A 48,137-nucleotide genomic window follows, 5' to 3' on the forward strand; every position below is an offset into this window, starting at 1 on the left:
TTGCCGGGGATGGGGCCGGCCGTGGGTTTGGCGACCAGTGCCTGCAGGCCTTGCTCGGGAGTGGGGTAACGCTGGTTGTCCAGGCGGTACAGCTTGAGCGCCTGCATGATGTTGGTGATGTCCGTCTTGGCGGCGGTGCTGCGCGCGTCGTCGGCGCGGTCGAGCACGTTGGGCACGATCAGCGCGGCCAGCACGCCGATGATGACCACCACCACCATCAGCTCGATCAGGGTGAAACCCCGGGCCAGGCTGCGGCGTGCACCGCGCAGGGCAGGGGAGGAGGGCAGGAAAGAGAGGGTGTTCACGGCAGGCGGTCTCGCTAGGGTCGTATCGGGTGAATCATAATCTCCGCATGGTGACCAATTCATACAGCAAATGGGGCGTGCGCCTGGGGACTCTGGCGCTCTGGGCCGCCGCAGGCGCCAGCGTGGTCTATTGGGGCCTGCGCCTGTCGAACCGGCCCGTGGCGCAAACCGTCCCGGCCGTGGCGTCCATGGCGGCCGTGCCCGATGCCCAGGCGGTGGCGCGCGCACTGGGGGCCTTGCCCGCCGGTGCCGTGGTGGCCGTGGCCGCGCCGGTGGCGTCCATGGCCAGCCGGTTCGCCTTGATTGGCGTGCTCTCCGGGCGCCACAGTGGCGGCGGTGCGGCGCTGATCGCGGTGGACGGCAAGCCCGCCAAGCCGTTCCGCGTGGGGACCGTGGTGGATGCCGGCATGGTGCTGCAGTCGCTGAGCCCCCGCCAGGCCCAGTTGGGTGCCGATCTGGGCGGGCCCGCCATGCTCACGCTGGACATGCCGCGCAAGAACTGACGGCTTCTTGGCTCGGACGAAGGCGCCGGACCGCGGAATCCGGCGCTTGCACCGCTTGCTTCTCTTTACCGTGCCCCCTGTTGGCTTTTTGCCAACGGCAGAAAGCAAAGGCTCAGGGCAGGTCCACGGTTTCCCATTCGCCCCATGCCGGGGCCTGCACAGGCCATTGGTCTGCCCGTGGCAGGGCCTGGCCCGCGTGGCCCTGGAGCCAGTCCACGCAGCGCGCCACGCCCGCATGGGTGAGCCACACCGCCTGCGCCAGACCGGCTGCCTGCGCTGCCGCCCGCGTGTCCTGCAGGGCCTGGGCCACGCGCACCAGCATGTCGGCCAGGGACTCGCCGCCGCCCGGATGGTGGTGGGCGAAGTCGGCGGTCCAGGCATCGATGTCGGCCTTGGCGAGGCTGCTCCAGGCTTGGCCCTCCCAGGCGCCGAAATCCATTTCGCGCAGGCGGGTGTCGGGCCGGGACTTCCAGTCGGGGCGGGTGGACTGTACGGCCTGGGCGAGCTGCACGCACCGTTGCAGCGGCGAGTGCCAGACCAGCGCCGGGCCGGGAAGGGCCTGGGCCAGGCGCTGTGCGCATGCCAAGGTCGGGCCGCTCTGGGCGGGCAGGTCCAGCGCGCCGTAGCAGGTGCCCGGTGCCACCACCGGTGGCGCATGGCGCACCAGCCAGAGCTGCACGGCGGGGGCTCAGCCATGCCCCAGGGCCAGTGCGGCGCCCAGGTAAAAGCCGATCTCGGCGATCTGCTGCGTGGCACCCAGGCAGTCGCCTGTGAAGCCTTGCAGGCGCCGGGCGAACCAGCGGGCCATCCAGGCGGCGCCCAGGGCGCTCAGCGTGCAGGCGGCCAGCGTGGTGGTGGGCGAGCTCCAATGCCAGGCCAGAGCCAGCGGCGCGACGCACCAGGCCATGGCCACCCCGAGTGCCGCCCCCGTGATCTGGTCGGCCAGTGGCTTGCTTTTGGAGCGCGCGGTGTCGCCCACATGCGGCAGGCGGCGCACGATGAACAGCGGCCACAGGCGCGACAGCACATGCCCGCCGACCAGGGCCGCGAGCGCCGCGGCCAGGCTGTGCGCACCGAGTGCGGCCAGCAGGCTCACCTTGGCCAGCAGGGCCAGCACCAGGGTCATGGCGCCGAAGGCCCCGACGCGTGAATCCTTCATGATGTCCAGCGCCCGTTCGCGCTCGTAGCTGCCGCCCAGGCCGTCGGCGACGTCGGCCAGGCCATCTTCATGGAAGCCCCCGGTCAGCAGCACCGTGGCCACGGTGCAGAACACCGCCGCCACGAGCGGGCCCAGCGGGTTGGGGGCCAGGGCCAGGTACAGGGCCGCATACACCCCGGCGGCCACCGCTGCTGCGAGCCAGCCCACGCCCGGCAGGTGGGCGGCGCTGGCGCGCAGCATGGCGGGGCTGAAGCCCACCCAATCCGCCAGCCGCCCCGTGACAGGGAGGCGGGTGAAGAACTGCACGGCCAGCAGGTAGTGGCGCAGGGCTTGCATGGGGCGGCGCGTGGGCCTCTCGGCCCTTACTTGGCGCGCAGGAACAGGCGGTAGGCCGGGTTCAGCGTTTCTTCCACATAGGGGTAGCCCAGGGTGGAGAGGAAGGCGTCGAACGTGGCCGAGTCCTCGGGCGGCACCTGCATGCCCACGAGGATGCGGCCGTAGTCGGCACCCTGGTTGCGGTAGTGGAACAGGCTGATGTTCCAGGTCGGTTGCATCAGGCTCAGGAACTTGAGCAGCGCGCCGGGCCGCTCGGGGAACACGAAGCGCAGCAGGCGCTCGTCCTGTGCCAGGGCCGAGTGCCCACCCACCAGGTGGCGCAGGTGCTCCTTGGCCATTTCGTCGTGCGTGAGGTCGAGCGCCCCGAAGCCGTGCTCCGTGAAGATCTGCGCGAGCTTCTGCGATTCGCCCTTGCCCTGGGCCGTGAGGCCCACGAAGACATGGGCCTCGGCAGAGTCGCTGATGCGGTAGATGAACTCGGTGACATTGCGCGGGCCGCCGGGCAGGGCGCCCACCACCTCGCAGAAGCGCCGGAAGCTGCCACGCTCCTCGGGAATGGTCACGGCCAGCAGGGCCTCGCGCTCCTCGCCCACCTCGGCGCGCTCGGCGACGAAACGCAGGCGGTCAAAATTCATGTTGGCACCGCAGAGGATGGCGGCGTAGGTCTCGCCCTCGGTCTGGTGCGTTTCCACGTACTGCTTGATGGCGGCCACGGCCAGCGCGCCCGAGGGCTCGACGATGCTGCGCGTGTCCACGAACACGTCCTTGATCGCGGCGCACACGGCGTCGGTGTCCACGGTGATGAATTCGTCCACCAGGCCGCTGGCGATGCGGAAGGTCTCCTCACCCACCAGCTTGACGGCCGTGCCGTCGGAGAACAGGCCCACGTCGGGCAGGGTGACACGCTGGTGTGCGCGCACGGACTGCGCCATCGCGTCCGAGTCGTTCATCTGCACGCCGATGACCTTGATCTCCGGGCGCACGGCCTTGATGTAGTTGGCCACCCCGCTGACCAGGCCGCCACCGCCGATGGCCACGAACACGGCGTCGAGCCGGGTGCTGCCCAGGCGCTGCAACTGGCGCAGGATTTCCATGGCGATGGTGCCCTGGCCGGCGATCACGTCCGGGTCATCGAAGGGGTGCACGAAGGTCAGGCCTTCCTTGGCCTGCAGCTCGGCCGCTTGCTGGTAGGCGTCGGAATAGCTCTCGCCGTGCAGCACCACCTCACCGCCGAGCGTGCGCACGGCATCCACCTTGACCTGGGGCGTGGTGGTGGGCATCACGATCACGGCGCGTGCGCCGAGCTTGCTGGCGCTCATGGCCACGCCCTGGGCATGGTTGCCGGCCGAGGCGCAGATCACGCCGCGCTGCAACTGGCCCGGGGTGAGGTGTGCCATCTTGTTGTAGGCGCCCCGGAGCTTGAAGCTGAACACGGCCTGCTGGTCTTCGCGCTTGAGCAGCACCTTGTTGTTCAAGCGCCGGCTCAGCGCGCGTGCGGGTTCCAGGTCCGACTCGATCGCCACGTCGTACACGCGGGCGGTGAGGATCTTCTTGAGGTAATCGGCGGGGGTCAGGTCGTGGGTCATGGCAAGGGGCTGGCTGTGGCGCGCGCCGCCCGTGCAGGCGGGCGGGGCACACATCATAGGTGTTCGTCCTTGCCGCCTGGGTGCAGGCGGTGCCGAGTGCCCCGTCCGGGCAAAAAAAAGCCCCAGGCCGCAAAGCCCGGGGCTGAATCCATCCTTTGAGGAGATGGAGGAGACAATCGGCGCGTTGGAGGTGGTGGAGATTCTCCAGCACCTGTCCCTTTTCGATAAAAGGGCAACGCATGGGTGAATATTAGCGCAACGGATGCTGCGATGCAGCAAAATTCACCGACTTTTTTGGAGTGGCCCGTCCATTTCGTGAAAAAAGCCACGTTTTTTTGATGAATCACCGAGGAGAGAACACATGGAATGCACAGTCAGCTGGACCGGCGGCGCCGGAACCCGCTCGGGAATGGGGTTTGTGGCAGAAACCGGCAGCGGCCATGTTCTGACCATGGACGGCGCACCCGACAGCGCCAACCCGGCCAATGGCGGGCAGAACCTGGCGCCCCGCCCCATGGAGACCGTGCTGGCCGGCACGGGGGGCTGCACGGCCTATGACGTGGTGCTGATCTTGAAGCGCGGGCGCCACGATGTGCGCGGCTGCAGCGTCAAGCTCACCTCCGAGCGCGCCGAGGTCGACCCCAAGGTGTTCACCAAGATCCATATGCAGTTCACCGTGACCGGCAAGGGCATCCCCGCCGCCGCCGTGGAGCGCGCCATCGCCATGAGCCACGACAAATACTGCTCGGCCAGCATCATGCTGGCCAAGACCGCCGAGATCACCACCGGTTTCGAGATCGTGGAGGCCTGATCGGGCCGGATTTGCATCGCGCGATCCTTGAAACTGGCGCGCTCAAGGCCAGCGCTCCCGTGCAAGGGCTGCCCGCCGCACTGGGGGTGTCCCCCTTTGGGGGGGGCGCCGAAGGCGACTCAGGGGGCTACACGTGATGTGCCGTGCTCGTCATCACCTTGGCTGCGGCCCGCATCAGCGCCTGGACCGGCGGCGGCAGGCGCGTGGCGCCTTCGGCCAGCGCCTGTGCCGCATGGCGCTCTTCATCGTCCTTCATGCGCGCCACCACGGCGCGCGAAGCCTGGTCTTCCGCCGGCAGACGCTCCAGGTGGCCCGCCAGGTGGGCGGCCACCTGGTTTTCGGTTTCCGCAACGAAGCCCAGGCTGACCCGGTCGCTGACCTTGGCCGCCACCAGGCCCAGGGCAAACGCGCCGGCAAACCACAAGGGGTTGAGCACACTGGGGCGGGCGCCCAAGGCGTCCAGGCGCTCCCGGGTCCAGGCCAGGTGATCGGTTTCCTCGCGTGCGGCTTCCAGCAGATGGTCGCGCAGGCGATCGTCGCGCGTGACCGCCGCCTGGGCGGTGTAAAGCGCCTGCGCGCAGACTTCGCCCACGTGGTTGACGCGCATCAGGGATCCCGCCAGTTTCCGCTGCACGGGGGTCATGGTGCCCTCCTCATGGCCGGTGGCAGGGGAGGCTTCCGAGGCGCGCGGCGTGGCGAAAAGGGTGCGCAAGGCGTTGTCGGCGGCAGTCAAGAAGGCGTCCATGGCGTACAGGGGTTGGGGATGGATGTGGAAACAGGTGTTGCAAGTAGACACAAGTGACCCGGGGTCAAAAAGTGGCTGAAAGGCACTTTGCTGGTGCACCGGTGGAGGATTTTGCCGGGGTGCACTGAAATGTTGCAACACTGCAACGAAATCTCCCTTTCGGGTCGATTGTGGGTGAATTCCTTTGCGAAAGAGGTCGGGGTCTGGTGCAATAAGAGCAACTTCCCCACCAGGAGGTTGGCCCGGGGAACCGGCGGGACTGAGCAGGTGTTCGGCACCCCTAGCCCCCCCGTACCGGCGCCCTATGTTTAACCTTGGAGTAACTCGCAATGAAAAAATCCCTGATTGCCCTGGCTGTGCTGGCTGCTTCCGGCGCTGCAATGGCTCAATCGTCCGTGACGCTGTTCGGCGTGGTTGACGCAACCTACGCCTACGGCAACGGCAGCGTTGCTAACCGCTCGCAACTGACGAACTCCGGCTACAACAGCAGCCGTCTGGGTTTCCGCGGCGTTGAAGACCTGGGCGGTGGTCTGTCTGCTTCGTTCTGGCTGGAAGCTGGCCTGAACAACGACAACGGCACGGGCGGTTCGACCACCCTGAACAACCAAACCACGGCTCCTACCCAAGGCGGTCTGGTGTTCAACCGTCGTTCGACCGTCAGCCTGAACGGTGGCTTCGGTGAACTGCGTCTGGGCCGTGACTACACCCCACAATTCTGGAACCTGACCGTGTTCGATCCGTTCGGCACGAACGGCGTGGGCACGACCCAAACGCTGAACTCCAGCCTGGGTGGCCCAACCACCATCCGCGCTTCGAACGCCATCGGCTACTTCCTGCCAGGCAACCTGGGCGGTTTCTACGGCCAAGTGCAGTACTACCTGGGCGAAAACGCCAGCAACGTTGCCAACAAGAAGGACGGCAACGGCCTGGCTCTGCGCGCTGGCTGGGCCAACGGCCCTCTGAACGTGGCTTTCGCTGCTTCGCAAACCAAGTTCCTGAACGCCGACATCAAGGCTTGGAACCTGGGCGCTCAGTATGACTTCGGCGTTGCCAAGGTCATGGCTCACTACAACCGTGACGACATCAAGAACGGCGCAGAAGGCACCGGCCTGCTGGTCGGCGGTCTGATCCCTGTGGGCGCTGGCGAAATCCGCGTGGCTTACTCCACGTACGAAATCGAAGTTCCTGGTGCTGACCCACGCACCAACAAGTTCGCTGTTGGCTACGTGCACAACCTGTCGAAGCGCACCGCTGTGTACGCAACGGCTGCTGCTCTGAAGAACAAGAACGGCGCTGCTCAAGCTCTGAACGGTTCCACGACCGCTGCTGGCCGTAACTCCACCGGTTACGACTTCGGTATCCGTCACAGCTTCTGATATTGATGGCTGGCTATATGCCAGTCTCAATGGATGAATACAAAAAGCCGCCTTCGGGCGGCTTTTTTATTTTCGGCTGGAAATCGGTTTTATAAGCCTTGCGTGTGCGTTGCCAAAAATACCGCAAGGGCTGCGCATTTTCTGGCGGATGGCCGGGGTTATCCCTGGAACCTGGTTGCCGGGAGGGTTGGCCGGCATGGGGCAGTGTCTTTTCCCGGGCGGGATGGGCTCGCCCACAAGAGGGGCGATGGCCTTCTGCTGGGTTGTTTTGCGGGTTCTTGCAGTGGCTTTGGGAGGCAAATGCATGGATTCAGGCCCACCGATCCCGCCAGGTGGGTCCTAGCGGTGCTTCAAACGGGCTTCGCGTTGGCACCGTAATTGCATGTCAATGGCCTCACCAGGGCAGGGATAGTCCCTCGCGAGGGGACGGGATTCAGGGATTTCCCGTTGGCCGTTGGCCGCCATTTACTGCATAGTAAAACTTTTACATTGTTGAAGAGGTTTCATGAAACTCAATCTCAGCCTGCTGTCGATTGCCGCAGCTGCCGCCATGCTGATGGCCACGGGTGCTAATGCCAAACCATTCAAATGGGCGAGCCAGGGCGAAATCGCCACGTGGGATATTCATTCCCAAAACAACGCGTTGCAAAACGGCATCCATGCCAATGTGTATGAGAGCCTGGTCTACTACAACAGCAAGACTTTCGAGGTAGAGCCCGTCCTGGCCACAGCCTGGAAGGAAGTGACCCCCACGCAGGTGCGTTTCACGCTGCGCCAGGGCGTCAAGTTCCATGATGGTTCGGCTTTCACGGCCGATGATGCCGTGTACTCGCTGCAGCGCGCCATGGCCAAGACCTCCAACTTCACGCCCTATGTCCAGGGCATCACCAAGATCAACAAGGTCGACGCCCAGACCATCGACGTCATCCTGTCGGCCCCTAACCCCGTGCTGCTGCGCCAGATGACCGAGCTGCGCATGATGAGCAAGGCCTGGGCCGAGAAGAACCGTTCCGTGGAACCCAAGGACATCAAGGGCACGGACGAGAACTTCGCGCACCGCAATGCCATGGGTACCGGCCCCTACACGCTCGACTCCTGGCAGGCCGACGTGAAGATGGTCTTCAAGCGCAACCCCAACTGGTGGGGCAAGATGGACGGCAACGTGACGGAGATCGTCTACACCCCCATCAAGTCGGCCGCCACGCGCATCGCCGCGCTGCTGTCGGGTGAAGTGGACATGGTGCTCGACCCCGCGCCGCAAGACCTGGGCCGCCTGCGCCAGGATTCCAACCTGAAGGTGATCGACGGCCTCGAAAACCGCACCATCTTCCTGGGCATGGACCAGTTCCGCGAAGAACTGCCGGGCTCCAACGTCAAGGGCAAGAACCCCCTCAAGGATGTCAAGGTGCGCAAGGCCCTGTACCAGGCCATCGACACCGCCTCGCTGGAACGCGTCACCCTGCGTGGCCTGGGCAAGCCCACCGGCACGCTCGTGGCACCCCAGGTCGCCGGCTACACCGAAGCCGTGGGCAAGCGCTTCCCCTACAGCGTCGATGCGGCCAAGAAGCTGCTGGCCGAAGCCGGCTACCCCGATGGCTTCGAAGTCGACTTCGCCTGCCCCAACAACCGCTACATCAACGACGAGGCCATCTGCCAGGCCGTGACCGGCATGTGGGCGCGCATCGGCGTGAAGGCCAAGCTGCGCACACTGCCGCTGGTGACCTACTTCCCGATGATCCAGCGCTACGAAGCCAGCATCTACATGCTGGGCTGGGGCGTGCCGACCTTCGACGCGCTGTACAGCCTGCAATCGCTGGTGCGCAGCGTGGGCCAGGGCGGCGACGGCAACTACAACGTGGGCCGCTACAGCAACCAGCGCATGGACTACCTGGTGGACCGCATCAAGGCCGAGACCGACGCGCCCGTGCGTTCGCGCATGCTGACCGAAGCGCTGCAGCTGTCCAACGACACCGTCTCGCACATTCCTCTGTATGACCAGGTGATCCCTTGGGCCATGAAGAAGAACATCGAGCTGGTGCACCGCGCCGACAACCGCGTGGACATGCGCCTGGTCAAGGTGAACTGATCCGGCTTTGAAAATGGAGGGCAAGGGCCATGCGGCCTTTGCTCTCCTTGGTTTTTTTCGACTCGATTCCCACGAGCGCCGCGCCACCAAAAGTGGCCAAGGCGTCCCATCGAATACACACTCGACTCTCCGATGCTTGCCTTTATTTTGCGCCGCCTGATCCAGGCTGTGATCGTCATGGTCACAGTGGCCTTCATCTCCTTCATGCTGTTCCAGTACGTCGGAGACCCTGTGGTGTTCTTGCTGGGCCAGGACGCAACACCCGAGCAGATCCGTGAATTGCGCGTTGCGCTGGGTCTGGACAAACCCTTTTTCGTGCAGTTCGGCCACTTCCTCGTGAACGCTGCCCAGGGCGAATTCGGCCTGAGCCTGCGCCAGGGCGCCAAGGTGTCGCGCCTGATCGCCGAACGCTTCCCCGCCACGCTGGAGCTTGCCATGGTGGCCGCCGTGCTCGCCCTGGTGCTCGGTGTACCGATGGGCGTGTATGCCGCCCTCAAGCGTGGCACCTTCACCAGCCAGCTGTTCATGACGCTGTCGCTGCTGGGTGTGTCGCTGCCCACCTTCCTGATCGGCATTCTGCTGATCCTGGTGTTTGCCGTGCACCTGGGCTGGTTCCCGAGCTTTGGCCGCGGTGAAGTGGTGCAGCTGGGCTGGTGGAGCACCGGTCTGCTCAAGGCCAAGGGCTGGCACCACATCATCCTGCCCGCAGTTACGCTGGCCATCTTCCAGCTCACGCTGATCATGCGCCTGGTGCGCGCGGAAATGCTGGAGGTGCTGCGCACCGACTACATCAAGTTCGCGCGGGCCCGCGGCCTGTCCAACCGGGCCATCCACTTCGGCCATGCGCTCAAGAACACGCTGGTGCCCGTGATGACCATCACCGGCCTGCAGCTCGGTGGCCTGATCGCCTTCGCCATCATCACCGAGACGGTGTTCCAGTGGCCGGGCATGGGCCTGCTGTTCATCCAGGCCGTGACCTTTGCCGACATCCCCGTGATGGCGGCCTACCTGTGCCTGATCGCGCTGATCTTCGTGGTGATCAACCTGGTGGTCGACCTTCTGTACTTCGCTGTCGATCCGCGCCTGCGCGTTGGGAAGGCCGGAGGCCATTGAGATGCAGGCGAGCCGACTCAAGGCTGGCGGCCGGGCCTTCGCGCACATCGCGCAGTTCCATCCCGAGCTCACGGCGTTGCGGCGTGACCTGCATGCGCACCCCGAGCTGGGCTTCGAAGAGGTCTACACCGGGGCCCGGGTCAAGGAGGCGCTCAAGGTCTGTGGCGTGGACGAGATCCATGACGGCATCGGCCGCACCGGTCTGGTCGCGGTGATCCGCGGGCGCAGCGCGGCCAGCGGTTCCATGGTGGGCCTGCGCGCCGACATGGACGCGCTGCCACTCACCGAGCACAACGACTTTTCCTGGAAGTCCTGCAAGCAGGGCCTGATGCATGGTTGCGGCCACGACGGCCATACGGCCATGCTGGTGGGCGCTGCCCGCTACCTGGCCGAGACGCGCAACTTCGACGGCACGGCGGTGCTGGTGTTCCAGCCCGGAGAGGAAGGTTTTGCCGGCGCGCGCGTGATGATGGAAGACGGCCTGTTCGAGCGCTTCCCCGTGCAGTCCATCTTCGCCATGCACAACTGGCCTGCCATGGCGCCTGGCACCGTGGGCCTGAACTCCGGCGCCATGATGGCGGCGGCCGATCGCATCACCATCGAGATCACGGGCCGCGGCGGCCATGGCGCCCATGCCTACCAGACGGTGGACGTGATGCTCGTGGCCGCGCACATCATCACGGCGGCGCAGACCATCGTCTCGCGCAATGTGCGCCCGCTCGACGGCGCCGTGGTCAGCCTGTGCGCCATGCAGGCCGGCGATCTCGGTGCCTTCAGCGTGCTGCCGGGCTCGGCCACGCTGGTGGGCACCGTGCGCACCTTCAACCCTGTGGTGCAAGAGATGGTCGAAAAGCGCCTCAAGGAGCTGTGCAGCGCGATTGCGCTGGGCTTTGGCGCCACGGCCACGGTGAACTACGAACGCATCTACCCGGCCACCATCAATTCCGAGGACGAGGCCGTCTTTGCAGGCAACGTGGCCGAATCGCTGGTCGGTGCCGACCACGTGGTGCGCGACCTGGAGCCCAGCATGGGCGCCGAGGACTTTTCCTTCATGCTGCAGGACAAGCCCGGAGCCTACCTGCGCATAGGTCAGGGCACCGGTGCCAGCGGCAGTGCCTTGCACAACAGCCGCTACGACTTCAACGACGACATCCTGCCCCTGGGCTCGGCCTTGCACGCCAGCCTGATCGAGCAGGCCATGCCGCTGCCCACGCTCTGAGCCTGCAGCGGCCGCTTTTTGCACCAGCCATCCGGCGCTTTCCCCCACCCCTCCTAAAACCCACTTTTCATCGACCAGGAGAACTGCATGACATTCCAGAAAAAACTGGCCATGACGGCCTTGTTCGCCGCGCTGGCAGCGTCCAGCGTGGTGACCAATGCGCAGACCATTCGCGTGGCCAACCAGGGCGACTCGCTGTCCATGGACCCGCACTCGCTCAATGAATCGCTGCAGCTGAGCGTCACCGGCAACGTCTACGAGCCGCTGGTCGGCCGCAACAAGGATCTGAGCCTGGCCCCGGCCCTGGCCACGAGCTGGAAGCAGACCTCGCCCACCGTGTGGCGCTTCGAACTGCGCAAGGGCGTGCAATTCCATGACGGCACCCCCTTCACGGCCGACGACGTGGTGTTCAGCTTCGGTCGCACGCAGGTCGAGGGCTCGGACATGAAGAGCTACACCAACGACTTCAAGGAAGTGCGCAAGATCAACGACCACACGGTCGAGATCGAGACCAAGACCCCGTTCCCCATCCTGCCCGACGTGGTCTCGCTGGTCTACATGATGAGCAAGAAGTGGTGCGAGACCAACCAGGCCATGGGCCCCGTGGACCGCCGCAAGGGCATCGAGAACGCCGCATCGTTCAAGGCCAATGGCACGGGCCCGTTCCGCCTGCGCGAGCGCCAGCCCAATGTGCGCACCGTGTTCTCGCGCAACGGCACCTACTGGGGCAAGATCGAGAGCAATGCCAATGAGATCGTGTTCACGCCCATCGGCAACGACGCCACCCGCGTCGCAGCCCTGCTGTCGGGCGAAGTGGACGTGATGGAACCCGTGCCCGTGCAGGACATCGATCGCGTCAACACCAGCGCCAACACGCGTGCCATCACCGGCCCCGAGCTGCGCACCATCTTCCTGGGCATGGACCAGAAGCGCGACGAGCTGCTGTACTCCAACGTGAAGGGCAAGAACCCCTTCAAGGACAAGCGCGTGCGCCAGGCCTTCTACCAGGCCATCGACATCGACGGCATCAAGCGCACCGTGATGCGCGGCGCTTCCAACCCCTCGGCCCTGCTGGTCGGCCCCGGCATCAACGGCTTCCAGCCCGATGCCAAGCGCCTGCCCTACGATGTCGAGGCTGCCAAGAAGCTGATGGCCGAAGCCGGCTACCCCAACGGCTTCGAAGTGTCGATGAACTGCCCCAACGACCGCTACGTGAACGACGGCCGCATCTGCCAGACCGTGGCGGCCAACCTGTCGCGCATCAACGTCAAGATCAACCTGCAGGCCGAGACCAAGGGCACCTACTTCCCCAAGATCCTGCGCCGCGACACCAGCTTCTACATGCTGGGCTGGACGCCCGCCACCTACGACTCGCACAACGCCCTCAATGCACTGGTGGCCTGCGTGGATGACAAGGGTGCCGGCCAGTTCAACCTGGGTTCGTACTGCAACCCCAAGGTGGACGAGCTGACCAAGAAGATCCAGGCCGAGACCGACAAGGCCAAGCGCGATGCGATGATCAAGGAAGCCTTCGACATCCATGCCGCCGACGTGGGCACGTTGCCCCTGCACCAGCAGGCCCTGGCCTGGGGTGTGAGCAAGAAGGTCACGCTGGTGCAACTGGCCGACAACTTCATGCCCTTCAAGTGGATGAGCATCAAGTAAGCAAGCGCCTTCCCTTCGAGTACCTAGATAGATAGTTAGAGACGGACATTCAGCAGACCAGCCACGCCGGTTGCTACCCGCGCCGTGCGTGCTGTCTGCCCACTGGTTTCCCACAATGAAAACAACCCTTGCCCGCTGGTTTGACAGCGACGTTGGCTACAGCTTCCGCACATCGCCCATGGCGATCGTCGCGGCGGTGATCGCCCTGATTTGTCTGTTCTGCTCCCTGTTTGCAGGATGGGTCGCACCCCACAACCCCTTTGACCTGGCGACGCTGGAGCTTGGCGACGCGCGCCTGCCCCCGGCCTGGATCGAGATGGGCTCGATGAAGTACCCCCTGGGCACCGATGACCAGGGGCGCGACATTCTTTCCGCGCTGATCTACGGCGCGCGCATTTCGCTCATCGTGGGTTTCGCCTCGGTGCTGCTGTCCGTGGTGGTGGGCGTGGCCTTCGGCCTCCTGGCCGGCTTCCGCGGCGGCTGGATCGACGCGGTGCTCATGCGCCTGTGCGACGTGATGCTGTCCTTCCCCGCCATCCTGGTGGCCCTGCTGATCGCAGGCGTCGGCCGGGCGCTGTTCCCCAATGCCCACGAGTCGCTCGCCTTCGGCGTGCTGATCCTCTCGATCTCGCTCACGGGCTGGGTGCAGTATGCGCGCACCGTGCGCGGCTCCACGCTGGTCGAGCGCAACAAGGAATACGTGCAGGCCGCCCGTGTGACGGGGGTGTCCTCCCTGCGCATCATGCGCAAGCATGTGCTGCCCAACGTCATGGGCCCGGTGATGGTGCTGGCCACCATCCAGGTCGCCACCGCCATCATCACCGAGGCCACGCTGTCCTTCCTGGGCGTGGGCGCGCCGCCCACTTCGCCTTCGCTGGGCACGCTGATCCGCATCGGCAATGACTACCTGTTCTCCGGCGAATGGTGGATCACCGTGTTCCCCGGTGCCATGCTGGTGCTGATCGCTTTGTCCGTGAACCTGCTCGGCGACTGGCTGCGCGACGCCCTGAACCCGCGCCTGCGCTGAACGAGAACAAGAAAAGCGATATTCCCATGAGTCTTCTAGAAGTCAAAAACCTCGTTGTCGAATTTCCGGGCCGCCGCGGTACCCTGCGCGCCCTGGACGACATCTCCTTTTCCATCGCTCCCGGTGAGATCCTGGGTGTGGTGGGAGAGTCCGGCGCCGGCAAGTCGCTCACCGGCGCGGCCATCATCGGCCTGCTCGAACCGCCGGGCCGCGTGGCCTCGGGCCAGATCCTGCTGGAAGGCCAGCGCATCGACAACCTCAACAGCGACCAGATGCGCAGCATCCGCGGGCGGCGCATCGGCGCCATCTTCCAGGACCCGCTGACCTCGCTGAACCCGCTGTACACGGTGGGCCGCCAGCTCACCGAGACCATCCTGGCCCACCTGCCCGTGAGCGCTGCCGAAGCCCGCCAGCGCGCCATTGCGTTGCTGCAAGACACTGGCATCCCCGCAGCGGCCGAGCGCATCGACCATTACCCGCACCAGTTCTCGGGCGGCATGCGCCAGCGCGTGGTGATCGCCCTGGCCCTGGCGGCCGAGCCCAAGCTCATCGTGGCCGACGAGCCGACCACGGCGCTCGACGTCTCCATCCAGGCGCAGATCATCACGCTGCTCAAGAACATCTGCAAATCGCGCGGCGCCGCCGTCATGCTGATCACCCACGACATGGGCGTAATCGCCGAGACCTGCGACCGCGTGGCCGTGCTCTATGCCGGCCGCGTGGCCGAGATCGGCCCGGTGCACGACGTCATCAACAAACCCTCCCACCCCTACACCAGCGGCCTGATGGCCTCCATCCCTGACATGGCGGTGGACCGTGAACGCCTGAACCAGATCGACGGAGCCATGCCCCGCCTCAACGCCATCCCCAAGGGCTGCGCCTACAACCCGCGCTGCCCCAAGACGTTTGACCGCTGCATGGTCGATCGCCCCGAACTCATGCCGGCCGGTTCCACCCGCGCCGCTTGCTGGCTGCACGCCCCGGCCACCACGGAGGTGTCCGCATGAGCGCCGTGCCTTCCACCACCGCAAGCGCCGGCAAGCCGCTCGTGCAGGCGCACGACCTGGCCAAGACCTTCGACGTGTCGGCCCCCTGGCTCAACCGCATGATCGAGCGCAAGCCCCGCACCCTGCTGCATGCGGTGGACGGCGTGAGCTTCGAGATCGAGAAGGGCAAGACCCTGGCCCTGGTGGGCGAGTCCGGTTGCGGCAAGAGCACGGTGGCGCGCCTGCTGGTGGGCCTGTACGAGCCCACGCGCGGCGGCCTCACCTTCGACAACCAGGACGCCCACGCCGCGTTCAAGGGCAACGATGCGCGCGCCATGCGCCGGCGCATCCAGATGATCTTCCAGGACCCCTATGCCAGCCTGAACCCGCGCTGGCTGGTGGAGGACATCATCGGCGAGCCGCTGCGCGAGCATGGCCTCATCACCGACAAGGCCGAGCTCAAGCAACGCGTGGGCGAGCTGCTGCAGTCGGTGGGCTTGTCGCCACTGGACATGGTTAAGTACCCGCACCAGTTCTCGGGCGGTCAGCGCCAGCGCATCTCGATCGCGCGCGCCCTGGCCACCGAACCCGAGTTCCTGGTCTGCGACGAGCCCACCTCGGCGCTCGACGTGTCGGTGCAGGCGCAGGTGCTCAACATCATGAAGGACCTGCAGCGCCAGCGGCACCTGACCTATTTGTTCATCTCGCACAACCTGGCCGTGGTGCGCCATGTGAGCGACCAGGTCGGTGTGATGTACCTGGGCCGCCTGGTGGAACTGGCCGACAAGCACGCCTTGTTCGAAAAGCCGCGACACCCCTACACGCGCATGCTGCTCGACGCTATCCCCAAGATGCACGACACCGGCAAGGCGCGCACGCCCGTGCAGGGCGAGGTGCCCAACCCGCTCAATCCTCCGCCCGGCTGCGCCTTCAACCCGCGCTGCCCGCACGCCAATGACCGCTGCCGCAGCGAGCGTCCCAAGCTGCTCTCCATCGGCGGCATCCGCATCGCCTGCCATGCGGTGGAAGAAGGCCGTATCCAGTAACCTGGCCTCGGGTTGACTGCTGCAAGGGCTCCTTCGGGAGCCCTTTTCCATGGAAACCCGCTTCGCAGGCCCGCTGTTTCAGGGGCGGTGGGGTGGTGCCGACAGATGTTCACGCAGGGTCGCGAGGATTTGGTCGGACAGGGCCGGTCGGCCCGCCGCCGTGGCCCGGGCCAGCACCAGGCCGCCCACCATGGTGGCCAGCATCTGCAGGGCGCGCGTGCGGCCTTCGAGGCTGGGTTCGGCGCCCGCCTCCAGGCCCTCGATCACGCGCGCAAAGCGCTCGATGTTGCGTTCGATGCCTTGTGCAAACACCTCGGACAGATCGCTTCCCGCACGCGCCGCATCCACGGCCAGCGCCGCGGCCGGGCAGCCTTCGCCCGGGTGGTCCCGGTGCTGCGGGGACAGGTAGCTCGCCACCCGCGCCGCAAGGCCGTCGGCGCCATCCTCCATGCCATCGAGCGGGGCGATCGACCAGTCGAATGCACGCGCGCAGGCTTCGCGCACCAGTGCGTCCTTGTTCGCGAAATGCCGGTACAGGCCGCCATGGGTCAGGCCCGCGTCGCGCGTGATGTCGGCCACGCCCACGCCCGTGAGGCCGTGCTCCCGGTACAGCCGCGCTGCGGCGTCCAGGATGCCCTGGCGGTTCTCGGCCGCCTGCGCCTTCGAGACTTTCATGGAGGAAACCTCTTTTTGATGATGGTCGTACGCATTAATCGCCGACTTGTTTATGATGGCGCCCGTCATCATAAATGCGCGGCGCTCGCCGTGCCTTGCACGCCATGGACAACAGCAACGCTACACAACTTCCCGGCAACGGTGCCGCCCGCGCGCAGCGCGTGGTCATCACGGGCATGGGCCTGGTCTCGCCCCTGGGTGTCGGGGTGGAGCTGGCCTGGAGCCGCCTGCTCGCGGGCGCGTCGGGGCTGCGCCGGCTGCCCGATGCGGTGGTGGAGGGCCTGGCGGCCAAGGTGGGCGGCGCCGTTCCGAGCAGGGCGGAAGACCCCGAAGGCGGTTGGGACCCGGACAGCGTTGCCAGCGCCAAGGACCAGCGCAAGATGGACCGCTTCATTCCCTTCGCCCTGGGCGCCGCGCAGCAGGCGCTCGCGCAGGCGGGCTGGGCACCCACGGACGAGCGAGAGCAGCAGCGCACCGCGACGGTCATTGCGTCGGGCATCGGCGGTTTCGGTGCCATTGCCGAGGCCGTGCGCACCACCGACACGCGGGGTCCGCAGCGCCTGTCGCCCTTCACCGTGCCGTCCTTCCTGGTCAACCTGGCTGCCGGCCATGTGTCCATACGCCACCACCTCAAGGGGCCGCTGGGCGCGCCCGTCACGGCCTGCGCGGCCAGTGTGCAGGCCATCGGAGATGCCGCGCGCATGATCCGCGCGGGCGAGGCCGACATCGCTGTCTGCGGCGGGACCGAGGCCACCATCGACCGCGTGAGCCTGGGCGGCTTTGCGGCAGCCAAGGCGCTGTCCACCGGCTTCTCGGACCACCCCGAGCAGGCCTCGCGCCCGTTCGATGCAGCGCGCGATGGCTTCGTGATGGGCGAAGGCGCCGGCATGCTGGTGATCGAGTCGCTGGGGCATGCGCTGGCGCGCGGCGCCACGCCGCTGGCCGAACTCGTGGGCTATGGCACCTCGGCCGATGCGCACCACATCACGGCCGGCCCGGAGGATGGCGATGGCGCGCGCCGCTCGATGGAGCTGGCGCTCGCCCAGGCCGGCCTGGCCGCCAGCGAGGTGCAGCACCTCAATGCCCATTCGACCTCCACCTACGTGGGTGATCGCGGTGAGCTGGCCGCCATCCGGCGCGTGTTCGGCACGGCCCGCTCGGTGGCGGTCACCTCGACCAAGGCCGCCACGGGCCACCTGCTGGGTGCTGCCGGCGCGGTGGCCGCAATCTTCACGGCCCTGGCCCTGCGCGACCAGGTGGTGCCCGCCACACGCAACCTTGTGAACCCCGACGAGCTGGCCGAGGGCCTGGACCTGGTGGCCGGCGCCAGCCGCCCCATGGCGCTGGAACACGCCATGGTCAACGGCTTCGGCTTTGGTGGCGTGAATGCGACGCTGGTGCTCAAGCGCTGGGCACCAGCGCCCACTCAGGCATAACGCTTGGCGCGCAGGTTCTCTTTCATCTGCTGCAGGATGGGCTGCAGCGGGCTGCCGATGCGCAGGGCCACGCAGGTGGCCAGCACATCGATGATGAGCAGGTGCATGAGCCGCGACACCATGGGGCTGTAGCGGTCGTAGCCCTCGGGGTGGTCGGCGGCTAGGTGGATCTGGCAGGTGCTGGCCAGCGGCGAGCCGCTGGCCGTGATGGCGATGGTGGTGGCGCCGTTCTTGCGCGCGATGTCGGCGGCGTCCATCAGGTCGCGCGTGCGGCCCGAGTTGGAGACGATCACCAGGCAGTCGCCCGGGCCGAGCAGCGTGGCGCTCATCACCTGCATGTGGCCGTCGCTGGTGGCGATGGACGTCACGCCCAGGCGGAAGAACTTGTGCTGCGCATCCTGCGCCACGATGCCCGAGTTGCCCACGCCATAGAACTCGATGCGCCGCCCCGTCTTCCAGGTGGCGGCGATCGCCTCGGCCGCACGCTCCAGCGCCACGGTGCTCGCGGCATTGCGGTACTGCAGAAAGGCGGCCACGGCGTTGTCCACCACCTTCACCAGCACGTCGCCGGTCTTGTCGTCGGCGTCCACGCTGCGGTGGATGAAGGGCACGCCCTCGCTCACGCTGCCGGCGAGCTTGAGCTTGAAATCGGCCAGGCCGTCGTAGCCCATGCTGCGGCAAAAGCGCACCACGGTGGGCTTGCTCACATGGGCGCGCTCGGCCAGCTCGCGCACGGGCAGGCGGGCGAAGCTGCGCGGATCGGCCAGCACGAGCTTGCCCACGCGCTGCTCGGCAGGGGCCAGGGACGACAGGGAGGCGGTGATGCGGTCAAGCACGCTGGCAGGTCCTCGGGGGCAGCGGGTTCATGGGATGGTGGCGATCAATGGTAACTGGGTTTCATCGCCAGGGGGAGCGTGTGGAACCCTGATGCCGCCGCGGGGTGCGGCAGCCGGTGTGAGCACCTGCCCTCGCGTAATCCCCGTGGTCGCCTGCAAGGGGCCACCGTAGGATGTCTGTCATTAAACTGTCACTAAACAAACCACTACAACACCAGAAAGAGACTTCCATGCAGAAATTCCTTGCAGGCACTGCGCTGGCACTGGCCGCATCGGGTGCCCTGGCCCAGGGCCAGGTCAACATCATCTGCTCCGTGCAGGCCGAGTGGTGCAATCTGATGTCCACGGTCTACTCCAAGACCACGGGCACCAAGGTCAACATGACGGCCAAGGGCTCGGGTGAGGCGCTGGCCCAGCTCAATGCCGAGAAGGCCAACCCCAAGACCGACATCTGGTTCGGCGGCACGGGCGACCCGCACCTGCAGGCGGCCGAGCAGGGCCTGACACTCGAATACAAGTCCCAGCAGCTCAGCCAGCTCTACCCCTGGGCGCAAAAGCAGGCGTCCGACTCCAAGTACCGCACCGTGGGCGTCTACCTGGGGCCGCTGGGCTTTGGCTACAACAAGGAACTGCTGGCCAAGCGCAAGCTCAACCCGCCGCAGTCCTGGGCCGACCTGCTCAAGCCCGAGTTCAAGGGCGAGGTGCAGATGGCCAACCCCGCATCGAGCGGCACGGCCTACACCATGATCGCCACGCTGGTGCAGATCATGGGCGAGGAAAAGGCCTTCGAATACCTCAAGGCGCTGCACCCCAACATCAGTGCCTACACACGTTCGGGCACGGCCCCGGTCAAGGCCGCCGCGCGCGGCGAGACCACGGTGTCGGTGAGCTTCGTGCACGATGTGACCACCGAGGCCGTCAACGGCTTTCCCGTGGGCTCGGCCACGCCCTCCGAAGGCACGGGTGCCGAAGTGGGCTCGATGAGCATCGTCAAGAACGGCCCCAACACCGAGGCCGCCAAGAAGTTCTATGAGTGGGCACTCACGCCCGGCGGCCAGCAGTTCGGCCTGGCGGCCAAGCAGTTCCAGCTGCCCAGCAACACCCAGGTGCCCCGCGATCCGCGCATGACGGACCCGGCCAAGATGAAGCTCATCAACTACGACTACGCCAAGTACGGCGCGAGCGCCGAGCGCCGTCGCCTGATCGCGCGCTGGGAAAAAGACGTCCAGAACGCCGGGCGCTGATGTCGGCGCACGCACTGCAGGCACCGCCGGCTGCAAGGCCTTCGGTCAACCGGCCTCTGTGGACTTGGCTGGCGCTGGGCCTGCTGGGCTATGTGGCGCTGCCCTGGTATGCGCAGCAGGATGCCAATGGCCTGACCCTGCTGGCCCAGGTCTTCAGCCAGGCGCAGACCGGCAGCGGCCTCATGCAGGCCGCCGCCTTCGGGCGGCCCTGGCTCTGGCTGGCACTCGCCGGCCTGGCCATCGCCGGTGCGGGCGCCATGCTGCCGGCGGGGCGCCGGCAGGGCGGCCTGCTGTTGCTGGGCGGTGGCCTCGGCCTCGTGTCCCTGCTGGTCAGCGGCTTTGCCATCGGCGCGCGTGGCTGGGCCTTCGACGGGCTGAACGCCAGTTTCGGCGAGCTGAGCGCGCGCCAGCCGGGCATGGGCTGGGGCGCCTTCGTGGTGCTCACGGCGCTGCTGGTGCTGGCCTCCTTCGGCCTGGCCCGGCGCGGCTACTTCAAGGGCGACCTGTTCGTGGCGGCCGCGGTGCTGGGCATGGGCAGCCTGCTCGCACTGTTCATCGTGTTCCCGGTGCTCAAGGCGCTCTCGGGCGCCTTCTTCCTCGAAGACGGGCCGTTCTCGCTGGCCGTGATGTGGGAGCGCGTGGCGCACGAGCGCAATTTCGGCCTGGCCTGCCTGGCGGGTGGCCAGCGCTGCGGCGTGGCCTGGAACACGCTGTTCCTGGGGCTCATGACGGCGGCCAGCACCACGCTCCTGGGCACCTTCATGGCGCTGATGGCCGAGCGCGCCTCGCGCCGCTACGCACGCCCGCTGAACGTGCTCGCGCTCTTGCCCATCATCACGCCGCCCTTCGTGGTGGGCCTGGGGCTCATCCTGCTGTTCGGCCGCGCGGGCGTGTTCAACCAGTTCCTGGAATACGCCTTCGGCATCACGCCCTCGCGCTGGTTCTATGGCTGGCTCGGGGTGTGGGTGGCGCAGACCTTCGCCTTCACGCCCATTGCCTTCATGATCATGCGCGGCGTGGTGCAGGGCGTCGCGCCCAGCCTCGAAGAGGCCGCGCAGACCCTGCGCGCCAGCCCGCACCAGACCTTCATGACCGTGACCTTGCCCCTGCTCAAGCCGGGCCTGGCCAATGCCTTCCTGGTGGGCTTCATCGAGAGCATGGCCGACTTCGGCAACCCCATCGTCGTGGGCGGGCAGTTCTCGGTGCTGTCCACCGAGATCTTCTTCGCCATCGTGGGCGCGCAGTACGACCAGGGGCGCGCCGCTTCGCTGGCCTGGATCCTCACGCTGTTCGCGCTGGCGGTGTTCGCCATCCAGCGGGGCCTGCTCGGGCGGCAGAACTTCACCACGGTGTCGGGCAAAGGCGATGCGGGCCTGGCCATGCCGCTGCCCGCCGGTGTGCGCCGCGTGGTGCATTCCGTGGCGCTGCCCTGGATGGCTTTCACCCTCGTCGTCTACCTGTTCGCGCTGGCCGGCGGCTTCGTGCAGACCTGGGGGCGCGACTACACCTTCACGCTCAACCACTTCCGCACGGCGTTCAACATGGAGTGGGGTGCGTTCGGCATCGTTTGGGCCGGCACGGCCTGGAATTCGTTCTTCACCACGATCAAGCTCGCTGCGCTGTCGGCACCGCTCACGGCGGCGCTGGGCATCGGCATCGCCTGGCTGTTGGCGCGCACCGAGTTCAAGGGGCAGGGGGCTTTCGAGTTCTCGGCCCTGCTGGCCTTCGCCATCCCGGGCACGGTGCTGGGCGTGAGCTACATCCTGGCCTTCAACGTGCCGCCGTTCGAGCTCACGGGCACGGCGCTGATCATCGTGCTGTGCTTCATGTTCCGCAACCTGCCGGTGGGCGTGCGCGCCGGCACGGCGGCGTTCAAGCAGCTCGACCGCTCGCTCGATGAGGCCTCGCTGATGCTGCGCGCGGGCAGCGTGCAGACACTGCGCCACGTGGTGCTGCCGCTGCTCAAGCCGGCCCTGGTGGCTGCGCTGGTCTACAGCTTCGTGCGCGCCATCACCACCGTGAGCGCGGTGATCTTCCTCGTCACGGCCGAGAACGAACTGGCCACCACCTACATCATCGGCCGCGTGGGCAATGGCGACTACGGCGTGGCCCTGGCCTACTGCACCGTGCTGATCGTGCTGATGTCGCTGGCCATCGCGCTGATCCAGTGGCTGGTGGGCGAGCGCAAGCTGGGCCGGCGTGCTGCCGGGGCCGTGCCGGCACCGCATTGAGAACGACCCGATTCCTCCGAGAGAACACCCACCATGAGCAACAGCGGCGCGGGCATCGTGTTTCGCCACATCACCAAACGGTACGGGGCCGACGCATCGGCACCCCTGGCCGTCAAGGGCATCAGCTTCGAGGTGCCGCGCGGCACGCTGACCACCATCCTGGGGCCCTCGGGCTGCGGCAAGACCACCACCCTGCGCATGATCGCGGGGCTGGAATCGCCGACCTCGGGCGAGATCTTCATCGGCGGCAAGGACGTCACCACGCTCGGGCCGGCCCAGCGCAATGTGAGCATGATGTTCCAGAGCTATGCCTTGTTCCCGCACATGAGCGTGGTGGGCAACGTCATGTACGGCCTGCGCATGTCGGGCCTGGCCAAGGATGTGGCACGCGCCAAGGCCGTGGAGGCGCTGCGCGGTGTGGGCCTGGTGGGCTATGACGAGCGCCTGCCCAGCGAACTCTCGGGCGGCCAGCAGCAGCGCGTGGCGCTGGCGCGCGCCCTGGTGCTGGAGCCCGAGGTGCTGCTGTTCGACGAGCCGCTGTCCAACCTCGACGCGCGGCTGCGCCGCGAGATGCGCGAGGAGATCCGTGCGCTGCAGCAGCGCCTGTCGCTCACGGTCGCCTATGTCACGCACGACCAGGCCGAGGCCATGGCCGTGAGCGACCAGATCATCGTCATGGACCAGGGCCTGATCGCGCAGAGCGGTACCCCCCAGGCGCTGTACGAAACGCCACGCAGCGAATTCGTCGCGGGCTTCATGGGCGAGGCCATGCTGTTTCCGGGCACGGCTGTGGCCGACGGCACGGTGCAACTGGGCCCGCTGGTCCTGCAGCCGCGCACCGCGGCGGCACCCGGCGCGGTGAAAGTGGCCGTGCGCCCCGAAGCCTGGCGCATCCGGCGTGGCGGAGAAGGCCTGCTGCCGGCCACGCTGCGCAAGCGCGCCTACCTGGGGGCGGTGCACGAGTACACCTTCGATACCGCCCTCGGGAACATCTTCGTCACCTCGTCGGACCTCGACGACGTGCTGGCCGTGGGCGAGCAGGTGCAGCTGGGCCTGGGCGTGCACGGCGTATCGGTGGTTGAAAGTACAGGCCCCTGACACGGCGATGCGGAATAATGGGGGCATGAACCAACTCGACGCCCTCAAACAGTTCACCACCGTGGTGGCCGACACCGGTGATTTCAAGCAGCTGGCCCAGTTCCAGCCCCAGGATGCGACGACCAACCCGTCGCTGATCCTGAAGGCGGTGCAAAAGCCCGAGTACGCACCACTGCTCACGGACACGGTGAACCGCTTCCGGGGCCGCCCGATGGACGAGATCATCGACCGCCTGATCGTGCGTTTCGGCTGCGAGATCCTGGGCACCATCCCGGGCCGCGTCTCCACCGAGGTGGATGCGCGCCTGAGTTTCGATACCCAGGCCACGATCACGCGGGGCGAGCGCATCATCGAGCTGTACCAGGCCGAGGGCATCCACATCGACCGCGTGCTGATCAAGGTCGCCGCCACCTGGGAAGGCATCCAGGCCGCCGAGAAGCTCGAACAGCGTGGCATCCATACCAACCTGACGCTGCTGTTCTCGTTCTGCCAGGCGGTCGCCTGCGGCCAGGCCAAGGTGCAGCTGATCTCGCCCTTCGTGGGCCGCATCTACGACTGGTACAAGAAGCAGGCCGGAGCCCAGTGGGACGAGGCCGCGCGCTCGGGCGCCAACGATCCCGGTGTGCAGTCCGTGGCGCAGATCTACAACCACTACAAGCACTTCGGCATTGCCACCGAGGTGATGGGCGCCAGCTTCCGCAACACCGGCCAGATCACGGCGCTGGCCGGCTGCGACCTGCTCACCATTGCCCCCGACCTGCTGGCCCAGCTGGCCGCCAGCGATGCTCCCTTGACCCGCGCACTCAACCCTGCGGCGGCCAAGGCCCTGGACCTGCCGGCCGTGAACTACGACGAAGCGGGCTTTCGCTACGCGCTCAACGAAGACGCCATGGCCACCGAAAAGCTGGCCGAAGGCATCCGCGGTTTTGCCGTGGATGCCGTCAAGCTCGAGAAACTCATTCTGGCCGCATGACCCCGAAGCGGCGCTTCGCACCGTCAGGTGCGGGGCGCCGCTGCACTGAGGGGCACCTTCAGGCCCACGCGCAGGCCATGCGGCACCACGGGGTCGGCAAAGCTCTGGCCGGCGTGCTGCAGCGCGATTTCCTCCACGATGGACAGGCCCAGGCCGCAGCCACCGGGCTGGTCCGAGCCACGCCAGAAGCGCGCGAACAGGTCGCGCAGGTGGGCCGGGTTCACGCCGGGCCCATCGTCTTCCACCGCCAGGGCCGCCATGCCAGCCCCGGCGATGTCCACGCGCACCGTCACGGTGGCGCCGTGGCCTGCGTAGTGCAGGGCGTTGTCGATGAGGTTGTTGAGTGCCTCGCGCAGCAGCAGCGGGTGGCCTTGCACAGCCAGTTGTTCCTCGCCCTCGTAGCCCAGGTCCACACCACTGGCCACGGCGCGCGCCGCCCAGTCGCGTGCCACTTCGCGCGCCAGCGCCGCCAGGTCCACGGTCTGCATGGCCACACTGCTTTCCGAACGGGCCAGCTGCAGCAACTGGTGCACCAGGTGGGCACTGCGGCGTGCCGCCGACAGTACCTTGTGCAGCCGTTCCTGCACCGGCGGCTCGCGGCTTTCATGCAGCGCCAGCTCGGTCTGGCCGATCAGCCCGGCCAGGGGCGTGCGCAGCTGGTGGGCCGCATCGTTGAGAAAGCGTTTTTCCTTTTGCTGGCCGCGTGCCACGGCTTCCAGCAGGGCGTTGATGGTGCTGGCCAGCGAATGCACTTCCTGCGGGGCCGAGGTGAGCTCGATCGGTGGCAAGGGGTCGGCGGTGTTGCGCTTGCGCGCACCGGCCTTCTCGATCTGTGCCTCCAGGCGCTTCAGCGGCTGCAGGCCGCGCAGCACGCCGGCATAGACCACGGCGCTGAGCGCCAGGCCCATGAGGCCCATGGGCAGCAGCATCTTCTCCAGCAGCTCCTGGGCGATGCGCTCGCGCACGGTGAGGCTTTGCGCCACCTGCACACGCAGGCGCTGGCGCGCATGTGGCGTACCGTAGTCCACCTCCAGCAGGGCGACGCGCACCGGGCGGTCGTCCACACGCGTGTGGTACAGAAAGGGCTCGCCCACGTCCACGTTCACCGGGGGGGGCGGGGGCAGTTGTGCATTGCCGAGCAGAAAGCGGCCGGGCGGCGAGGACACCATGTAGGTGACGCGGTCGGCGGGGTCCTGCTCCAGGATGTCCTGCGCGGCCTTGGGAAAGTCGACCAGCAGCCCGTCGCCGATGGGCTTGATCTGCCGCGCCAGTGCGCGCACCGACTGGGTCAGTGTCTGGTCGATGCCCTTCTCGCCGTTCTGCAGCGCGATGCGCCAGGCCAGAAATCCGCCCGACAGCCACAGCACGAGCTGCGGCAGCAGCAGCCACAGCAGCAGCTTGCGCTGCAGGGAAACGCCGGGAATGGGGCGCATGGAGGCGGTCTACTCGGCCGGCTTGGCCAGCATGTAACCCAGCCCGCGGATATTGCGGATGACCAGGTTCGAGGCGTCGAGCTTGCGGCGCAGGCGGTGCACGTAGACCTCCAGCGCATTGGAGTTGAGCGGTGCGGCCGCTGCCTGCCCGGGCTCGGGTGGCCCTGCGCGCCAGGCGGCCAGCACGTCGTCGCGCGTGACCACCTCGCCGCAGCGGTTCACCAGCAGCTCCAGCAGTTCCCACTCGCGCTGCGTGAGCTCCAGCGGCTCGCCGCCAAGCACCGCATTGCGGTGGCCATGGTCGATCTGCAGGCTGCCGATGGTGGTGCTCGGGCCGCCCGAGGCGCTGCTGGCCTGCGTGAACGCGGGCTGGCGCGCACGGCGCAGCATGGCCTGCAGGCGGGCCTGCAGCTCCTGCATGTTGAAGGGCTTGGTGATGTAGTCGTCGGCCCCGGCGTTGAGGCCGTGGATGCGGTCGTCGATGCCGTCGCGGGCCGTCAGAATCAGCACCGGCAGGCCGGCGATGTGGGTGCGGGCCCAGGTCAGCAGCTCCATGCCGTCGGCCCCGGGCAGGCCCAGGTCGAGAATGATGCCGTCCACCGCCTGGCTTTGCAGCACGGTGGTGGCTTCGGCCACGCTGCTGGCGGTGCACACGCTGAAATCCAGTTGCTGGAGCTGGCCCGTCAAGGCATCCAGCAGCAGGGCATCGTCTTCAACTATCAATAGGGTGGCCATGGATAGAGGATAGCAAAGGGTCCCCCTGCGCAGGCGCGGGGACCGTCCGTTGCAGGGAAAGCACCGAGGCGCAAGTGGCGCCGTAATTCGATAACGGTGAAATTCCATTGGCGTGTAACGCACACCCCGGGAAAGCCCTGATATGTTCATTAATTATTGTAATTAAAGTACCGACTGCGCTGGCCGGCATGGCTCAGCGGGCGCACAACAGACTCACACAAACGAGGAGACATGGGTATGTGGAAGTTGACGAAACTCGCCGCCGTCGCGGCGGTGCTGGCGGCATCGGCGACCGCCGGTGCAGGGGAAGTGGAGGTTCTGCACTACTGGACTTCGGGCGGCGAAGCCAAGTCGGTGGCCGAGCTCAAGAAGATCATGCAGGGCAAGGGCCATACCTGGCGCGACTTTGCCGTGGCCGGCGGCGGTGGCGACAGCGCCATGACCGTGCTCAAGAGCCGTGTGATCTCGGGGAACCCGCCCTCGGCCGCGCAGACCAAGGGCCCGGCGATCCAGGAATGGGCCTCCGAAGGCGTGCTGGCCAACATGGACGCACTGGCCAAGGCCGAGAAGTGGGATGAACTGCTGCCCAAGGTGGTCGCCGACATCATGAAGTACAAGGGCGCCTACGTGGCCGCCCCGGTCAACGTGCACCGCGTCAACTGGATGTGGGGCAGCTCCGAGGCCCTGAAGAAGGCCGGCGTCGCCGCCATGCCCAAGACCTGGGACGAGTTCTTCGCCGCGGCCGACAAGCTCAAGGCTGCCGGCCTGGTACCCGTGGCCCACGGCGGCCAGAACTGGCAGGACTTCACCACCTTCGAATCGGTGGTGCTCGGTGTCGGTGGTGCCAAGTTCTACCAAGACGCCCTGGTCAAGCTCGATGACAAGGCCATCAACAGCGACACCATGAAGAAGTCGCTGGAAACCTTCCGCCGCATCAAGTCCTACACCGACTCGGGCGCCCCGGGCCGCGACTGGAACCTGGCCACGGCCATGCTGATCCAGGGCAAGGCAGGCTTCCAGCTCATGGGTGACTGGGCCAAGGGCGAATTCCTGGCGGCCAACAAGGTGCCGGGCAAGGACTTCATGTGCGCCGCAGCGCCGGGCACGACCACGTCCTACACCTTCAACGTGGACTCGTTCATCCTGTTCAAGCTCAAGGACTCCGCTGCCCAGAAGGCGCAGAGCGACCTGGCCAGCTCCATCATGAGCCCCGAGTTCCAGGAAGTGTTCAACCTCAACAAGGGTTCCATCCCGGTGCGTGCCGGCCTGAAGATGGACAAGTTCGACGACTGCGCCAAGGCATCGACCAAGGACTTCGTCGACACCGCCAAGAGCGGCAGCCTGCTGCCCAGCGTGGCCCACGGCATGGCCATCGCGCCCGCCACCGAAGGTGCCATCAAGGACGCCGTCAGCCAGTTCTGGAATGACGACAAGGTGAGCGTTGCCGACGCCGTGAAGAAGATCGCGGCCGCCGCGAAGACCAAGTAAACCAACACCGAGGGATCCCATCATGATGAAAAGAAACCGCCTCACGGCGGTGGCTTTGGCCGCCGCATGCGCGATGACAAATGCACTGGCAATGGATGTTGCCGGCTTCGAGTTCAACGGTTACTCGCGGGGTGGCCCGGTGTTCAACCACTCCGATGGCGTCAAGGGCAACCTGTCGCTGGGCGGCGAGCTGCAGAAGTTCCGCCTGGGCAACGAAGGCGACAACGGCATCGAAGTCAACTTCGCCCGCAGCTTCGAGGCCGGCGGCGTGAAGTGGAAGGTCAACTACATGCCCGCCAAGTGGGGCAGTGGCGACATCAGCACCGAGCAGGCCTATGTGGAAATGAGCGGCCTGTCGTTCTCGCCCGAGGCCAAGTTCTGGGTCGGCCAGCGCCGCCTGCGTATCCAGGACGTGCACATCGTCGACTACTTCCTCTTGAACTATGGTGACAACGTCGGTGCCGGCGTGACCGACGTGCCGATCGGCGGCATGAAGCTCGGTGTGGGCGTGTTCAGCGGCGACAAGTTCGACGGCAACCTGCCCAACGACGTCAAGGCGCACCGCCTGAACGTCGACCTGTCGGAAATCAACACCAACCCCAACGGCAAGCTGCGCGTGCTGCTGACCGCGGTGGGTGGCAAGAACCAGGTCAACGGTGGCTCGGGTTCGGGCATCTCGCTGATGCACACCCAGAAGGACTTCCTGATGTCCGGCATGAGCAACACCCTGTACCTGCAGGGTTCGCGCGGCCATGCCCGCATCGATGGTGAATTCGAAGCCATCGACGGCACCCGTCCCGGCCGCCGTTCCACGCGCATCGCCGACTCCATCAACTGGCAAAGCGGCCCCTTCGGCGGCCAGGCCCTGATTGGCTACCAGACCAACAAGACCGACCTGACGAACGTGGAGACCAAGGACTTCTCGCTGGGTGGCCGTGGCTCCTACGCCATCTCGAAGAACTTCAAGGCCCTGGCCGAAGTGTCGACCACCACGCGCAAGGGCACGGGCCCGGATCAGCGCCTGAGCAAGGTGACGCTGGCCGGCGCGCTGGCCATGAACGAGGACTTCTGGTCGCGCCCCGAACTGCGCCTGTACGTGACCAAGGCCAACTGGAACCAGGCTGCCGCCGTGGCGAATGCCGCGACCTTCGGCGCCAAGGGCAAGACCTCGCGCACGCTGGTGGGCGTGCAGTACGAGATCTGGTGGTAAAGAGGGAGTGTGAGAGCGAGTTAAGTCAGAGGTGACTTTGTTCTTGGGGGGCACTCCCTGTGTGCCCCTCTTTTTTCCTTGTTGTTCTTCTTGTTGACGTGACGATGGACGGCGTGGCCGTCGCTCATGTCCCAGCCTGCGTATGCACCCGATATCCTTTTTGCAATGACGACCAAGAACTCCTTTGAATCCTGGCTGCCCAAGCTGGTCGTCGCCCCCGCCTTCGTGCTGGGGTTCGCCTTCATCTACGGCCTCATGGTCTGGAACGGGGTGCTCAGCCTGTCCGTCTCGCGCATGATGCCCAACTACGAATGGGCGGGCCTGGCGCAGTACGAGCGCCTGTGGGAGATGGACCGCTGGTGGGTGGCCCTCAAGAACCTCGCGATCTTCGGCGTGGGCTATGTGGGCGGATCGCTGGCCATCGGCGTGGTGCTGGCCGTGCTGCTGGACCAGAAGATCCGCGCCGAAGGCGCGCTGCGCACGATCTACCTGTACCCCATGGCGCTGTCCTTCGTGGTCACGGGCACGGCCTGGAAGTGGCTGCTCAACCCGGGCCTGGGCATCGAGAAGATGGTGCGCGACTGGGGCTTTCCCAATTTCGAATTCGGCTGGCTCGTGGACACCGAGATGGCCATCTACTGCGTGGTGATCGCCGGCATCTGGCAGAGCGCGGGCTTTGCGATGGCCTTGTTCCTGGCCGGCCTGCGCGGCATCGACGACAGCATCATCAAGGCCGCACAGGTCGATGGCGCCTCGCTGCCGCGCATCTACTGGCGCATCGTGCTGCCGGCGCTGCGGCCCGTGTTCTTCTCCACGCTGATGGTGCTGTCGCACCTGGCAATCAAGAGCTTCGACCTGGTGATGGCGCTCACGGCCGGCGGGCCGGGCTATGCCACCGATGTGCCCGCAACCTTCATGTACACCATGTCGTTCTCGCGCGGCCAGATCGGCCTGGGCGCGGCCAGCGCCACCATGATGCTGGCCACCGTGGCCGCCCTGGTGATCCCTTACCTGTACAGCGAATTGCGCAGCAAACCCCATGACCGCTAAGCCTTCCTTGTTTCCTTCCGTGGGCCGTTTGCTGGTCTATGCGGTGCTGGCCCTGGCCACCGCCTTCTTTCTGCTGCCGCTGTACGCGATGCTGGTCACCTCCTTCAAGGATGCCGACGAGATACGCTCCAGTGCGCTGCTGGCCTTGCCGGCGTCGCTCAATCCGGCGGCCTGGGTCACGGCCTGGTCCAGCGCCTGCACGGGCGTGGACTGCAACGGCCTGCGCCCCTTCTTCTGGAATTCGGTGGCCATGGCCGTGCCGGCTGTGCTGATCTCCACCGTGTGGGGGGCGATCAACGGCTATGTGCTCAGCCTGTGGAAGTTCCGCGGCAGCGACGTGCTGTTCGGCCTCTTGCTGTTCGGCGTGTTCATGCCCTTCCAGGTGGTGCTCCTGCCCATGAGCCAGGTGCTGGGCTGGCTCGGCCTGTCGAGCTCCATCACCGGGCTGGTGCTGGTGCACTGCCTGGCGGGCCTGGCGGGCACCACGCTGTTCTTTCGCAACTACTACGCGGCGATCCCCAAGGAGCTGGTGAACGCGGCGCGCATGGATGGGGCCAGCTTCTTCCAGATCTTCTGGCGCATCGTGCTGCCCATGTCCACCCCCATCATCATGGTCACGCTGATCTGGCAGTTCACCAACATCTGGAACGACTTCCTGTTCGGCGTGGTGTTTTCGGGCACGGACTCCAAGCCCGTGACCGTGGGGCTCAACAACCTGGCCAACACGTCGAGCAGTGTGAAGGCCTACAACGTGGACATGGCGGCCGCCATCATCGCCGGCCTGCCGACCATGGTGATCTACGTGCTTGCAGGCAAGTTTTTCGTGCGCGGGCTGACGGCCGGCGCGGTCAAGGGTTAAAGAGGTTAAGCAATCATGGCGTCTTCATTGGATATCGCAGGCATCAACAAGCGTTTCGGCAAGGGCGACAAGAGCGTGGAGGTGCTGCGCAAGGTGGACATCCAGGTGGCACCGGGCGAGTTCCTGATCCTCGTGGGCCCCTCGGGCTGCGGCAAGTCCACGCTGCTCAACATCATCGCGGGCCTGGACGAGCCGACCGAGGGCGAGATCCGTATCGCGGGCAAGAACGTGGTGGGCATGCCCCCGCGCGACCGCGACATCGCCATGGTGTTCCAGAGCTATGCGCTGTACCCCACGCTGAGCGTGGCCGACAACATCGGCTTTGCGCTGGAGATGCGCAAGATGCCCAAGGCCGAGCGGCAAAAGCGCATCGACGAAGTGGCGGCCATGCTGCAGATCAGCCACCTGCTGGACCGCCGGCCCAGTCAGCTGTCGGGCGGCCAGCGCCAGCGCGTGGCCATGGGCCGGGCGTTGGCGCGCCAGCCCCAGCTCTTTCTGTTCGACGAGCCGCTGTCCAACCTCGATGCCAAGCTGCGTGTGGAGATGCGCGCCGAGATCAAGCGCCTGCACCAGGCCAGCGGCATCACCAGCGTGTACGTGACGCACGACCAGGTCGAGGCCATGACCCTGGGCTCGCGCATCGCCGTCATGAAGGGCGGTGTGGTGCAGCAGTTGGGCACGCCCGACGAGATCTACAACCGCCCGGCCAATACCTATGTGGCGACCTTCATCGGCTCGCCCACCATGAACCTGCTGCGCGGCACGCAGGCCGCCGGGCAGTTCGCGGTGCAGGGCGTGTCGCTGGACCTGGCGGCCCCACAGGCCGCACCCGAGGTGATGCTGGGCGTGCGCCCCGAGCACCTGGTGATGCAGGACAGCTCGCCCTGGCGCGGCGAGGTCAGCGTGGTCGAGCCCACGGGGCCCGACACCTACGTGATGGTGGACACCGCCGCCGGCCACATGACGCTGCGCACCGATGCGCAGACCCGCGTGAAGCCCGGCGACCGCGTGGGCCTGGCCGTGGCCCCCGCACATGCGCACTGGTTCGATACCGGTACGGAACAGCGCATCGCGTGAGGCCCTGAGCGCAGCGCGCGGGGCGTGCTGCGCCTGCCCCGCGCTTTGGCCTTGGCGCATGGGGACTTTGACCCGATCACTTTCCACGTTCTGGGTTAAAAAGCGGACTTCGCTTCGACCCCGCCCTTTTCATTCAGCCACCATTTCGGGCGATGGATCCGCTGGTTCCCAGTGGACGCATTGCCCCCCAGCCCATGCCCGCAACACGCCTTCTCGCCGACATCGGCGGCACCAACATCCGCCTGGCCTGGCAGAACCCCGGGGACGACACCCTGCACGACACGCGCGTGCTGCAGTGCGCCCAGTTCCCCACGGTGGACGATGCCATCCGCACCTACCTGCGCGAGGTGGGCCGGGAGGCGCCGAACGAGGCGGCCTTCGGCATCGCCAACCCGGTGACGGGCGATGCCATCCGCATGACCAACCACAGCTGGAGCTTTTCGCAGAAGGCCGTGCGCGAGGCCTTCGGTTTTGCGCGGCTGGTGGTGATCAACGACTTCACGGCGCTGGCGCTGGCCTTGCCCCTGCTCACCCCCGACCTGCTGCGCCAGGTGGGCGGTGGCCAGGCCGTGCCGGGCGAGGCCATTGGCCTTGTGGGTGCGGGCACCGGGCTCGGTGTCTCGGGCCTGGTGTTTCCACCGCATTCGCCGGCCGGGGTGCCGCTGTCGGGCGAGGGCGGCCATGTCACGCTGGCCGCACAGACCCAGCACGAGTTCGATGTGCTGCAGGTGCTGCAGCAGCGCTATGGCCATGTGTCGGCCGAGCGCGCAGTGTCGGGCTCGGGCCTGGTGGACCTGTACCACGCGGTGCGCACCGTGGCAAAGGTCGGAGGCACCGAGGTGAACTCGGCAGCCCAGGTGACGGAGGCGGCGCTGCAGGCCAAGGACCCGCTGGCCCTGCAGGCGCTGGACCTGTTCTGCGGCTTCCTGGGCAATGTGGCGGGCAACCTCGCGCTCACGCTGGGGGCGCGCGGCGGGGTGTACATCGGCGGCGGCATGGTGCCGCGCCTGGGGGCGTGGTTCGACCAGTCGTCCTTCCGCCAGCGCTTCGAGGGCAAGGGGCGTTTCCAGGCCTACCTGGCGTCCATCCCCTGCTGGATCATCGACCCGAGTGCGACCCCGGCGCTGTACGGCGCCTCGCGCGCGCTCGATATCGCAGGCGGCTGAGCATGGCCGGCGCGCCACCACCGCTGTCGCTTGCCGGGGTGCACCACGTGGCCCTCATCGGCTCGGACTATGCGCGCTCCAAGCGCTTCTACACCGAGGTGCTGGGCCTGGCCGTGGTGAACGAGACCTGGCGCGCCGAGCGCCAGTCGTACAAGCTCGACCTGGCTTTGCCCGATGGCACGCAGATCGAGCTGTTTTCCTTTCCCGAGGCGCCGCCCCGGCCCTCCTACCCCGAGGCCTGCGGCCTGCGCCATCTGGCGCTGCGCGTGAAGGACCTGGAGGCCTGCCTGCGCACCCTGGCCGTCCATGGGGTGGCGGCCGAGCCGGTGCGTACCGACCCCTTCACAGGCTGCCCCTTCACCTTCATCGCCGACCCGGACGGCCTGCCCATCGAACTGGTCGGCCCGCTGCCGCGATAGCCCCGTTCCCGCCTGAAACGCCATGCCGCCCAGGGGTACCTGCGCGGCATTTTCATGTGCGCGCATTGTTCTCAAAACTGGAACAGACAGTTCGTGACTGGGTAGTTTTTCTCTGAACACCTGAGGCGTACAGTTCAACCCATCGATGAGCCGAACCCGCAAGGCGACTCACCGAACCCGGTTCAGGAATGGTTTCTGTCCCGGTTTTATTGAGACGCTTCTTTATCTTCAAAGGATTTCATCATGAACACGACCGCACGTTTCCTCTCCATCGCCGCTGTGGCTGCTTTCGCTTCTTTCGGCGCTTACGCTGACGAAGCCGATGCTTCGCAATTCGCCACCAAGTTCGAAACCAACCGCACCCGCGCCGAAGTGGCCGCCGAAGCCGCTACCGTCGCCCAGACGCGCAGCCTGGAACCCGCTGGTTCCCGCGTGGTGACCTACAAGTCGACGGCTGACCGTGCTGCCGTGCGTGCAGCCGCTGCCGAAGCCGTGCGCACCGGCCAGATCCCTTCGGGCGAAATCAGCGCTCTGTAATCAGCGCCCCCGAACAGACCCCAGACCAACCCCATTCAAGAATCGAGATCACCATGAACAAGACCGCACGTTTCCTGTCCATCGCCGCTGTGGCTGCTTTCTCTGCCTTCGGCGTCCACGCTGACGAAGCCGATTCCTCGCAGTTCGCCCTGAAGTTCGACACAAACCGCACCCGCGCCGAAGTGGCTGCCGAAGCCGCCAACGTGGCACAAACCCGCAGCCAGGAGCCAGCAGGTTCGCGCGTTGTGACCTACAAGTCCACGGCTGACCGTGCTGCCGTGCGCGCAGCGGCCGCCGAAGCCGTTCGTCTGGGCCAGATCCCTTCGGGCGAGATCAGCGCCCTGTAAGAGCAAGGGCCTTCAGACAAGGCCCGCCAGTTGCGGGCCTTCCCATGGTGGTGGTGTTTCACGGTCGTGGGCATCGCCACCATGTGGAAGTGTTTCCCCTCCTTGCCCTCACCCGGGCAATTGACAAGGGCTCCCATTGGGAGCCCTTCTTTTATGGGGCAGCGCCGTTCAGGCGCCGCTGCAGCACAGGCCCGCGCACGTGCGCGGGGATCACACTTCCTCGCTCCAGCAGTAGCCGTCGCGCGCGATCATGGCGCTGGCGGCGCTCGGGCCCCAACTGCCGGCCGTGTAGGGCCGTGGGCCCAGCGCATCGTTGCGCCAGTGCTGCAGGATGGGCTCCACCCAGCGCCAGGCTTCCTCTTGCTCGTCGCTGCGCACGAACAGGTTCAGGCGACCCGCGATCACATCGAGCAGCAGGCGTTCGTAGGCGCCCACGCGCTCGGTGCCGAAGCGCTGGTCGAAGTCGAGGTTCAGGGACACCTGCGAGAGCGCGGGCTCGACCTGCTGTTGGGCGGCGCCCTGGGCCATGAGGTGCAACTCCAGCCCGTCCTTGGGCTGCAGGTTGATCACCAGGCGGTTGGCCGCGCCGGCCGAGGTGCGGAAGATCGGGTGCGGCACAGGCCGGAAATTGACCACGATGTGCGCGTCCCGCCCCGCGAGTCGCTTGCCGGTGCGGATGTAGAAGGGCACGCCGGCCCAGCGCCAGTTGGAGATCTCGGTGCGCAGCGCGACGAATGTTTCGGTGGTGCTGCCCGGGGCCACGCCTTTTTCCTGCAGGTAGCCGGGCACGCTGGCGCCATGCGTCTTGCCGGCCACGTACTGCCCGCGGATCACGTGCTGGCCGATGGTCTCGGTGCTCCAGGGCTTGAGCGATTGCAGCACCTTGAGCTTCTCGTCGCGGATTGCGTTGGCGCTGGCGTTGATGGGGGGCTCCATGCCGATCGCGCACAAGAGCTGCAGGGCATGGTTCTGCACCATGTCGCGCAGGGCGCCGGTCTGGTCATAGAAGGCGCCGCGCGTTTCCACGCCCAGTTCTTCGGCAATGGTGATCTGGATGTTGGCAATCGTCTCGCGACGCCACAGGGGCTCGAACAGCGCGTTGCCGAAACGCATGGCGAGCAGGTTCTGCACCGAGGGCTTGCCCAGGTAATGGTCGATGCGAAAGACCTGCTCTTCCTTGAGCACGCGGCGCAGCGTGTCGTTGATGGCCTGGTTGGAGCGCAGGTCGTGGCCCAGCGGCTTTTCGAGCACCACACGGGTGTGCGGGCCGTTCAGCCCCACGGCGGCAATCTGTTCGCAGACATTGGTGAACAGGCTGGGCGCCGTGGCCACGTACATCACCACCGATTCGGCATTGCGCTCGTGCAGCATGGCGGCCAGGCGGGCATAGTCCTGGGTTTGCGACAGGTCCATGCGCAGGTAGTGCAGCAGGGCGCCGAAGCGTTCGAACTCGTCGGGGGTGGGGCGCTTGGCCAGGTCCACACCTTCGAAGCGCGACTGGATCAGGCTGCGGTATTGTTCATGGCTGAGCTCGTCGCGGGCCACCGCGATGATGCGGCCCCCCTCGGGCAGCGTTCCGTGGCGGAACGCCTGGAACAGCGCTGGCATCAGCTTGCGCCAGGCCAGGTCGCCGGTTCCACCAAACAGGACAAGGTCAAAACTCATCGGGTCTCCATATCGGCATGTTTGTAATCGCGTCTGCCCTGAAATTGTAATCACGTTACATCGCTTTGTGTAGATCCTCAGGGTGATAGACGTTTGAAACTGTGTCTGCAACAAAAAAGTACCAGACAATTTTGGTAATCAAGTTACTATCTCGCCGTTGTCCCTCTTTCCTCTCCAGGTAGCTTTCCCATGTTCCTCCGCTGTGATCAGACCCCGCTGTGGCCCGTTTTGCAGGAATTGTTCGATGCCGGGTTGCACAGCCTCGATCTGCGTCAGGCGTTTGCGCAGGACAGCGGGCGTTTCGGGCACTTCAGCCAGCAGGCCCCGCATGTGTTTGCCGACCTCTCCAAGAACCTGTGGGACCGGCCGACCGAAGGGCTGCTGCTTGGGCTGGCCCAGGAGTGCGGCCTTACGGCCCAGCGCGATGCCATGTTCGCAGGCCAACCCATCAACCACACCGAAGGGCGTGCGGTGCTGCACACCTTGCTGCGCCGCCCCCGGGGCATGGCGCTGCCGGGGGACACGCCCGGCATCGCGAGGAACCTGGCCGAGGTGCACCAGACGCTCGATGCCATGCTGGAATATGCGGAACAGGTGCGCGGCGATGCCGCGATCACCGATGTGGTGAACATCGGCATCGGCGGCTCCGATCTGGGGCCGCACATGGCCGTGCGCGCGCTCGATGCCTTCCGCGCTGCGGGCAAGCGCCTGCACTTTGTCTCCAACGTCGACGGGCACGAACTGCATGGCGTGCTGCGGAGCGTGAGACCCGAGAACACGCTGTTCCTGATCGCCTCCAAGACCTTCACCACGGCCGAGACCATGGCCAATGCGCGTTCGGCGCTGGCCTGGTTCGGTGCCGAGGGCGGCCGCGATGTGGCGCGCCACTTCGCGGCGCTCACCACCAATGTCGAGGCGGCGGGTGCCCTGGGCATCACCACCACCTTCGGCTTCTGGGACTGGGTGGGCGGGCGCTATTCGCTGTGGTCGGCGATCGGCCTGCCCATCGCCATCGCCATCGGCGCGGCAGGCTTTCGCGAGTTGCTGGCCGGCGCGCATGCCATGGACGAGCATTTCCGCACGGCGCCGCTGGCGGCCAACCTGCCGGTGCGTCTGGGCCTGCTCGATGTCTGGTACCGCAATTTCCACGGCTTCACCAGCCGCTGCATCGCGCCCTACCATGCCTCGCTGGGGCGGCTGCCGGCCTACCTGCAGCAGCTCGAGATGGAGAGCAATGGCAAGCGCGTGGGGGCCGACGGGCAGGCGCTGCCGTACGCCACCTCGCCCGTGCTCTGGGGCGAGCCCGGCACCAACGGCCAGCACGCCTTCTTCCAGATGCTGCACCAGGGCACCGACGTGCTGCCGCTGGAGATCATCGCCGTGCGCCAGGCCGCGCATCCGCTGCCTGGCCACCAGGACAAGCTGCTCGCCAACGCCCTGGCCCAGGCCCAGGCGCTGATGGTGGGCAAGGCCAGCCCCGAAGACGGCCATCGCCACTTCCCGGGCAACCGGCCCAGCACCTTTCTGCTGCTCGAAGCGCTCACGCCCGCCTCGCTGGGGGCGCTGATCGCGCTGCAAGAGCACCGCGTCTTCGTGAGCGGCAGCCTGTGGGGCATCAACAGTTTTGACCAGTGGGGCGTGGAGCTGGGCAAGGTGCTGGCACGCGACCTGGAGGCGCGCCTGGCATCGGGCGATGCCACGGGGCTCGACGGTTCCACGGCCGGCCTGCTGGCGCGCCTGCGCAGCGGCGGCTGACACTCACCCATCCATCCATTCAACCCCCCCCGCACAGCACCCCCAGAGGTGCTGGCGCCCCGAGGAGACAAGCCCATGGTGGCACCCCAGCCCGATTTCCGCTCGCCCGCATTCCTGCATGCGCACATCCGCCAGACCATGGCGTTCTACGAGCCCGTGGCCACCGATCCGGGGGGCGGCATGTACCACTTCTTCCTCGACGATGGCACGGTGTATGACGAGCGCACGCGCCACCTGGTGAGCGCCACGCGCTTTGTGGTCACGCACGCCATCCTGTTCCAGACCACGGGGGAGGCGCGTTACTACGACGGCATGGTGCATGCGCTGAAGTTCCTGCGCACGGCCTTCCTCGATGCGGCCACCGGCGGCTATGCCTGGCTCATCGACTGGCATGGCGGCCACGCCACCGTGCTCGATGGCACGCGCCACTGCTATGGCATGGCCTTCGTGATGTTGGCCTATGCCCGCGCGCACGAGGCCGGCATGCCCGAGGCGCGCCAGTGGCTGGCAGAGGCCTTCGAGACCGCCGAGCAGCATTTCTGGCAACCGGCCCAGGGCCTGTACGCCGACGAGGCCACGCGCGACTGGGCGCTGTCGGACTACCGTGGCCAGAACGCCAACATGCATGCCTGCGAGGCCATGATCTCGGCCTTCCGCGCCACGAGCGAGCGGCGCTACATCGAGCGTGCCGAGCAGCTTGCGCAGGGCATCTGCCAGCGCCAGGCGGCGTTGTCGGGCGGCTGGGTGTGGGAGCATTTCCGCGCCGACTGGTCGGTAGACTGGGACTACAACCGCGACGACCGGACCAACATCTTCCGCCCCTGGGGCTACCAGATCGGCCACCAGACCGAATGGGCCAAGCTGCTGCTGCAGCTCGATGCGCTGGCGCCCGCGGACTGGCACCTGCCGTGCGCGCGCTTTTTGTTCGACGCTGCACTGGACAAGGGCTGGGATGCCGCCCACGGCGGCATCGTCTATGGCATGGCGCCCGACGGCAGCATCTGCGACGACGGCCGGTACCACTGGGTGCAGGCCGAGAGCATGGCCGCGGCGGCCGTGTTGGCCGTGCGCACCGGCGAGCCACGCTACTGGGACTGGTACGACCGGATCTGGGCCTACTGCTGGCAGCATTTCGTGGACCACGCGCACGGTGCTTGGTTCCGCATCCTCGACGGGCGCAACCGCAACCACACGCGCGAGAAGAGCAACGCCGGCAAGGTGGACTACCACAACATGGGCGCCTGCTACGACGTGCTGCTGGCGCTCGGGGCGCAGCGCGCCTCCTGAGAATCACATCGCCGCGCTGGCCTGGAAGAAGTTCACGGGCAGGCCCGGCACCTCGACGGGCAGGCTGAACAGCGAGCCCGCAGGCACGGCGGCGTCCAGTTCCTCCTGCGGCCGGCCGGCGCGCGCCGAGGTGATGTACAGCGTGCGCAAGTCTTCACCGCCAAAGCAGACCATGGTAGGGCACTGCACGGGCACGGCAATGCGCTGCAGTACTTGGCCGGCGGGCGAGAGCTGCAGCACGCACGCCCCCTCGTACATGGCCACCCAGTAGTTGCCCTGCACGTCCACGGCGGCACCATCGGGCCGGCCGCCGTAAGGCTCGCCCGCCACTTTGGGGGGGAAAGTGGCCCAGGGCGTGCGGCCCTGGATGCTGCCGGTGTCGGCATCGAAAGCGAAGCGGTCGATGCGGTGCTCGGGCGTGTTCGACCAGTAGAGCCACCGGTCGTCGGGGCTGAAGGCCAGGCCGTTGGCGGTGAAGTTGTCGCCCGCCATCTTCTGCACGCGAAAGCCGCCCGGTACCGCTTCCAGCCGCCACAGCGCCGCGTCGGGCGCCGTGCGCGGGCTGATCACCGAGCCGGCCCAGAAGCGGCCCGCCGAATCGCAGCGGCCGTCGTTCAGACGCAGCACGCGGGTGTCGTGCGCGTCGGCGGGCAAGGGTGCCAGGCAGGCGAGGGCGCCGCTCTGGGTGTCGAGCAGGTAGAAGCCATCTCGTAACCCGATTACTATTTTGTGGCCGGCCGCCGGTGCGCAGCAGCCAGGTTCGGACGGCATGTCCCAGGTCCGCAGGCGCCCGCTCGCTGGCGCCCAGGCATGCACCCGCTTCCCTTGGATGTCACACCAGTAAAGGGATGTTTCATGGGGATGCCAGAATGGCGATTCGCCGAGTTCCGAGGGCGGCAGGGGCAGGGTCTGCAGGGACATTGACTTGATCCGGGGTGGTTATCGAGTTACATTCTAGAGGCTCCAACCGGAGCCGCTGTCTCTTTTCCCCACTACCCGAATCCACCCCCGATGGAGCATCCCATGCATTCAGTCGTAGCGCGCGTGACGGCCCGCATCATCGAGCGCAGCAAGGAGACCCGCGCCGCCTACCTGGCCACGGTCGACGCCATGGTCCAGCGCAAACCCCCGCAGGACCGCATGGGCTGCGCCAACCTAGCCCATGCCTATGCCGCGCTGCCAGGTTCCGAGAAGTTCAAGGTCACCGTCGAGAAGGCGCCTAACATCGGCATCGTCACGGCCTACAACGACATGCTGTCGGCCCACCAGCCCTACCAGGCCTACCCCGCACTGCTGCGCGACGAGGCCGCGCGCCACGGCGCCATGGCCCAGGTGGCCGGCGGCGTGCCCGCCATGTGCGATGGCGTGACGCAGGGAACGCCCGGCATGGAGCTGTCGCTGTTCTCCCGGGACAATATTGCCATGGCCACCGCGGTAGCGCTGTCCCACGACGTGTTCGACGGCGTGCTGCTGCTCGGCGTGTGCGACAAGATCGTGCCGGGCCTGTTGATCGGCGCGCTGCACTACGGCCACCTGCCTTGCGTGTTCGTGCCCGCCGGCCCCATGGGTTCGGGCCTGCCCAACAAGGACAAGGCCAAGGTGCGCGAGCAGTACGCGCAAGGCCTTGTCGGCCGCGACGAGCTGCTCAAGGCCGAGTCGGCCGCGTACCACAGCCCCGGCACCTGCACCTTCTACGGCACGGCCAACAGCAACCAGATGCTGCTCGAAGCCATGGGCCTGCATGTGCCCAATGCAGCCTTTGCCTCCCCCGACAGCGGCGAGCGCGAGGAGTTCACGCGCCAGGCCATGCGCACCGTGCTGTCCATCGGCAAGCGCGGCAACCGCTTCACACCCATCGGCCATGTGGTGGACGAGCGCTGCATCGTCAACGCCATGGCCGCGCTGCTGGCCACGGGCGGCTCCACCAACCACCTGATCCACTGGGTGGCGATCGCGCGCAGCGCGGGCATCCTGATCGACTGGACCGATTTCGACGACCTGTCCTCCGTGGTGCCGCTGCTGGCCCGCGTCTACCCCAACGGCGATGCCGACGTGAACCAGTTCCAGGCTGCGGGCGGCCCGCCCTGGATCCTGCGCGAGCTGCTGGCTAACGGCCTCATGCACCCCGATGTGCTGAGCGTGAACGAAGGCGGCATCGCCGCCGGCGGTCAGGCTGCGCCCGCCACCTCGGGCGACGAGGCCGTGCTACGCCCGGTGGACAAGCCGTTCTCGCCCACGGGCGGCCTGCGCCTGCTGCAGGGGCGCCTGGGCCGCGCGGTGATCAAGGTCTCGGCCGTGCCCGAGGACCGCCACATCATCGAAGCGCCTGCGCGCGTGTTCGACTCGCAGGAAGAGCTGCTCGCGGCCTTCAGCGCGGGCGAGGTGCAGCAGAACATGGTGGCCGTGGTGCGTTTCCAAGGTCCGCAGGCCAACGGCATGCCGGAGCTGCACAAGCTCACGCCGCCCCTGGCCGTGCTGCAGAACCAGGGCTTCAAGGTGGCGCTGGTGACCGATGGCCGCATGAGCGGTGCTTCGGGCAAGGTGCCGGCCGCCATCCACGTGACACCCGAGGCCCTGGGCGGCGGCCCGCTGGCCAAGGTGCGCAATGGCGACATGGTGCGCGTGGACGCGGTGGCCGGTACGCTCGACGTGTTGGTCGACGAGGCCGAATGGGCGGCCCGCACCCCCGACGAATGCAAGGCGCCCGCAGCCACCGGCTTCGGGCGTGAACTGTTTGCCAACTTTCGCCGCCATGCGGGCGGCGCCGAACAAGGAGCCTGTACATGGCTGTGAATGCCTCCACCACCCCTTCCCTGAACCCGGCGGACATCGCCAGCTACGGCCCGGTGATCCCGGTCATCGTGATCGACCGCGTCGAAGACGCGATCCCCCTGGCCGAGGCCTTGCTGGCCGGTGGCGTCAAGGTGCTTGAAGTCACGCTGCGCACGCCCGCGGGTCTGCCCGCCATCGAAGCCATCGCGCGCCAATTGCCCGAGGCGGTGGTCGGCGTGGGCACGGTGCTCAATGCCGATGACGCACGCCGCGCCAGCGAGGCCGGCGCCCGCTTCGCCGTGAGCCCGGGCTACACCTCCGAAGTCGGCTCGGCCTGCAAGGGGCTGAGCCTGCCGCTGCTGCCCGGCGTGGCCACCTCCAGCGAGATCATGCAGGCGCTGGCCGATGGCTTCCAGTTCCTCAAGCTGTTCCCGGCCGAAGCCGTGGGCGGCATCCCGCTGCTCAAGTCCTGGGCCAGCCCGTTTGGCCAGGTGAGCTTCTGCCCCACGGGCGGCATCACCAATGCCACCGCGCCCAACTACCTGGCACTGCCCAATGTGCGCTGTGTGGGCGGCTCCTGGCTCACGCCGGGCGACGCCGTGCGTGCCGGCGATTGGGCACGCATCACCCAGCTGGCGCAGGCCACGCAGGCGTTGCGGCAGGCCAGCTGAGCAGGCAACACATTTCCCTGGGGGCGATGAGTGCCCCTCCAAAAGCCCGCGCACCTGCAGCCGCGGGCTTTTTTCATGGGCCCCACAAGCTCGGATGCATCTGGTATCCATTGGCACGTTGCCTGCGCGCGACAAGTTCCTGGTGCCTGTGTCCTGAATTAATAAAATGAGAATCGTTATCAATACTATTCTTGAAAATCATGGCAATTCACTACAGGCAGACCGCCGTCTGCGCGGGCATCGCGCTGGCGTTCGGGCTCACGGCGGCGGGGGCGTGGGCGCAGGGGACAGGTGCCACGCTGGGCGAGGTGCGCGTGGACGCGAATGCAGAGAAGGAGTCGGCCACGGCCCCCGTGGTGGGCTACCGCGCACGCAACGCCGCCACGGCCACCAAGACGGACACGCCGCTGTCCGAGACACCGCAATCCGTCACCGTGATCACGCGCGACCAGTTGGTGGACCAGGGCGCCTCCAACCTGCAGGATGCGCTGCTCTACGCGGCCGGTGTGCGCAGCGATGCCTATGGGCTCGATAGCCGCTCCGATGGCATGCGCGTGCGCGGCAGCTACCCGGACGTCTACCTCGACGGCCTGCGCCAGAACTACAACTGGTACACCAGCGTCACGCGCTCCGACGCCTACACGCTGGAGCGCATCGAGGTGCTGCGCGGCCCCTCGGGCATGCTGTTCGGCGCCGGCACGGTGGCTGGCGTGATCAACATGGGCAGCAAGCGCCCTCTGCAGGAGGCGCAACGCGAGGTCGGCGTGCAGTTGGGCAGCTGGAACCGCCGCCAGCTGCAGGCCGACCTGACCGGCCCGCTGACGAAGGACGGCGAATGGTCCTACCGCCTCGTGGCCCTGGCCCGCACGGCCGACACCCAGGTGGACCATGTACCCGACGACCGCCGCCTGATCGCGCCCTCGCTGGCCTGGCGGCCCAACGCCGCCACCTCGCTGGTGCTGCAGGCCCACTGGCAGCAGGACCGCACGGGCAGCACCTCGCAGTTCTTCCCCTGGTCAGGCACCTTGCTGCCCAACCCGAATGGCCAACTGCCGCTGTCGCGCTTCATCGGCGAGCCCGGCGACCACTACGACAGCGACCGCGAATCGGTGGGCTGGCTGTTCGAGCACCGCTTCAACGACAACTGGACCGTGCGCCAGAACCTGCGCCTGGCGCGCAACGAAAACCGCGGTGTGTACCACTGGGGCGATTTCTACACCACCATCGGTGGCTTCGGGTCCGACCCTGTGAACCAGCGCGTGCTGGGCCGCTTCTATGATGAGTCCCTCACCCGCACGCGCATGGCGGCGGTGGACACGCACCTGCAGGGCAATCTGAGCACAGGCGCCCTGCGCCACCAGCTGCTGCTGGGTGTGGACTGGAACCGCCAGACCGAGGACAAGGCCACCGCCAGCGCCTTCAGCACCATCGACGCCTATGCGCCGGTGTACGGCAACCTGGTGACGGCGCCGCTGGAGGCCAGCCCCCGCAATGTGCAGCGCCAGAGCGGCATCTACCTGCAGGACCAGATGAAGTGGGACAACTGGATCTTCGTGGCCGGCCTGCGCCATGACCGCGCGGTGAACAGCCTGGCCGGATCGGCCGGCGACCGCACCAGCGACACCACCAAGCGCCTGGGCGTGATGTACCAGTTGCCGGGCGGCTGGACACCCTACATCAGCTACGCCGAGTCGTTCAGCCCCGTGAGCGGTACCAACAAGCAGGGCCAGCGCTTCAAGCCGCTCGAAGGCGAGCAGATCGAGCTGGGCGTGAAGTACGTGCCCGAAGGCAGCGGCACCCAGTTCACGGCAGCGGTCTACGATCTCAAGGAAAAAAACCAGAAGATCGCCGACCCGGTCAACGCCGGCAATACGCTGCAGGCCGGCCAGACGCGCAACAAGGGGCTGGAGCTGGAGTACAAGGGGCGTGTCGCCACGGTCTTCGCCCTCATCGCCCACTACAACTACACGGATGTCGATCCCACCCTGGAGGGGCTGCCACGGCACCAGGCGGCCGTCTGGGGCGTCTACCGCTTTGCCGTCGGCGGCGTGCGCGGCTTCTCGGCCGGTGCCGGTTACCGCTGGCTGTCCTCGTTCCGCGATGGCTCGGGCCCGACCGTTCCTTCGGCGGGCGTGGTGGACGCGCTGCTCGCCTACGACACACCGCAGTGGCGCTATGCGCTCAACATCAGCAACCTGGCCGACAAGCAGTATGTGAGCACCTGCCTCGCGCGCGGTGACTGCTGGTGGGCCACGCGCCGCAACGTGGTGCTGAGCGCGACTTATAGGTTCTGATCCCCCTGAGTCGCTTCGCGCCTTCCCCCTTCTCTCGAACTACTGCGTAGTTCGGGAAGGGGGACACCGCCAGCGCGGCGGGGCGGCCCTTGCGCGGCGGTCACTGGTATGGGCCGTGCCTATTTCGCCCGTGATGCGAAGCAGCCAGCCTCTGTAGGCGGGGGCAAAAAAGAAGCCCCGCAGGCCTTGCAGCCTGCGGGGCTTTTTTCATGGAGAGCACAGGAGCCGCCGTGCGGCCTGCCCCTGTGCGCAGCCGGCAATTACATGCCCATGCCGCCCATGCCACCCATGCCGCCCATGTCGGGCATGCCGCCGCCGGCAGGAGCGTCGTCCTTCGGGGCTTCGGCAACCATGGCTTCGGTCGTCAGCAGCAGCGATGCCACGGAAGCGGCGTTCTGCAGGGCCGTGCGGGTGACCTTCGTGGGGTCCAGAATGCCCAGCTCGAGCATGTCGCCGTAGGTGTCGTTCGAGGCGTTGAAGCCGAAGTTGCCCTTGCCGGCCAACACGGCGTTCACCACCACCGAGGCTTCGCCGCCGGCGTTGTTCACGATTTCGCGCAGGGGCGCTTCGATGGCCTTCAGCACCAGCTTGATACCGGCTTCCTGGTCGGCGTTGTCGCCCTTGACCGAGTCACCCACGGCTTGCTTGGCACGCAGCAGGGCCACGCCACCACCGGCCACCACGCCTTCTTCCACGGCAGCGCGGGTAGCGTGCAGTGCGTCTTCCACGCGGGCCTTCTTTTCCTTCATTTCGACTTCGGTGGCAGCGCCGACCTTGATCACGGCCACACCGCCGGCCAGCTTGGCCACGCGCTCTTGCAGCTTCTCGCGGTCGTAGTCGGACGTGGCTTCCTCGATCTGCACGCGCACTTGCTTGACGCGGGCTTCGATGTCAGCGGCAGCGCCGGAGCCGTCGATGATGATGGTGTTTTCCTTGCCCACTTCGATGCGCTTGGCCTGGCCCAGGTCGGCCAGGGTCACCTTCTCGAGGGTCAGGCCCACTTCTTCGGCGATGACCTTGCCGCCCGTCAGGATGGCGATGTCTTCCAGCATGGCCTTGCGGCGGTCGCCGAAGCCAGGGGCCTTCACAGCCACGACCTTCAGGATGCCGCGGATGGTGTTGACCACCAGCGTCGCCAGGGCTTCGCCTTCGACTTCTTCGGCAATGATCAGCAGGGGACGGCCGGCCTTGGCGACTTGCTCCAGCGTGGGCAGCAGGTCACGGATGTTGCTGATCTTCTTGTCGAACAGCAGCACGAAGGGGTTGTCCAGAATCGCGGATTGCTTTTCGGGGTTGTTGATGAAGTAGGGCGACAGGTAGCCGCGGTCGAACTGCATGCCTTCCACGACGTCCAGTTCGGACTCGAGCGACTTGCCGTCTTCCACGGTGATCACGCCTTCCTTGCCGACCTTGTCCATGGCGTCAGCGATCAGCTTGCCGATGGTTTCGTCGGAGTTGGCGGAGATCGAACCCACTTGGGCGATTTCCTTGGAGGTGGTGGTGGGCTTGGAAGCCTTCTTCAGTTCCACGACCAGGGCGGCGACAGCCTTGTCGATACCGCGCTTTAGGTCCATGGGGTTGATGCCGGCGGCCACGTACTTGAAGCCTTCGCGCACGATGGCCTGGGCCAGCACGGTAGCGGTGGTGGTGCCGTCACCAGCGTTGTCGCTGGTCTTGGAGGCCACTTCCTTCACGAGCTGGGCGCCCATGTTCTGCAGCTTGTCCTTGAGTTCGATTTCCTTGGCCACGGACACGCCGTCCTTAGTCACGGTGGGGGCGCCGAAGGAACGCTCGAGCACCACGTTGCGGCCCTTGGGGCCCAGGGTCACCTTGACCGCATTGGCCAGGATGTTCACGCCTTCAACCATGCGTGCGCGGGCTTCGCCGCCGAAAACTACGTCTTTTGCTGCCATTTGATTTCTCCGAATTCAGTAAAAAGTCTGCTCAGTAGGGAGAAGAATTACTTCTCGACGACAGCAAAAAGGTCGTCTTCCTTCATGACCAGCAGCTCGTCGCCCTTGATCTTGACGGTCTGGCCCGAGTACTTGCCGAACAGAACGCGGTCGCCGACCTTCACGTTCAGGGCGATCAGTTCGCCCTTGTCGTTCTTCTTGCCGGGGCCAACGGCCAGCACTTCACCTTGATCGGGTTTTTCAGCGGCGTTGTCGGGGATCACGATGCCGGAGGCGGTCGTGGTTTCGCTTTCAATACGCTTGACGATCACGCGATCGTGCAGGGGGCGAAGGTTCATTGCATTGCTCCTGGGTCAAAAAAATTACCGACAGTACGAAGCGCCTGGAAAGGCCAGGCGCAACCAAACTTCATCCAGCAAGGGGTGTTAGCACTCCATTGCAGTGAGTGCTAATGATACGGGCATTTGTTGCCGTTTCAAGACATGGGGTGATTGGAAAGGGGTCAAACACCCGTCCAGTTGTTCGCCGCGGCACTGCGTCCAGGGGCACGGCAAGCACCTGAGCGCCTGGAACGCCGCCTTGCCGCAGGGCCTGCACGCCGGAAGCCTGGCCCCTGGGGCCGCTCCACCTTGCGTGGCCCGACCTCGTTCTCCCCCTGCCGGGGTGGGGTGAAAGAAGGCTTTCACCGGTACCTTGCGCTGGCCGGGCGCCCGGCACCCGCCTGTCGCGCGCGGCGCCACCCCTGTCAGGACCCGTGGCGCTCCGCAGCGGGGGCGCCAAGCCGCTGAACGCCCAGCCAACCATTCTTTTTTATTCTTGCGAGGGAACCGATGAAGCCATTGATGATGAAGAACAAGACTTTCCGCACGGCCGCAGCGCTGGGCGCAGCCGCCCTGTGCAGTGCCTTTGCGATGGGCTCGGCGCACGCGGTGCAGCCGGCCATCTCCATGGGCTACGACCACGCGCTGGTGCTGCGCGCCGATGGCACCGTCTGGTCCTGGGG

The 48,137-nt window shown here is 66.6% G+C and carries 43 protein-coding genes (1 of these 43 only partly in view); 30 read left to right on the forward strand and 13 right to left on the reverse strand.

What is annotated here, in order from left to right; all coding sequences use genetic code 11:
- Positions 1-305, reverse strand: the 5' portion of a protein-coding gene (gene gspG / locus AC3WOH_RS04835) for a type II secretion system major pseudopilin GspG (protein WP_492228263.1). The gene continues 160 nt to the left of window position 1, outside the view; 305 of the gene's 465 nt are visible here — the first part of the coding sequence; its start codon is at positions 303-305; the stop codon falls past the left edge of the window.
- A gap of 47 nt (positions 306-352) precedes the next feature.
- On the opposite strand from gspG, the gene AC3WOH_RS04840 reads away from it, so the two are divergent.
- Positions 353-808 (forward strand): type II secretion system protein N, encoded by a 456-nt coding sequence (locus tag AC3WOH_RS04840; protein WP_492228264.1) that lies wholly within the window; start codon positions 353-355, stop codon positions 806-808.
- A 112-nt stretch (positions 809-920) separates the two neighbouring features.
- Here AC3WOH_RS04840 and AC3WOH_RS04845 read toward each other — a convergent pair whose 3' ends face one another.
- From AC3WOH_RS04845 to ilvA, 3 genes are read right to left on the reverse strand one after another with little or no spacing between them, the layout of a single operon-like run.
- The gene (locus AC3WOH_RS04845; RefSeq protein WP_492228265.1) at positions 921-1,487 is read right to left on the reverse strand and encodes a histidine phosphatase family protein; all 567 of its coding nucleotides are present in this window, start codon (positions 1,485-1,487) and stop codon (positions 921-923) included.
- Positions 1,488-1,496: 9 nt separating this feature from the next.
- Positions 1,497-2,303, reverse strand: coding sequence for an adenosylcobinamide-GDP ribazoletransferase (locus AC3WOH_RS04850; protein ID WP_492228266.1), 807 nt, complete (start codon positions 2,301-2,303; stop codon positions 1,497-1,499).
- 26 nt (positions 2,304-2,329) lie between these two features.
- Positions 2,330-3,889 carry a threonine ammonia-lyase, biosynthetic gene (ilvA, locus tag AC3WOH_RS04855; RefSeq protein WP_492228267.1) on the reverse strand — a complete coding sequence of 520 codons (1,560 nt, stop codon included), beginning with the start codon at positions 3,887-3,889 and terminating at the stop codon, positions 2,330-2,332.
- Between the two features lie 361 nt (positions 3,890-4,250).
- Between ilvA and AC3WOH_RS04860 the strand changes: the two genes are divergently transcribed.
- Positions 4,251-4,700, forward strand: a complete 450-nt coding sequence (locus AC3WOH_RS04860; RefSeq protein WP_184859555.1) for an OsmC family protein — start codon at positions 4,251-4,253, stop codon at positions 4,698-4,700.
- A 127-nt stretch (positions 4,701-4,827) separates the two neighbouring features.
- On the opposite strand, the gene coq7 is transcribed toward AC3WOH_RS04860, so the two are convergent.
- Complete coding sequence (gene coq7, locus AC3WOH_RS04865) at positions 4,828-5,445, reverse strand: 2-polyprenyl-3-methyl-6-methoxy-1,4-benzoquinone monooxygenase (protein ID WP_492228268.1); 618 nt, start codon at positions 5,443-5,445, stop codon at positions 4,828-4,830.
- Positions 5,446-5,774: 329 nt separating this feature from the next.
- Here coq7 and AC3WOH_RS04870 point away from each other — a divergent pair, with 329 nt between their 5' ends.
- From AC3WOH_RS04870 to AC3WOH_RS04905, 8 genes are all read left to right on the forward strand, one after another.
- Positions 5,775-6,821 carry a porin gene (locus AC3WOH_RS04870; protein WP_492228269.1) on the forward strand — a complete coding sequence of 349 codons (1,047 nt, stop codon included), beginning with the start codon at positions 5,775-5,777 and terminating at the stop codon, positions 6,819-6,821.
- Between the two features lie 505 nt (positions 6,822-7,326).
- Positions 7,327-8,907, forward strand: a complete 1,581-nt coding sequence (locus AC3WOH_RS04875; protein WP_492228270.1) for an ABC transporter substrate-binding protein — start codon at positions 7,327-7,329, stop codon at positions 8,905-8,907.
- Positions 8,908-9,039: 132 nt separating this feature from the next.
- The gene (locus AC3WOH_RS04880) at positions 9,040-10,020 is read left to right on the forward strand and encodes an ABC transporter permease (RefSeq protein ID WP_184859566.1); all 981 of its coding nucleotides are present in this window, start codon (positions 9,040-9,042) and stop codon (positions 10,018-10,020) included.
- 1 nt (position 10,021) lies between these two features.
- The gene (locus tag AC3WOH_RS04885) at positions 10,022-11,239 is read left to right on the forward strand and encodes a M20 aminoacylase family protein (protein ID WP_492228271.1); all 1,218 of its coding nucleotides are present in this window, start codon (positions 10,022-10,024) and stop codon (positions 11,237-11,239) included.
- 87 nt (positions 11,240-11,326) lie between these two features.
- Positions 11,327-12,904: an ABC transporter substrate-binding protein gene (locus AC3WOH_RS04890; RefSeq protein ID WP_492228272.1), complete on the forward strand. Its 1,578-nt coding sequence runs from the start codon at positions 11,327-11,329 to the stop codon at positions 12,902-12,904.
- A gap of 115 nt (positions 12,905-13,019) precedes the next feature.
- Positions 13,020-13,931: an ABC transporter permease gene (locus AC3WOH_RS04895; protein ID WP_184859572.1), complete on the forward strand. Its 912-nt coding sequence runs from the start codon at positions 13,020-13,022 to the stop codon at positions 13,929-13,931.
- Positions 13,932-13,957: 26 nt separating this feature from the next.
- On the forward strand, positions 13,958-14,938 hold the full coding sequence (locus AC3WOH_RS04900; RefSeq protein WP_184859574.1) for an ABC transporter ATP-binding protein: 981 nt from the start codon (positions 13,958-13,960) through the stop codon (positions 14,936-14,938).
- The gene (locus tag AC3WOH_RS04905) at positions 14,935-15,963 is read left to right on the forward strand and encodes an ABC transporter ATP-binding protein (RefSeq protein WP_492228273.1); all 1,029 of its coding nucleotides are present in this window, start codon (positions 14,935-14,937) and stop codon (positions 15,961-15,963) included. The genes AC3WOH_RS04900 and AC3WOH_RS04905 overlap by 4 nt, the downstream gene beginning before the upstream one ends.
- A gap of 78 nt (positions 15,964-16,041) precedes the next feature.
- Here AC3WOH_RS04905 and AC3WOH_RS04910 read toward each other — a convergent pair whose 3' ends face one another.
- Entirely contained in the window at positions 16,042-16,638 is a 597-nt protein-coding gene (locus tag AC3WOH_RS04910; protein WP_492228274.1) for a TetR/AcrR family transcriptional regulator, read from the reverse strand.
- 104 nt (positions 16,639-16,742) lie between these two features.
- Here AC3WOH_RS04910 and fabF point away from each other — a divergent pair, with 104 nt between their 5' ends.
- Positions 16,743-18,074 carry a beta-ketoacyl-ACP synthase II gene (fabF, locus tag AC3WOH_RS04915; protein ID WP_492228275.1) on the forward strand — a complete coding sequence of 444 codons (1,332 nt, stop codon included), beginning with the start codon at positions 16,743-16,745 and terminating at the stop codon, positions 18,072-18,074.
- Here the strand turns inward: fabF and AC3WOH_RS04920 are convergent.
- Entirely contained in the window at positions 18,065-18,910 is an 846-nt protein-coding gene (locus AC3WOH_RS04920; RefSeq protein ID WP_108016385.1) for a MurR/RpiR family transcriptional regulator, read from the reverse strand. The genes fabF and AC3WOH_RS04920 overlap by 10 nt on opposite strands.
- 230 nt (positions 18,911-19,140) lie before the next feature.
- Here AC3WOH_RS04920 and AC3WOH_RS04925 point away from each other — a divergent pair, with 230 nt between their 5' ends.
- The 4 genes from AC3WOH_RS04925 to tal are packed head-to-tail and all read left to right on the forward strand — an operon-like array spanning position 19,141 to position 24,456.
- Positions 19,141-20,154 carry an ABC transporter substrate-binding protein gene (locus AC3WOH_RS04925; RefSeq protein ID WP_492228276.1) on the forward strand — a complete coding sequence of 338 codons (1,014 nt, stop codon included), beginning with the start codon at positions 19,141-19,143 and terminating at the stop codon, positions 20,152-20,154.
- The gene (locus tag AC3WOH_RS04930) at positions 20,154-22,385 is read left to right on the forward strand and encodes an ABC transporter permease (RefSeq protein ID WP_492228277.1); all 2,232 of its coding nucleotides are present in this window, start codon (positions 20,154-20,156) and stop codon (positions 22,383-22,385) included. Before AC3WOH_RS04925 ends, AC3WOH_RS04930 begins: the two co-directional genes overlap by 1 nt.
- A gap of 33 nt (positions 22,386-22,418) precedes the next feature.
- Positions 22,419-23,483, forward strand: coding sequence for an ABC transporter ATP-binding protein (locus tag AC3WOH_RS04935; RefSeq protein WP_492228278.1), 1,065 nt, complete (start codon positions 22,419-22,421; stop codon positions 23,481-23,483).
- 25 nt (positions 23,484-23,508) lie between these two features.
- Complete coding sequence (gene tal, locus AC3WOH_RS04940) at positions 23,509-24,456, forward strand: transaldolase (protein ID WP_492228279.1); 948 nt, start codon at positions 23,509-23,511, stop codon at positions 24,454-24,456.
- Positions 24,457-24,479: 23 nt separating this feature from the next.
- Here the strand turns inward: tal and AC3WOH_RS04945 are convergent, their stop codons facing one another.
- Both AC3WOH_RS04945 and AC3WOH_RS04950 read right to left on the reverse strand, forming a co-directional pair.
- A complete protein-coding gene (locus AC3WOH_RS04945; protein ID WP_492228280.1) occupies positions 24,480-25,889 on the reverse strand; it encodes a sensor histidine kinase in 1,410 nt (469 codons plus the stop codon).
- A gap of 9 nt (positions 25,890-25,898) precedes the next feature.
- The gene (locus tag AC3WOH_RS04950; RefSeq protein WP_492228281.1) at positions 25,899-26,624 is read right to left on the reverse strand and encodes a response regulator transcription factor; all 726 of its coding nucleotides are present in this window, start codon (positions 26,622-26,624) and stop codon (positions 25,899-25,901) included.
- A gap of 237 nt (positions 26,625-26,861) precedes the next feature.
- On the opposite strand from AC3WOH_RS04950, the gene AC3WOH_RS04955 reads away from it, so the two are divergent.
- From AC3WOH_RS04955 to AC3WOH_RS04995, 9 genes are all read left to right on the forward strand, one after another.
- Positions 26,862-28,112 carry an ABC transporter substrate-binding protein gene (locus AC3WOH_RS04955; RefSeq protein WP_184859594.1) on the forward strand — a complete coding sequence of 417 codons (1,251 nt, stop codon included), beginning with the start codon at positions 26,862-26,864 and terminating at the stop codon, positions 28,110-28,112.
- Between the two features lie 91 nt (positions 28,113-28,203).
- Positions 28,204-29,322, forward strand: coding sequence for a carbohydrate porin (locus AC3WOH_RS04960; RefSeq protein ID WP_184859994.1), 1,119 nt, complete (start codon positions 28,204-28,206; stop codon positions 29,320-29,322).
- Positions 29,323-29,487: 165 nt separating this feature from the next.
- On the forward strand, positions 29,488-30,372 hold the full coding sequence (locus AC3WOH_RS04965) for a carbohydrate ABC transporter permease (RefSeq protein WP_184859596.1): 885 nt from the start codon (positions 29,488-29,490) through the stop codon (positions 30,370-30,372).
- Positions 30,362-31,231 carry a carbohydrate ABC transporter permease gene (locus AC3WOH_RS04970; RefSeq protein ID WP_184859598.1) on the forward strand — a complete coding sequence of 290 codons (870 nt, stop codon included), beginning with the start codon at positions 30,362-30,364 and terminating at the stop codon, positions 31,229-31,231. Before AC3WOH_RS04965 ends, AC3WOH_RS04970 begins: the two co-directional genes overlap by 11 nt.
- A 15-nt stretch (positions 31,232-31,246) precedes the next feature.
- Positions 31,247-32,308 carry an ABC transporter ATP-binding protein gene (locus AC3WOH_RS04975; protein WP_184859600.1) on the forward strand — a complete coding sequence of 354 codons (1,062 nt, stop codon included), beginning with the start codon at positions 31,247-31,249 and terminating at the stop codon, positions 32,306-32,308.
- 194 nt (positions 32,309-32,502) lie between these two features.
- The gene (gene glk, locus AC3WOH_RS04980; protein ID WP_492228282.1) at positions 32,503-33,474 is read left to right on the forward strand and encodes a glucokinase; all 972 of its coding nucleotides are present in this window, start codon (positions 32,503-32,505) and stop codon (positions 33,472-33,474) included.
- A gap of 2 nt (positions 33,475-33,476) precedes the next feature.
- A complete protein-coding gene (gene gloA2 / locus AC3WOH_RS04985; RefSeq protein ID WP_492228283.1) occupies positions 33,477-33,893 on the forward strand; it encodes an SMU1112c/YaeR family gloxylase I-like metalloprotein in 417 nt (138 codons plus the stop codon).
- Positions 33,894-34,136: 243 nt separating this feature from the next.
- Positions 34,137-34,430 (forward strand): DUF4148 domain-containing protein, encoded by a 294-nt coding sequence (locus AC3WOH_RS04990; RefSeq protein ID WP_492228284.1) that lies wholly within the window; start codon positions 34,137-34,139, stop codon positions 34,428-34,430.
- A 53-nt stretch (positions 34,431-34,483) separates the two neighbouring features.
- A complete protein-coding gene (locus AC3WOH_RS04995; RefSeq protein WP_492228285.1) occupies positions 34,484-34,777 on the forward strand; it encodes a DUF4148 domain-containing protein in 294 nt (97 codons plus the stop codon).
- A 210-nt stretch (positions 34,778-34,987) separates the two neighbouring features.
- Here AC3WOH_RS04995 and zwf read toward each other — a convergent pair whose 3' ends face one another.
- Positions 34,988-36,442 carry a glucose-6-phosphate dehydrogenase gene (gene zwf / locus AC3WOH_RS05000; protein WP_184859608.1) on the reverse strand — a complete coding sequence of 485 codons (1,455 nt, stop codon included), beginning with the start codon at positions 36,440-36,442 and terminating at the stop codon, positions 34,988-34,990.
- 189 nt (positions 36,443-36,631) lie between these two features.
- Here zwf and pgi point away from each other — a divergent pair, with 189 nt between their 5' ends.
- Together pgi and AC3WOH_RS05010 are read left to right on the forward strand one after the other, a co-directional pair.
- Positions 36,632-38,197, forward strand: a complete 1,566-nt coding sequence (pgi, locus tag AC3WOH_RS05005) for a glucose-6-phosphate isomerase (protein ID WP_492228286.1) — start codon at positions 36,632-36,634, stop codon at positions 38,195-38,197.
- Between the two features lie 75 nt (positions 38,198-38,272).
- Positions 38,273-39,484, forward strand: coding sequence for an AGE family epimerase/isomerase (locus AC3WOH_RS05010; RefSeq protein ID WP_492228287.1), 1,212 nt, complete (start codon positions 38,273-38,275; stop codon positions 39,482-39,484).
- Between the two features lie 3 nt (positions 39,485-39,487).
- On the opposite strand, the gene AC3WOH_RS05015 is transcribed toward AC3WOH_RS05010, so the two are convergent.
- Entirely contained in the window at positions 39,488-40,405 is a 918-nt protein-coding gene (locus tag AC3WOH_RS05015) for an SMP-30/gluconolactonase/LRE family protein (protein ID WP_492228288.1), read from the reverse strand.
- Positions 40,406-40,507: 102 nt separating this feature from the next.
- Between AC3WOH_RS05015 and edd the strand changes: the two genes are divergently transcribed.
- The 3 genes from edd to AC3WOH_RS05030 all read left to right on the forward strand — a co-directional run bounded on the left by edd (position 40,508) and on the right by AC3WOH_RS05030 (position 45,221).
- Complete coding sequence (gene edd / locus AC3WOH_RS05020; protein ID WP_492228289.1) at positions 40,508-42,277, forward strand: phosphogluconate dehydratase; 1,770 nt, start codon at positions 40,508-40,510, stop codon at positions 42,275-42,277.
- On the forward strand, positions 42,268-42,927 hold the full coding sequence (locus tag AC3WOH_RS05025; protein WP_492228290.1) for a bifunctional 4-hydroxy-2-oxoglutarate aldolase/2-dehydro-3-deoxy-phosphogluconate aldolase: 660 nt from the start codon (positions 42,268-42,270) through the stop codon (positions 42,925-42,927). Before edd ends, AC3WOH_RS05025 begins: the two co-directional genes overlap by 10 nt.
- Positions 42,928-43,127: 200 nt before the next feature.
- Positions 43,128-45,221, forward strand: coding sequence for a TonB-dependent siderophore receptor (locus AC3WOH_RS05030; protein ID WP_492228291.1), 2,094 nt, complete (start codon positions 43,128-43,130; stop codon positions 45,219-45,221).
- Between the two features lie 260 nt (positions 45,222-45,481).
- Here AC3WOH_RS05030 and groL read toward each other — a convergent pair whose 3' ends face one another.
- Both groL and AC3WOH_RS05040 read right to left on the reverse strand, forming a co-directional pair.
- Complete coding sequence (groL, locus tag AC3WOH_RS05035) at positions 45,482-47,134, reverse strand: chaperonin GroEL (RefSeq protein ID WP_184859624.1); 1,653 nt, start codon at positions 47,132-47,134, stop codon at positions 45,482-45,484.
- Between the two features lie 47 nt (positions 47,135-47,181).
- Positions 47,182-47,472, reverse strand: coding sequence for a co-chaperone GroES (locus AC3WOH_RS05040; protein WP_007854024.1), 291 nt, complete (start codon positions 47,470-47,472; stop codon positions 47,182-47,184).
- A 573-nt stretch (positions 47,473-48,045) separates the two neighbouring features.
- On the opposite strand from AC3WOH_RS05040, the gene AC3WOH_RS05045 reads away from it, so the two are divergent.
- Positions 48,046-48,137 (forward strand): RCC1-like domain-containing protein (locus AC3WOH_RS05045; RefSeq protein WP_492228297.1); only part of this gene is annotated, 92 nt, incomplete at its 3' end.

Source organism: Acidovorax sp. FW305-C-20-28, assembly GCF_058783375.1.

Coding starts and splice junctions, on each gene's coding strand:
- AC3WOH_RS04840 (WP_492228264.1), top strand. CDS start 353: ATGGTGACCAATTCATACAGCAAATGGGGCGTGCGCCTGGGGACTCTG.
- AC3WOH_RS04850 (WP_492228266.1), bottom strand. CDS start 2,303: ATGCAAGCCCTGCGCCACTACCTGCTGGCCGTGCAGTTCTTCACCCGC.
- ilvA (WP_492228267.1), bottom strand. CDS start 3,889: ATGACCCACGACCTGACCCCCGCCGATTACCTCAAGAAGATCCTCACC.
- AC3WOH_RS04860 (WP_184859555.1), top strand. CDS start 4,251: ATGGAATGCACAGTCAGCTGGACCGGCGGCGCCGGAACCCGCTCGGGA.
- coq7 (WP_492228268.1), bottom strand. CDS start 5,445: ATGGACGCCTTCTTGACTGCCGCCGACAACGCCTTGCGCACCCTTTTC.
- AC3WOH_RS04870 (WP_492228269.1), top strand. CDS start 5,775: ATGAAAAAATCCCTGATTGCCCTGGCTGTGCTGGCTGCTTCCGGCGCT.
- AC3WOH_RS04875 (WP_492228270.1), top strand. CDS start 7,327: ATGAAACTCAATCTCAGCCTGCTGTCGATTGCCGCAGCTGCCGCCATG.
- AC3WOH_RS04880 (WP_184859566.1), top strand. CDS start 9,040: ATGCTTGCCTTTATTTTGCGCCGCCTGATCCAGGCTGTGATCGTCATG.
- AC3WOH_RS04885 (WP_492228271.1), top strand. CDS start 10,022: ATGCAGGCGAGCCGACTCAAGGCTGGCGGCCGGGCCTTCGCGCACATC.
- AC3WOH_RS04890 (WP_492228272.1), top strand. CDS start 11,327: ATGACATTCCAGAAAAAACTGGCCATGACGGCCTTGTTCGCCGCGCTG.
- AC3WOH_RS04895 (WP_184859572.1), top strand. CDS start 13,020: ATGAAAACAACCCTTGCCCGCTGGTTTGACAGCGACGTTGGCTACAGC.
- AC3WOH_RS04900 (WP_184859574.1), top strand. CDS start 13,958: ATGAGTCTTCTAGAAGTCAAAAACCTCGTTGTCGAATTTCCGGGCCGC.
- AC3WOH_RS04905 (WP_492228273.1), top strand. CDS start 14,935: ATGAGCGCCGTGCCTTCCACCACCGCAAGCGCCGGCAAGCCGCTCGTG.
- AC3WOH_RS04910 (WP_492228274.1), bottom strand. CDS start 16,638: ATGAAAGTCTCGAAGGCGCAGGCGGCCGAGAACCGCCAGGGCATCCTG.
- fabF (WP_492228275.1), top strand. CDS start 16,743: ATGGACAACAGCAACGCTACACAACTTCCCGGCAACGGTGCCGCCCGC.
- AC3WOH_RS04925 (WP_492228276.1), top strand. CDS start 19,141: ATGCAGAAATTCCTTGCAGGCACTGCGCTGGCACTGGCCGCATCGGGT.
- AC3WOH_RS04930 (WP_492228277.1), top strand. CDS start 20,154: ATGTCGGCGCACGCACTGCAGGCACCGCCGGCTGCAAGGCCTTCGGTC.
- AC3WOH_RS04935 (WP_492228278.1), top strand. CDS start 22,419: ATGAGCAACAGCGGCGCGGGCATCGTGTTTCGCCACATCACCAAACGG.
- tal (WP_492228279.1), top strand. CDS start 23,509: ATGAACCAACTCGACGCCCTCAAACAGTTCACCACCGTGGTGGCCGAC.
- AC3WOH_RS04945 (WP_492228280.1), bottom strand. CDS start 25,889: ATGCGCCCCATTCCCGGCGTTTCCCTGCAGCGCAAGCTGCTGCTGTGG.
- AC3WOH_RS04950 (WP_492228281.1), bottom strand. CDS start 26,624: ATGGCCACCCTATTGATAGTTGAAGACGATGCCCTGCTGCTGGATGCC.
- AC3WOH_RS04955 (WP_184859594.1), top strand. CDS start 26,862: ATGTGGAAGTTGACGAAACTCGCCGCCGTCGCGGCGGTGCTGGCGGCA.
- AC3WOH_RS04960 (WP_184859994.1), top strand. CDS start 28,204: ATGGATGTTGCCGGCTTCGAGTTCAACGGTTACTCGCGGGGTGGCCCG.
- AC3WOH_RS04965 (WP_184859596.1), top strand. CDS start 29,488: ATGACGACCAAGAACTCCTTTGAATCCTGGCTGCCCAAGCTGGTCGTC.
- AC3WOH_RS04970 (WP_184859598.1), top strand. CDS start 30,362: ATGACCGCTAAGCCTTCCTTGTTTCCTTCCGTGGGCCGTTTGCTGGTC.
- AC3WOH_RS04975 (WP_184859600.1), top strand. CDS start 31,247: ATGGCGTCTTCATTGGATATCGCAGGCATCAACAAGCGTTTCGGCAAG.
- glk (WP_492228282.1), top strand. CDS start 32,503: ATGCCCGCAACACGCCTTCTCGCCGACATCGGCGGCACCAACATCCGC.
- gloA2 (WP_492228283.1), top strand. CDS start 33,477: ATGGCCGGCGCGCCACCACCGCTGTCGCTTGCCGGGGTGCACCACGTG.
- AC3WOH_RS04990 (WP_492228284.1), top strand. CDS start 34,137: ATGAACACGACCGCACGTTTCCTCTCCATCGCCGCTGTGGCTGCTTTC.
- AC3WOH_RS04995 (WP_492228285.1), top strand. CDS start 34,484: ATGAACAAGACCGCACGTTTCCTGTCCATCGCCGCTGTGGCTGCTTTC.
- zwf (WP_184859608.1), bottom strand. CDS start 36,442: ATGAGTTTTGACCTTGTCCTGTTTGGTGGAACCGGCGACCTGGCCTGG.
- pgi (WP_492228286.1), top strand. CDS start 36,632: ATGTTCCTCCGCTGTGATCAGACCCCGCTGTGGCCCGTTTTGCAGGAA.
- AC3WOH_RS05010 (WP_492228287.1), top strand. CDS start 38,273: ATGGTGGCACCCCAGCCCGATTTCCGCTCGCCCGCATTCCTGCATGCG.
- AC3WOH_RS05015 (WP_492228288.1), bottom strand. CDS start 40,405: ATGTCCCTGCAGACCCTGCCCCTGCCGCCCTCGGAACTCGGCGAATCG.
- edd (WP_492228289.1), top strand. CDS start 40,508: ATGCATTCAGTCGTAGCGCGCGTGACGGCCCGCATCATCGAGCGCAGC.
- AC3WOH_RS05025 (WP_492228290.1), top strand. CDS start 42,268: ATGGCTGTGAATGCCTCCACCACCCCTTCCCTGAACCCGGCGGACATC.
- AC3WOH_RS05030 (WP_492228291.1), top strand. CDS start 43,128: ATGGCAATTCACTACAGGCAGACCGCCGTCTGCGCGGGCATCGCGCTG.
- groL (WP_184859624.1), bottom strand. CDS start 47,134: ATGGCAGCAAAAGACGTAGTTTTCGGCGGCGAAGCCCGCGCACGCATG.
- AC3WOH_RS05040 (WP_007854024.1), bottom strand. CDS start 47,472: ATGAACCTTCGCCCCCTGCACGATCGCGTGATCGTCAAGCGTATTGAA.